Genomic DNA, 57,028 nt, shown 5'->3' with positions numbered 1-57,028 from the left:
GAGGGTGCCGAGCAGGTCGGCGGTCTGGGTGGCGGCGGCGCCGGGGCCCGCGATGAGGATGGCGCGGGGCCGGCCGTCGGGCTGCAGGTCCTGGATCCCGGTCTCGGCGGCGTGCCGTGCGGCGGTGCGGACCCGGGCGCCGGCCTCGGCGGCCCCGCGGAGCAGCCCGCGGCGATCGGCCTCGGCGAGGCCCTCCGGTGAGTCGAGCAAGCTTTCGTCGAGCATGGGCGGCGTGCCTCCGATCGGCGGGGCGTCGGTTCGCGGGACGGCGGTCGCCGGAACGGCGGTTACGCCGGGCGGCGGGCCTCGTCGACGAGGAGGACGGGGATGCCGTCACGGACCGGGTAGGCCAGACCGCAGTCCTGGCCGGTGCAGATCAGCTCGGCGTCCTGCTCCTTGAGGGGGGCGTGGCAGGCCGGGCAGGCGAGGATCTCCAGGAGTCCGGCTTCGAGCGGCATGGGGGTTCCCTTCACGGCGGGTGACGGTGCGCGGATGTGCCTGGTCAGCGTACCGCCGGTACCGCGCCCCGGTCGGCCGCGGAGCCCTTTCCAACCCTCCGCCCGGGCGTTCCCCCGGCCCGCGCCCCGCCGACCTCGGATGTTCGGCGTTCCGGGCGTCGGAGGCACTTGTTCCCGTCAGCCGCGGATGATCGCCAGTGCCTCGTCGCGGATGCGGCGCATCGTCGCCTCGTCGCGGGCCTCCGCGTTGAGGCGGAGGAGGGGCTCGGTGTTGGAGGGGCGGACGTTGAACCACCAGTCGGTGGAGGTGACGGTGAGGCCGTCCAGGTCGTCGAGGGTGATGCCCTCGCGGCCCTCGTAGGCGGCGCGGATCGCGGCGAGGCGGGCGGTCTGGTCGTCGACCGTGGAGTTGATCTCGCCGGATCCGACGTAGCGGTCGTACTCGGCGACGAGGGCGGAGAGCGTGCCGTCCTGGCCGCCCAGCGCGGCGAGGACGTGCAGGGCGGCCAGCATGCCGGTGTCGGCGTACCAGAAGTCGCGGAAGTAGTAGTGCGCGGAGTGCTCGCCGCCGAAGATCGCGCCGGTGGCGGCCATCTCGGCCTTGATGAAGGAGTGGCCGACGCGGGTGCGGACCGGGGTGCCGCCGTGCTCCCTGACCACTTCCGGCACCGACCAGGAGGTGATCAGGTTGTGGATGACGGTGCCCTTGCCGCCGTTGCGGGCGAGCTCCCGGGAGGCGACCAGAGCGGTGATCGCGGACGGGGAGACCGGCTCGCCCCGCTCGTCCACGACGAAGCAGCGGTCGGCGTCGCCGTCGAAGGCGAGGCCGAGGTCGGCGCCCTCCTCGCGGACCCGCTTCTGCAGGTCGACCAGGTTGGCCGGGTCGAGCGGGTTGGCCTCGTGGTTGGGGAAGGTGCCGTCGAGCTCGAAGTACATCGGGACGAGCGTGAGCGGCAGTCCCTCGAAGACGGTGGGGACGGTGTGGCCGCCCATGCCGTTGCCCGCGTCGACGACCACCTTCAGGGGCCGGATGGCGGTGAGGTCGACCAGGGAGCGCAGATGGGCGGCGTAGTCGGCTAGCGTGTCGCGGCGGGTGACCGTGCCCGGGGCGGCGGCGGGCGCCGGGGCGCCGGAGGTGCTCCACTGCTCGACCAGGGCGCGGATCTGAGCGAGCCCGGTGTCCTGGCCGACGGGGGCCGCACCGGCGCGGCACAGCTTGATGCCGTTGTACTGGGCGGGGTTGTGCGACGCGGTGAACATCGCGCCCGGCAGGTCGAGCGCCCCCGAGGCGTAGTAGAGCTGGTCGGTGGAGCACAGGCCGATCTCGGTGACGTCGGCCCCGCGGGCCGCGGCACCGCGGGCGAAGGCGGCCGACAGACCCGGTGAGGAGGGCCGCATGTCGTGGCCGGTGACGATGGCGCTCGCGCCGGTGACCTGGGCGAAGGCGGCGCCGAAGAGTTCGGCGAGGGACTCGTCCCACTGATCGGGGACGACTCCGCGTACGTCGTACGCCTTCACGATCTGCGAGAGATCAGCAGCCACGGCCCAGCCCTTCCGAAGTCCTGTCGGTCACCACAAACTACCGGCCGGTCGTGCCCTGCCGTACGGGGCGGGCATCGTGCCGAAACGGTCCGGCGGACCGGCGTCGTCGGTGCGGGTCAGTCGTCCGGTGAGCGGAGCACACGGAGGTGGCCCCGGCGGGCGACCTCCATGGGGTCGGCCCCGCGTCCGCCGCCGCCCCACCCGCCGCGCGTTCCTGCGGGCGGGCCGCCTCGCGCACGGCGTTCGCCAGGGCCTCCAGGTCGTCGCCGCTGGGCTGGGCCGGGGCCGAGCCGTCGAGCAGGCGGACGACCTCCCAGCCGCGCGGTGCGGTCAGGCGTTCGGAGTGCTCGGCGCACAGGTCGTAGCAGTGGGGTTCGGCGTAGGTGGCGAGGGGGCCGAGGACCGCGGTCGAGTCGGCATAGACGTACGTCAGCGTCGCGACGGCGGGACGGCCGCAAGCGGTGCGCGAACAGCGACGTACAGGGCTCACGACGTTGGACGGTACCGCACTCTTGAGCGGGCCGCGACGACTCTCCACCAGGTCACTCCCCCGTGTCGTGGTGTGAGACGCCGCACACGGCCTCGGGGAACCCGCTCGGTGACCTGGCCGGACGGGGGCGCGAGGGGCGGCGACCGATTTTGATTGCGGTCACCAGTTGGCACAAAGGCTGTCAAACGTCTTGAGATCACCGGTCCGGGAGGGATACGGAATCGAGCCCAACTTTGGCTGAAACGGTCAGGTAGTGACATGGGGCGTGGGACGGTGCGGGGTCGGGCATGCGGGGGCGCGGGAGACTACCCTGCACAGTGATGGACAACCCTGTGACGCCCCGTGCCGCTGCCGGCCCCGGGCCCCGACGCCGTGATCGTCACGGCAGGGGCATGCGGGGACCGATCGCACCGCCGCAGGTGCCGCTCGCGGCCAGCAGGGCGGAGACGTTCGCAGATCTCGTACAGGACTCCGTGGAGCGGCTGGAGCGGCGGTGGCCGCAGCTCGCCGACATCGATTTCCTGGTGCTGGACGTGCCCCGGCTGGACGGGGCGGCCGCCGGGTGGAACGACGAGGCCGTTCCGCTGGGCGGCGCCGTGCCCGCACGCGACGGGCGGCCCGCGCGGGTGGTGATCTACCGGCGCCCGGTGGAGATCCGCTCCAAGGGCCGCGACGAGCGGGCCTCGCTGGTGCACGAGGTGGTCGTCGAGCAGGTCGCGGAGCTGCTCGGGCTGACCCCGGAGACCGTGGACCCCCGCTACGGGGAGGACTGAGACCCGGCACCCCGTCGGCGGGAAACCCCGCCGACGGGAGGGCCATCTGCCTCAAAGTGCCGCGTGCTTCGAGTGCCGCCGCTTCTGCTCCCGCCTACTTCTGCAGGACGGACAGGTCCTGCCGGGCCTCCGGGACCGCCACCATGCCCCGGTCGTCCGGCAGGGTCTGGCTGGTGAAGGCCGTCTTCCCGCTGGTCAGGGTGCGGGTCGCGTAGACCGGAGTGTCCGTCTCCGGCTCGATCGTCAGGGCGTAGCTGCCCTTCGCCCCCTCCGGCACGGGCGGGGTGATGTCCTGGGTCGTGCCGCGCTTGATCGTGTACGTCTTCGTCGCGGGCGTGCCGTCCTCCCCGGTCGGTGAGGCGGTGACCTTGATCCGCGCGGTGGCCTCGGGGGACGTCACCGACAGGGTCGTCTCCTTCGCCGTGTTGCCCACGGCCGTGGCCCGGCCGGACACCGGGCGGGCGGCCGGGATGAAGGCCGACTCCTGGGCGTCGCCCTTGCCGCGCAGCACCCGGACGGCGGCGACGACCGGGACGGAGCGGTCGGTGGGGGTCAGCACCAGCGAGCCGGGCTCGCCGCGGGTGATGTCGCCCAGGTCCACGGCGGCCGTCATGCCGCCCTTGACGTGCAGGGTCTCGTGACCGGCCGGAGTGATCGAACCGGTGGGCGAGGCCAGGCGGACGTTCAGGTCGGCGTCGGAGTCGCCGGGGGCGAAGGCGACCAGACGCACGGCCGTGGCGTCCTTCGGGACGCCGGGGATGATCAGGCTGCCGGCCGGGTCGGTGGACGCGGCCAGCCAGTCGCCGCCGAGCTTGTCGTCCAGGGCCTGCACGGCCGCGCCGACCCTGCCGCTGCGGACGACCACGTGCACCGTCACATCGGACTGCCGCTCCTCGGTGAGCGTGGAGAGCAGGATGGGCTCGCTGGACCGCCCCCGGACGGTGATGCCCTCGCCCACGGTGGTCTTCAGGGCGCCGTCCTTGCCGTAGAGCTCGATGTCCACCACGGCGGCCGAGTCGTCCGGGTTGGTCAGATGCACGTAGTCGGTGCGGTCGGCGGAGGTGCTGGCGCCGGGGAACCAGAACTCGGTGTCCGGCGCGGTGCAGGTGACGCCCTGGAGGCCGCGGCCGGTGCCCGCGGTGACCTCGGTGGTCTGCTGCACGGTCCAGCCGGGGGCGTAGCGGCCGTCGGCGGTGCCGATCAGGGCCGGGGCCTCACCGCCGGAGACGTCACCGGTGGCCTGCCGGCCCGGCTCCCCGGGCTTCAGGACGGGCTCGGCCTGGCCGGCGTCCGGCTTCTGGGACTCCTTCGACTCCGAGGAATCCTCGGAGTCCTCCGCCCCCTCGCCCCCGTCGGCCCGCGCCGGCAGCAGCTCGGCCGAGCCCTTGCTCTCCGTGCCCTCGGTGACCGGGGTGAAGGAGGAGTAGGTCGTCTCGGCCAGGTCGGAGGTGCTGGGCGAGGGGCAGAGCAGGCTGGTGCGTTCCACCGGGAGCCGGGCCGCGGCGCGTGCCGTGTCGTCCGTGGCCGGCGTCTCGGGCGTGGTCAGCGCGGCGAAGCCGGTCACGGCGGCGAGGGCGGTGGCCGCCGCGATCAGGGACAGGGTCGTGCGGTTCACTGCTGGCTCCCGTCGGGACGCTCACTGCCCGTGGGGTCGTACGGCATGTCGTAGCCGTGCGGGTAGCTCTGGTCGTAGGTCGGGGTCTGCTGGTACTGCGTCTGGTCGTAGGCGTACGGGTCGTAGGACGCACCCTGGTAGGGGTACTGCTGCTCGGGGTACTGCTGCTGCCCCGGGTACTGCTGGGGCTGCTGCATCGGCTCCGCGTACGCCGCGTACTGCTGCTGGTACTGCTGCGCCGCCTGGTCGGGCTGCGGCTCCGGCTGCCAGGGGTCGTGGGCGGGCTGCGCGGGGATCGGAGCGGGGGCTCCCTGCGCTCCCTGCGCTCCCTGCTGATCGGCCTGGTCGGCCTGTCCCGCCTGCTCGGCCTGGGCGCGCAGGCGGCGGGCCCGGCGGCCGTCCCCGGTGGGGACGGGCACCGGCTCGTCGGGCAGGTCGTCGTCGATGTGGCGGCGGCGGCCCGGCAGGGCGAGGACGATCAGGACGATCGCGAGGAAGCCCTGCGCCCACAGCCAGGCGGTGTGGGTGAGCGGGGCGTCGTAGGTGACGTCCAGGCGGCCGCCGGAGGCGGGCAGTTCGAAGCCCTGGGCCCAGCCGTCGACCGTGGTGCGGGGCAGCGGGGCGCCGTCCAGGGTGGCCGTCCAGCCGTCGGCGGCGGTGTCGGCGAGGCGCAGCACGCGCCCCTCGGGTCCGGCGGGGATGTCGGTGTGGATCTCCACCGGGCCGGCCGCGACCGCCTTGGTCTCCTTGCCGGAGACGATCGTCGCGCGGGACACCTGGCGGTCCACCCGCCACAGGGCGCCGCCGGCCTGCTGGCTGAGCCGGGTCAGTCCGGGGGTGGCGTCCAGGACGCGGGTGACCTCGCGGGGGGCGCCCTGGTGGACCATGACGTAGCGGACGGCGAAGGTACCGAGCTGGGCGGCCTGGTCGGCACCGGAGCCGGCGACCAGATTGCCGACGACCTTGTCGAGCCTGCTGTTCTCGCCGCCGGCCGAGGCCAGTTCGGCGTCGCCCATGCGGGCGCCGGAACCGCGGACCAGCATGTAGCGGACCTGGGCGGCGGAGTCGCTGTCCAGCACCAGGGTGCGGGCCTGGTCGCGGGTGCTGCTCTCCTCGGCGACGAACGCGGGCACCTGGACGGGGTCGCGGCGCTGGAGCGGTCCGTCGGCGCCGCGGAGCATCCAGCCGACCGCGAGCAGCAGCGGCCCGGCGGCGCAGGCCAGGGCGATCAGCGCGGCGACCGGCTGGCGCCAGCCGAAGCTCCTCTCGGCGACCCGGGCGCGGGCCCCGTCGGCGCCGACCGCGGCGGCGGCCAGCAGGGCGATGCCGTAGACGAGGGTGGCCGGTCCGGCCCAGGTGGAGCCGTTGGACAGCGCCGCAAAGACGAGGCCCGCCAGGGCGCTCGCCCAGGCGACGCGGACGGCCGTCTGCCGTTCCGAGCGCAGCAGGGCGGCCAGCGCGGCGAGGACCAGGCCGAGCAGCATCAGCCCGCTGAAGGTGGCCGGGCCGCCCGGGCTTGCGCCGAGCAGGTCGAGGGCGGAGGCGGCGCCGCTGCCGTACTCCAGGCCGGCCTCCCGGAAGAAGCCGAACGGCAGCAGGGACAGCGACCAGGGGGCCAGGAGCAGCAGCGGGGTGCCGAGTTGGGCGAGCAGGCGCGGGGCGTGGGCGGTGAGTTCCGCGCGGCGCAGGGCCAGTACGCCGAGGCCGAGGACCAGCGCGATCGGCCACACGATCGGGGTGAAGGCGGTGGCGACGGTGAGCAGCAGCGCGTACGCCCAGGTGGCCCGCCAACTGCCGGGCCCGCCGGTGCTGTTGGTGAGGCCGCTCGCGGCGATGCCGGCGCGGGCGATGAGGGGCAGCAGCACGGCGAGGACGGCGGTGCCGATCCGGCCGCCAGCCAGGGCGCCGGTGGCGGCGGGCAGGAAGGCGTAGGCGACGGCCGCCCAGGCGCGCAGCAGCCGGGAGGGGAGCAGCGGGCGGGAGGCGAAGTAGGCGGTGAGGCCGGCCAGCGGGACCGAGCACACCAGAAGGACGGTGACGGCCAGTCCGGTGGAGCCGAGCAGCAGGGAGGCGAGGGCCGCCACGATCGCCAGGTAGGGCGGTGCGGAGCCGGTGCCGCCGGTGCCGACCGCGTGCCAGGCGTCCGTGTAGCGCGCCCACAGCTCGCCCGCGCCGGCGGGCACCGGGAGCAGGGCGCCGCCCGCGAGCGCGCCCCCGCCGAGCAGGGAGCGGCAGGCGGTGAGGGAGACGACCAGCAGGACGAGGAAGAGCACCGGGCCCGGTTTGCGGGCGATGCGCTTGAGGCGGGCGAACTGCTCGATCTCGAGGAAGTCGGCGTCGTCGCCGCCGGGTCCGGACTCGATGGCGCCGCCGTGCCGTCCGGCGCCGGAGGCCACCTCGGGGTCGGAGCGGCCTGCGAGGTTGCTGGCGACCTGCTCGACGGTGACCCGGACGGTGGCGCCGGGCGGCGGGAACAGCGCCCGCAGTTCCGCCTTGTCGATCTGCGGGCTGCCGCGGCGGCGGCGCCCGGCGAGAATGCGTTCGGGGCGCAGCAGGACGCTCATCAGGCCGCGGATCTCATCCACCGCCTGGCCGGGCACCTTGCCGACGAGGTAGGCGAGGGTGCGCAGCAGGGTGCCGAGGACCAGGCGCAGCAGCACCCAGGGCAGCGCCGCGGTACGGGTGTTGACGAGGAGGGTGTAGACGGCGCCGGCCTTGTCGACCTTGTGCGGGGAGGCGGCGGTGCGGCCCACGCAGTCGACGGTGCGGCGCTCGCGGGAGGCCGCCTCGGCGTGCCGTACGACCGCGTCGGGGGCGACCAGGACCCGGTAGCCGGCCTCGTGCGCGCGCCAGCACAGGTCGACGTCGTCGCGCATCAGCGGCAGATGCCGGTCGAAACCGCCGAGCTGCTCGAAGACGTCACGGCGGATCAGCATGCCCGCGGTGGACACCGACAGCACGGCCCGCACGTGGTCGTGCTGGCCCTGGTCCTGCTCGCGGCGGTCAAGGCCGGTCCAGCGGCGGCCGGAGTTGGCGATGGAGACGCCGACCTCCAGCAGCTGCCGGCGGTCGTACCAGCCGCGCAGCTTGGGGCCGACGACGGCCACGTCCTCGCGGCCGAGCTCGTACTCGTTGTCGACGACGCGCAGCAGCTGGGCCAGGGCGTCGGGTTCGGGTGCGCAGTCGTCGTGCAGCAGCCACAGCCACTGCACGGGCTCGCCGTAGGGGAGCTCGGGCAGGTCGTAGGCGTCGTCGCGCCAGGTGCGGGTGACCGGGTCCCAGCCGCTGGGCCGCTTCAGATAGGGCAGGTCCTCGGGGGTGAGCCGGGGTGCCATGCGGTGGCACTCGTCGACGGCCTGGCCGAATCCGGTGCGCCGGGCGAGGTGCAGCACATGGTCGTCGCCGAGCGCCTCGGTGACCAGCCGCGCGGAGTCGTCCGCGCTGCCGGTGTCGGCGGCTAGGGCGTACTGCACCGGGCGTTCCTGACCCAGCAGTCCGGTGAGTGTGTCGGGCAGCCAGCGGGCGCCGTCGTGCGAGACGAGGACCGCCGTCACCACATGACGCGGGAACTCAGGGATGGCGGCAACGTCGTGGGCTGCCGGGTGGCTGTGCACGGACATCGAGGTACGGGCCCCGGTTCGGTGGACTGCATTGGACGCCTGTGCCCGGTGGGGGCAGCGGGGCGTCTCGGACGAGCGACCACACTACTGGCTGCACAGCAAGGCGGCCCGCCGCCTGTGGACAACCCACGTGCGCCGGGCCGTATGTGACACGTCTACGCGTTTTTGTGCACGTATGCGGAGCGCCGTCCGTAAGACGTCGTCCGTAAGACGGCGGCCTTCTGCGAGCGGCACCGGTCGGCCGCGTCTTCGGGCGGCACCGTCGACCGCGTCCGGATCGAAGGCTCTCGAACGACCGGACCAAGAACAGCCGCACGACCGGACCGAGGCGTCCCGGGACGGCGGCGCCTGATCAGACCGCGGCCTTCTTCAGCCGGCGGCGTTCCCGCTCGGACAGGCCGCCCCAGATGCCGAAGCGCTCGTCATTGGCGAGGGCGTATTCGAGGCACTCGGAACGGACCTCGCAGGCGAGGCAGACCTTCTTGGCCTCCCGGGTGGAGCCGCCCTTCTCGGGGAAGAAGGACTCGGGGTCGGTCTGGGCGCACAGCGCGCGCTCCTGCCAGCCGAGTTCCTCGTCCGCGTCGTCGACCAGCAGTTGCTGCACCAGCTCGGTCATGTGCGCCCCTCGTCAGTCTTTCGCGTCCCCGTGATGTTGCCGTTACCGTTTCCGGCCGAACGACACGAGTGAAATTACAATTGCGCTGCTCCGGGAGAGTCAAGCTGAGATCTGCTATTGAGCCCCTTATTCACTCTGCGGAACCAAGGCCAAGCGGAAAGTGTTCAAATCGCCATAAACCTTGACATACAGACGGGGTCTGCCCGGGCATTGCCGCCCGCGCAGAGCCTCTGCGGGGGATAACGTCCAGCGAATCGATCTCGTTCCGACACCGAGGCGAAGCGAACCTGATCACAGCCAGATCACAGGACGGCAACGGCGCTCGGCACCCGGTCGTGCGCAGCATGTGTCCCCGGAACCGGGTGAGCAAACCTTTCGCCTGCAAGATGAACCTGATGAGGTGAACCCGGTCCCACGATCCGGGCGCCGAGTTGACAGTGAAGGTGTGAACCGCTGTCCTTGTGGGCATGCTCGCGTACCCGGCGCTCACCCGGACCCGCACCGGCGGGTCCCACGGTGCTGCCCGCGCTCGCTGTAGCTGTTGTTGTTCCGGCTGTTGAGCCATCCGTCTCCGGCCGTCGCCGAGTCACCACGCATCCGACTCGGCCGTTGATTCCTCCGCGCCCGGCAGGGCGAGCCCTTTTCGCTACTCACGCCCAGGAACCACCGCACTCACATGAACAGCGACAGCGACCTGCAGATCGCAGGCGACATCCTCGAAGTCCCCCACCTGCTCCAGGCGCCGCGCGAGCACCCGGTGACCGTCGCCGAGTTCGCCGGCCTGGCCCGCTCCATCGCCGCCGACCGCGCCCAGTGGGCGCACCTGGTGCAGTACGACGCCACCACCCGCTGGTACCACCGGCTGCGCACCGGTCCCGGCTACGAGGTGTGGCTGCTGTCCTGGGTGCCCGGCCAGGGCAGCGGGCTGCACGACCACGGCCGCTCCTCCGGCGTGCTGACCGTGCTGGAGGGCACCCTCACCGAGCGCACCGAGCGGGGCACGCGCTCCCTCACGCCCGGCGCGCAGCGCGTCTTCGCGCCCGGCTATGTGCACGAGGTCGTCAACGACACCCTCGAGCCCGCGGTCAGCCTGCACATCTACTACCCGGGCCTGACCGAGATGCCGATGCACACCGCCCCGCACTGCGAGGCGCGCTCCCTGACTGCCTGACGCACTGTCGTCCCCGCCTGCAAGACTGGGCGCCATGCGCATTGTGGTTCTGGCAGGCGGCATCGGCGGTGCCCGTTTCCTGCGCGGTCTGAAGCGGGCCGTGCCGGACGCGGACATCACGGTCATCGGCAACACCGGGGACGACATCCACCTCTTCGGGCTGAAGGTCTGCCCGGACCTCGACACGGTGATGTACACGCTCGGCGGCGGCATCAACGAGGAGCAGGGCTGGGGACGGGCCGACGAGACCTTCCATGTGAAGGAGGAGCTCGCGGCCTACGGCGTCGGCCCCGAGTGGTTCGGCCTCGGCGACCGCGACTTCGCCACGCACATCGTCCGCACCCAGATGATCGGCGCCGGGTACCCGCTCAGCGCGGTCACCGAGGCCCTGTGCGACCGCTGGCAGCCGGGCGTGCGGCTGATCCCGATGACCGACGACCGCGTGGAGACCCATGTCGCCGTCGAGCTGGACGGCCGGCGCAAGGCGATCCATTTCCAGGAGTACTGGGTGCGGCTGCGGGCCTCGGTGCCGGCCGAGGCGGTCGTCCCGGTCGGCGCGGAGCAGGCCAAGCCCGCGCCGGGCGTGCTGGAGGCCATCTCCGAGGCCGACGTGATCCTCTTCCCGCCGTCCAACCCGGTCGTCTCCATCGGCACCATCCTCGCCGTCCCCGGCATCCGGGAGGCCATCGCCGACGCGGGCGTGCCCGTGGTCGGGCTGTCGCCGATCGTCGGGGACAAGCCGGTGCGCGGCATGGCCGACAAGGTCCTCGCCGCCGTCGGCGTGGAGGCCACGGCGGCGGCGGTGGCCGAGCACTACGGCTCGGGTCTGCTGGACGGCTGGCTGGTCGACACGGTCGACGCCGGCTCCGTCGAGCGGGTCGAGGGGGCGGGCATCCGCTGCAAGGCCGTACCGCTGATGATGACCGACGCCGACGCCGCCGCGCGCATGGCCCGCGAGGCCCTCGACCTGGCCGAGGAGGTGCGGGCGGCGTGAGCGGCACCGACGAGGCGCCCGCGTACCGGGTCTGGGCCGTCCCCGGCCTGCCCGAGATCCGGCCGGGCGACGACCTCGCCAAGCTCATCGCCGCCGCCGAGCCGGGCCTCGCCGACGGCGACGTACTGCTGATCACCTCGAAGATCGTCTCCAAGGCCGAGGGCAGGATCGTCCAGGCAGCCGACCGGGAGGCGGCGATCGACGCGGAGACCGTGCGGGTGGTGGCCCGGCGCGGCCCCCTGCGCATCGTCGAGAACCGGCAGGGCCTGGTGATGGCCGCGGCCGGCGTCGACGCCTCCAACACCGAGCCCGGCACGGTACTGCTGCTCCCCGACGACCCGGACGCCTCCGCCCGCGCCATCCGCGAGGGCCTGCGCTCCGCCCTCGGCGTCACGGTCGGCGTGATCGTCACCGACACCTTCGGCCGGCCCTGGCGGGCCGGGCTGACCGATGTGGCGATCGGCGCGGCCGGCGTGCGCGTCCTGGACGACCTGCGCGGCGGCGCCGACAGCCACGGCAACCCGCTCAGCGCCACCGTCGTCGCCACGGCCGACGAACTGGCCGCGGCGGGCGACCTGGTCAAGGGCAAGGCGGCCGGCCTGCCGGTGGCGGTGGTCCGCGGGCTGCCGCACACGGTGGCCGAGGACGACGGGGAAGGAGCCCGCGCCATGGTCCGTGACGCACGCGACGACATGTTCCGGCTCGGCACCTCCGAGGCCGTACGCCTGGCGGTGACCCAGCGCCGCACGGTCCGCTCCTTCACCGACGAGCCGGTCGACCCGGCGGCGGTGCGCCGCGCGGTCGCCGCGGCCGTGACCGCACCCGCCCCGCACCACACCACACCCTGGCGCTTCGTCCTCCTCGAGTCCCCCGAGGTCCGCACCCGCCTGCTGGACGCCATGCGCGAGGCCTGGATCACGGACCTGCGCCGGGACGGCAAGTCCGAGGAGTCCATCGCCAAGCGCATCCGCCGCGGCGACGTCCTGCGCAACGCGCCCTACCTGGCCGTCCCCTGTCTCGTCATGGACGGCTCGCACACCTACGGGGACGCGCGGCGCGACGGGGCCGAGCGGGAGATGTTCGTGGTCGCCGCGGGCGCCGGAGTGCAGAACTTCCTGGTCGCGCTGGCCGGGGAACGGCTCGGCTCGGCCTGGGTGTCTTCGACGATGTTCTGCCGCGACGTGGTTCGTGAGGTACTCGACCTGCCCCCGGACTGGGACCCGATGGGCGCGGTGGCCATCGGCCACCCCGCGGAGGAACCCAGGCCGCGGCCCGAGCGGGACCCGGCGGCCTTCATCGAAGTGCGCTGAGCCGGGCCCTCGGGCGCCTACCCTCGTAGGACCTTCACTTCCACCCCTGGGACATCACTCGTGGCAGGACGCTTCGCCCCCCGCCCCACGCGTACGACGGTGCGCGGCGGCCATGTGGCCGTGCCCGCCGCGGTTCCCCGCCAGGCGGCCGCGCCCGCGCAGGTGCGCACGTATGTGCCGGACGGGCCGCTGGACCTCGGCCTGGTCCTCGGCCCGCTGCGGCGCGGCCCCGGGGACCCCACCTTCCGGGCGACACCGGACGGCGCGGTGTGGCGGGCGAGCCTGACGCCCGCCGGGCCCGGGACGCTGCGGGTCACCCGCCAAGGTGAACGGATCCGGGGCGAGGCATGGGGGCCGGGCGCGGAGTGGCTGCTGGAGACGCTGCCCGAGCTGCTCGGGGCGCAGGACGATCCCTCGGCGTTCGTGCCGCGGCACCGGCTGCTGGCGCTGACGCGGCACCGGAGGCCGGGGCTGCGGCTGACGCGGACCGGGCTGGTGCTGGAGTCGCTGATCCCGTCGATCCTGGAGCAGAAGGTCACCACCAATGAGGCGTACCGGGCGTGGCGGCTGCTGGTGCGCAAGTACGGGGAGCCGGCGCCGGGGCCCGCGCCGGAGCGGATGTCGGTGATGCCGGCGCCGCGGACCTGGGCGCTGATTCCCTCCTGGGAGTGGCATCGGGCCGGGGTCGACGACAAGCGGGCGTCGACGATCCTGCGGGCGGTACGGGTCGCTGCGCGGCTGGAGGAGGCGGTGGGGATGTCGCCGGAGGCCGCGCAGAAGAGGCTGGAGCTGGTGCCGGGGGTGGGGCCGTGGACGTCGGCGGAGACCGTGCAGCGCAGTCATGGGGCGGCGGATGCGGTGACCGTCGGGGACCTTCACCTGCCGGGGATCGTGGGGTGGGCGCTGGCCGGGGACCGGTACGCGGATGACGCGGTGATGCTGGAACTCCTGGAGCCGTACGCCGGCCAGCGGCATCGGGCGGCTCGCCTCATCCTCCTGAGCGGCCGCGTCCCGGAACGCCGGGCGCCGCGCATGCCGCACGGCAGCATCGGGCGGCTCTGAGCCGCTTTCAACTGACGTTGCGTGAAGTAGCTGCGCTGCAGGTTTGGTCCGGGCACCCGGGGTGGGCGCCGGCCGGGGGCGGGGGCGCTAGCCCCGCTGAAAGGAGTGCCGCTGCGCCCACCCTCCCCCACTCTCGGCTTCGCTCGAGCGGGGGGACCCCCACCGCCCCAGACGGCACGAATGCCCGCAGCCAGGGAGGCGCGGCAGACGTACGGGGACACCCACCCACCGTGGGCGCTACGCGAACCCCCACTCGGCGGTTACTGGTCCGAGGAGAAGCGGACGGCGCCTGCCGGGATCTTGGCGTCGCACCAGACTCGGGCGCCGTCGCGGAGTTCGTTGTTGGGGCCGATGACCGCGCCGTCGCCTATGACCGTGCCGGTGAGTATGGAGCGCTCGCCGACCCTCGCCCTCGTGCCGATGAGCGAGTCGGTGATGACCGCGCCCGGCTCGATGACCGCGCCCGGCAGGATGGTGCTGCCGAAGACCCGCGCGCCCTCCGCCACGAACGCGCCCTCGCCCACCACCGTGCCGCCCGCGAGCTTCGCGTCGGGGGCGACCCGAGCCGTGGGCAGGATCAGCCGGTCGCCGCAGCGGCCGGGCACCGCCGGGGAAGGGGCGCGTCCCAGCACCAGGTCGGCGGAGCCGCGGACGAAGGCCGCCGGCGTGCCGAGGTCCAGCCAGTATGTCGAGTCGACCATGCCCTGCAGATGGGCCCCCGCCGCCAGCAGCTCCGGGAACGTCTCGCGCTCCACGGACACCGGCCGCCCCACCGGAATCGTGTCGATGACCGAGCGCCGGAAGACGTACGCCCCCGCGTTGATCTGATCGGTGACGATCTCCTCCGGCGTCTGCGGCTTCTCCAGGAACGCCTGCACCCGCCCCGTCTCGTCCGTCGGCACCAGACCGTAGGCCCGAGGGTCCGTCACCTTGGTCAGGTGGAGCGAGACATCCGCCCCCGTCGTCTCGTGCGTGCGCACCAGCGCGTTGATGTCCAGCCCGGTGAGAATGTCCCCGTTGAACACCAGCACCGGCTCGTCGGGCCCCGAGTGCAGCCGGGACGCCACGTTCCGGATGGCCCCGCCCGTGCCGAGCGGCTCCTCCTCCGTGACGTACTCGATGTGCAGCCCCATCGACGACCCGTCACCGAAGTACGGCTCGAAGACCTCGGCCAGATACGACGTGGCCAGCACGATGTGCTCCACGCCCGCCGCTCTCGCTCTGGCCAGCTGATGTGTGAGGAAGGGCACCCCGGCCGCCGGCACCATGGGCTTGGGCGTGTGGACCGTGAGCGGACGCAGCCGCGTGCCTTTGCCGCCGACCAGGAGGATCGCTTCTGTCACCTGTGCCCTCTGCTTCCTGCCGGGACCGGCCGAACTGTCTTTCGGCCGGTCAGTGTATGCAGACCCTCCGGCAGGGAGAGACGAACCCGAGGTGCCCCGCGCCTCAGCGGCCCTGGTAACGAGCCGCGGTCTTGCGGGCCTTTCCGAGCTTCCCATACAGCTTCCCCCCTGGGCACGAGGTGTTGAACCCGTCCCGATGACCGGAGATCACGTTCAGTCGCACCTTCTTGCCTTTTGCGTACAGGTTGCCACCCCCGGACGTCAGATATGTCTTGGCTTTGGGATTCATCCCGTGCAGCCCCAGCTTCCACGCGGTGAGCCGCGAGACGGCCTTCACCGCGGAGGACGACGGCTTCTTGGAGCCGTAGGAGCCGATGACCGCGATACCGGTGCTGTTGCTGTTGAACCCGAGGGTGTGGGCGCCCATGACCGGCCTGGCCACTCCCCCGGCCCGCCCCTCGTAGATCCGGCCGCACTTGTCGATGAGGAAGTTGTAGCCGATGTCCCGCCAGCCGAGGCTCACCACGTGGTAGCGGTAGAAGCCGCGGATGAGGGAGGGCGCCTGCGAGCACGTGTAGTTGTTGCCGGAGGCGGTGTGGTGCACAAAGGCCGCCTTGACCTTCTTGGTGTAGATGAATCCGCCTTTGCGCAGGCCCTCGTTGGCACCCCAGCCCTTGCGGGTCTTGATGGCGGGCCGCGGCCCGATGTACGGCTTGGCCTGCTTCTGCGCGCCGGCCACCGCCTCCGTACCCGCCGCCTCCGTACCCGCCGCTTCCCCGGAGGCGCCCGACTCCGCGCGGCGCAGCGCGAGCAGCTCCGCCTCCGTCTGCGCACGGTTCAGCGCGGGGATCTCGGTGGCGCCGAGGGGCGCGAGCCCGGCGTTGGCGCGGGAGACGGCCTTCTCCGCGGCGGTCAGAGTCCCCGTGCGGGACTCGTCCGCGGCGGGCGGCGGGGCGGCGGCACCCTCACCGGAAGCAGCGCCCTCGTCCGAAGCAGCACTCTCGTCCGAAGCGGCACCCTCGTCCGAAGCGGCATCCGCGGCCGGGTCCGAGCCGGGGTCGATGAGATCGAGCCGCAGCCCGGCCGGCAGCGCCTCCACGTCCCCGCCGCTGCGGTCCGCACCGGACGCGTCCTCATCCGCCCCCGCCACCCCCGCCGCCCGCACCCGGACCTCCACCCCGTCCGACTCCCCCACCCACAGCGGCGCCGTGGCGCCACGCACCCGCCCCGAGGCACGCTCCTCGCTCCCCGGGTCGGCCGCGTGGTCCGCGTTGTGGGTCTCGACGTCCTGCCAGTCGGACCAGGTGCCCGTGCCGGCCGCGCGGGTACGCACCTGGACGCGGCTGTGGAGTTCCGCGTCCGCGTCGTCCCAGACCACGCCGAGCATGGAGAAGTGACGGACCGTCCGGGGGGCGAGCCCGAGGACGGCGGCGCCGGTGGCGCGGTCCCGGGTGAGGGGGTTCAGGGGCAGCGACTGGGTGCTGCCGGGGATGCCCGGCTCGGCCGCCGGGGCGCTCGCGTTGGTGCCCGCCGCTGCCGTGGGCGCCCCTCGGGCCGCCGCGGCGGCGGGCGGGGCGAGCGGGAGGGCGAGGGCGGCGGCACAGGTGACTCCGATGGAAGAAGCAAGAATTCGACGCATGCCCCGAGCTTGGACAGACCCGTATGAATCTGCCATCGGGGAAGTTCCGTGCGGCAGGCGCCGGTTCCCCCGAACCGGTGTCCCGCCCGCTCGGCGGCCGGCCCCGGGCGCGCGTACGCTTGCCCGGGTGAACGCCACCGACCGCACCCCTGCCGACCTGCTGAGTTCCGCGCTGTCCGCGGACCCGGGACGCCCCCTGGTGACCTTCTACGACGATGCCACGGGCGAGCGGGTCGAATTGTCCGTGGCCACCTTCGCCAATTGGGTGGCCAAGACCGCCAACCTCCTCCAGGACGAGCTGTCCGCCGAGCCGGGCGACCGGGTGGCGCTGCTGCTGCCCGCGCACTGGCAGACGGCGGTGTGGCTGCTGGCGTGCGCCTCGACCGGCACGCTCGCGGACATGGCGGGCGATCCGGCGGCGGCCGACATCGTGGTGAGCGGCCCGGACACGCTCGAGCAGGCGCGCGCCTGCCGGGGCTCCCGGGTCGCCCTGTCGCTCAGGCCGCTCGGGGCCCGCTTCCCGCAGCCGCCGGAGGGCTTCGCCGACTACGCGGTGGAGGTCCCGGGCCAGGGTGACCGTTTCGTGCTGTACGCGCCGGTGGATCCCGAGGAGCCGGCGCTGATCGTGGCGGGACGGGAGTTCACCGGGGCCGAGGTGGTCGAGCGGGCGCGCGCCGAGGCGCCGGAGATCGGGCTGACCGGCCCCGGTTCCCGCGTGCTGTCGGGGCTGCCGTACGACACCTGGGAGGGGCTGAACGCGGGCCTGTACGCGCCGCTGGCGACCGGCGGCTCCGTGGTGCTGTGCCGGAACCTCGACCGGCTCGGCGAGGACGCCCTCGACAAGCGCGTGGAGAGCGAACGGGTGACCGTCATCGCCCGCTAGGGGTGCCTTTCGGATCTTGCCGCTTCCGGTGACGGTGCCCCCGAGCCGAGCGGGGTCTGGTGCGTGCAGCTGCAAGGCGGAGGAGGGCGGCGACGCGTTGGGGGTCCCTCCCGCGCGAGCGCAGCCGAGCGTGGGGGAGTCGCCAACCGACGACAACGCCGCAGATGCGCGTGCCGGACCCCGCGACCCGCGGCAAGCTCCGAAAGACAGGCCCTGAGGGTGCCCGCGAAGTCCCGCCCGTTCCGCGCCGCCCTGCCCGTGCGACGGGCTCCCGGGTCCCCGTTCGGCGTAACAACACCCCGCCCTCACGGCCCGCCGGGGCCATGGTCGAAGGGACGCACCACACCGTTCCACGGGCCGTTCCGCCGGCCTCGGTACGCCGCGCCCGCTGCGGCGTACCCCGGCACGCAGTGAGGGGTGCATGAGCGAACCGCAACGGGCCCCGGAACCACCCTCGGGCGAGACCCCGGACCCATCCCCCGGCGCCACCGCGAGCGGACGCGGCCTGGCCCGCCGCAGGCGCCGCCGGTGGCTGCGCGGCACCGGGATCGGCCTGGCCTCGGTGCTGGTGCTGGCGGCCGGGGCGGGCTGGCTGGTGTACCGGAAGCTGGAGGGGAACATCACCCCGGACCAGGCGGCGACGGCCGAGCTGGAGCGGTTCGAGAAGGAGCGGCCCACCTCGCTGGTGAAGGACGCCCGGAACATCCTGCTGATCGGCTCGGACTCGCGCTCCGGCGAGGAGAACCGCCGCTACGGGCGGGACACGGGCACCGAGCGCTCCGACACGGCGATCCTGCTGCATCTGGCGGCGGGGCGGCGCAGCGCCACCGCGGTGTCGGTACCGCGGGACCTGATGGTGCAGGTGCCCGCCTGCCTGCGCCGGGACGGCACCCGCGCGGCCCCGGTGTTCGCGATGTTCAACTACGCCTTCGAGGTGGGCGGTTCCGCCTGCACCATCCGTACCGTGGAGAAGCTCACGAATGTCCGGGTCGACCATCATGTCGTGGTCGACTTCCACGGCTTCAAGGAGATGGTCGACGCGGTCGACGGGGTCGAGGTGTGCCTGCGCCGGCCGATCGACGACAAGGACGCCAGGCTGAGGCTGCCGGCGGGCCGGGTGACGCTGAACGGGGAGCAGGCGCTCGGTTTTGTGCGCGCCCGCAAGTCGCTCGGCGACGGCAGCGACACCGAGCGGATGGAGCGGCAGCAGCGGTTCCTGGGTGCGCTCGTCAGCAAGGTGCGCAGCAATGACGTGCTGCTGAATCCGGTGAAGCTCTATCCCGTTCTGGACGCGGCCACCTCGTCGCTGACGACGGACCCGGAACTGGCGAGCTTGCGTGGTTTGTACGAACTTGTGCGCGGGGTGCGTGACATCCCCACGGAACGTGTGCAATTCCTGACCGTTCCGCGGGAGCCGTATGTCCGCGACGTCAATCGGGACCAGCTCGCCCAGCCCGCGGCGGCGGAACTGTTCGAGCGGCTGCGCACCGACGCGCCCTTGGCGGTCGCCTCGGGCGACGGCCGTACGGACAGTGACGGAAAGGGCACGGAAAAGGTATCCGCGGAGCCTTCCGGGACGACTTCCCCGGCGCCGACCTTCTCCGGCAACACCGCCGCCGAGGACGCCTGTACGTAAAGGTGACGCGCAGGCAACTCCAAGACTGCGCACACTTGTCCAGAGAAATGGGCGAATTGCCCGCTTGTAGGAGCGTGGAATTTGTCACCGGCGTCGCCGCAGACTGTTTCGGGCGGTTAGTGTGAGCGATCCGGTGCGTCAGTTCCTTCAGGTCCAGTCCGTCAGGTCGGCCCTTGGGGAGCGCACTGCGAAACCGAGACCCGAGCGCCTTGGGAGGGGAAAGGCGCCGCGTGGCCCCGACGGAGGATGCAAGCGACCGTGGACGCGCAAGGCCGTGGGCGGGCGGAGAACATCGACCCCGCAGACCAATGGGTGTTCAACCCCACCACCGGTGAATACGAACTGCGACTGAGCCCTTCCGCACCGCAGTCGACCGTCCCCTCGCCGCGCAGACCGCACTCCCCCGGCGGGGCTCGCGGACGCACGACGGCCCCGGACCGCCCCGGGCGTGCGGTGCCCGAACGTGACGTGCCGCCGCCGCGCAGGCGCCGCGGTACGCCGCAGGAGCCGCCGCCGGGACGGCGCGGCCGCAGGCCGGTGAAGAAGGGGAAGGCGAAGAAGGCCCTGCTGTGGACCGGCGGGACGATGGCGTTCGTGGTGCTCGCCGCCGGTACGGCCGGCTACCTGTATCTGAAGCACCTCAACGACAACATCACCTCCGTCTCCGACGACGGCGCCAGCACCGGTGGCTTCAGCAAGGACAAGGCGATCAACATCCTGCTGATCGGCACCGACAAGCGCACCGGGGCGGGCAACGAGGGCTACGGCGACAAGGGCAGCGAGGGCCACGCCGACACCACGATCCTGCTGCACGTCGCCAAGGACCGCTCCAACGCGACCGCGCTGAGCATCCCGCGCGACCTGATCGTGGACATCCCCGACTGCCCGACCACCCAGGAGGACGGCTCGCAGAAGGTCATCCCGGGCTCGCAGGGCGTCCGCTTCAACACCAGCCTGGGCCAGGGCGGCCGTACGCCCAGCTGCACCGCGCGGACGGTGACCGAGCTGACCGGCATCACGCCGGACAACTTCATGGTGGCCGACTTCAACGCGGTCAAGACGCTGACCACCGCGGTCGGCGGCGTCGAGGTCTGTCTGGCGAAGGACATCGACGACCCCGACTCCCATCTGAAGCTGTCCAAGGGCACGCACACCATCGAGGGCGAGACGGCGCTGGCCTTCGTCCGCACCCGCCACTCGGTGGGCTTCGGCGGCGACTTGAGCCGGATCGAGCTGCAACAGCAGTTCCTGAGCGCGCTGATGCGGAAGCTGAAGTCGAACGACACGCTCACCAGCCCCTCGAAGATGATCAAGCTGGCGGAGGCGGGCACCGAGGCGCTCACCGTCGACTCGCAGCTGGACAGCATCAACAAGCTCAAGGACCTCGGCCTGGAGCTCGGCAAGCTCAACGTCAAGAACCTGACCTTCACCACGCTGCCGGTGAAGGACAACCCGGCGGAGAAGGTGCCGACGACCGTCGTCGTCGACGAGTCCAAGGCCCCGCAGGTGTTCGACATGATCAAGAACGATGTGTCGTTCACCGAGGTCAAGAAGCAGAAGAAGAAGGAGAAGGCGGCCGCCGCCGCACGGCTGAAGGGGCCCAAGGCCCCGGCCTCCGAGGTGCGGGTGCGCATCCTCAACGGCGGCGCCAAGTCCGGCTCCGCCCAGTCCACGCTGAGCTGGCTCCAGGTGCAGCAGGGCGTCACCAAGTCGGAGAACGCGGGCAACGCGCCGGAGACGCTCAGCAGAACCACGCTGGAGTACGCGCCGGACCAGGCCGACCAGGCGCGCCGGCTCGCCGACATCATGGGCCTGTCCGGCTCGGCGCTGAAGCCCGGCAAGAGCGTGACCAACTCGCAGGGCCTGCCCGCGATGACGCTGACCCTGGGCAAGGACTTCAAGGGCGCCGGGGTGCCGGTCTCGGGCACGTCCGAGGCGCCGGAGGGCATCCAGAAGTCCACGGCGGACAAGGTCAAGTGCGCCAAGTGACCTGAGGGGCCTGTGCCACGTCCTCAAGGGCGGGGCACAGGCCCTCGTACGACTGCGCGGGGGTGCACAGCGGTGGGGAGACCGAAGGTGGGGGACGCACGACGATGACGCGAAGCAGCGTGCACGAGGAGCGGACACGGCCGTCCTCGGAGGGCGGAGAGGGGCCGGGCAGACGCCGCGCCGCGGCCGCCGGGCGGCACGGCACGGGCGGGCCGCGGCGGGGGCGGCGCGCCCTGCGCTGGTCGGCGACGACGCTGGCGGTGCTGATACTGGGCACGGCCGGGGCCGGATACCTCTACTACGAGCACCTCAACGGCAACCTCGGCAAGGGCGAACGCAGCAGCGGCGACTCCAAGGTGGGCAAGTCGCAGCCGAACGCGGACGGGCACACGCCGCTGAACATCCTGCTGATCGGCTCCGACAGCCGCGCCTCCGACGAGAACGTCAGGCTGGGCGGCAGCCGCGACACCCGGGGTGAACCGCCGCGCGGCGACGTGCAGATGCTGATCCACCTGGCCGCCGACCGCAGGAGCGCCGCGGTGGTGAGCATCCCGCGCGACACCCGGGTCGACATCCCCCGCTGCACCGACCCGGAGAGCGGGAAGGTCTACCCGGCGACCAACGACATCATCACCTCCACCCTGGGCCGGGGCGGGGCGGGCTGCACCCTGGCCACCTGGCAGAACCTCACCGGCGTCTACATCGACCACTGGATGACGATCGACTTCGCCGGCGTGGTGCGGATGGCCGACGCCATCGGCGGCGTCGAGGTGTGCGTCAACCAGAACGTCTGGGACCGCCCGCTGCCCACCATGCCCGGCGGTTCCGGGCTGAAGATGAAGGCGGGCTCCCACAAGGTCAAGGGCGAGCGGGCCCTGCAGTGGCTGCGCACCCGCCACGCCTGGGGCAGCGACCAGCTGCGCGCCCGGGCGCAGCACATGTACATGAACTCGATGATCCGCACCCTGCGGCAGCAGAACGTCTTCACCGACACCGGCCGGCTGACCGACCTCGCCGAGGCGGCCACCAAGTCGCTGACGGTGTCGGAGGAGATCGGGTCGGTGAAGAAACTCTTCGATCTGGCCATGCAGTTGAAGACGGTGCCGCCGGACCGGATCACCATGACCACGATGCCCACGGTCGAGGATCCGCAGAACCGCAACCATCTGCTCCCGGACGGCGCCGACGCCGAGCAGGTGTGGACGATGCTCCGCGACGACATCCCCTTCGACGACAAGGGCGGCGCGTCCGGTGCGCGGAAGGCGGCGGACGCCGAGCCCGCCAAGGACCCCTCGGCGCCGGACGGCGAGATCAGCGTCCAGGTGCAGAACGCCACCGGCACCGCCGGCCAGGGCCCGGTCAGCGGCCGGGCGAGCGCCGTGGCGCAGACCCTGGCCGGCAAGGGCTTCGTCAAGGCGGCACCGGACCCCTCCAAGGCCGGGTCGGAGAAGCGGACGGTGGTGCGGTACCCGAGCGGGGACCTCAAGGGCGACGCCCAGCGGGTCGCCAAGGCGCTCGGGATCCCGCTGAGTTCGGTCAAGCCCTACGAGGACGCCTCCCAGGTGACCGTCGTGGTGGGCGCGGACTGGCGGGAGGGTGCGGCCTACCCGGAGCAGAAGTCCCCGTCGGCCGGTGACCTGCCGGAGAACACCGACGCGCTGAAGGCCTCGGAGAAGGGCAAGTGCATGGACGTGTACAAGCCCTACCGCTGGTAGGGAGCCCTTCCGAACATTCGTTGAAACCAGTTGATGCCAGGGGGCAACTGACGGGCCCGTCAAGCGTCTAACAGGACGCAGGACGGCCCTGCTTCACGACCCGAGGAGTGCCAGGGGTGGGGAGGACGGCGGCAGTGACCCAGAACGCCGCGCGGGGAACGCTCCGTGACGACGACCGGAGCGATCCGCCCCCGGACGAGAACGTCACCGGCACCGAGGGCGGTGCCGACGAGGGCACCGGGAGCGGCGGAGAACGCGGCGGCGGGGGCGGCTCGCGCACCCGCCGCGGACGCCGGCTGCTCAAGTGGTCCGCGGCCGTCCTGGCGCTGCTCATAGCCGGCTCGGCGGCGGCCGGTTATCTCTACTACAAGCGGCTGAACGACAACATCGACAAGCAGCCGCTGAACCTGGGCGACAACAAGGTCGCCGCACCCACCCCGAACGCCGCCGGGCAGACCCCGCTGAACATCCTGCTCATCGGCTCCGACGCCCGGGACACCGAGGAGAACCAGAAACTCGGCGGCGCCCGCGAGACGTTCGGCTCCACGCCGCTGGCCGATGTGCAGATGCTGGTGCACCTGTCCGCGGACCGGACCAACATGTCCGTGATCAGCATGCCGCGCGACACCCTGCTGACGATCCCCAAGTGCACCGACCCGGAGGACGGCACCGTCTACCCGGCGAGCCAGGGCCGGGTGATGACCAACCAGAGCCTCGGGCGCGGCGGCCCCGGCTGCACGGTGGCCACCTGGCAGGAGCTGACCGGCATCCACATCGACCACTTCCTGATGGTCGACTTCGCCGGTGTGGTCTCCATGGCGGACGCGGTCGGCGGCGTCCCCGTCTGCGTGGACGCCAACATCCACTCCCGCACCAGCACCGGCCGCGGCTCCGGGCTGAAGCTGGAGAAGGGCACCACCTACATCAAGGGCAAGCAGGCCCTGCAGTGGCTGCGCACCCGCTACGGCTTCGAGGACGGCAGCGACCTGGCCCGCGCCAAGGCCCAGCACATGTACATGACCGCGCTGGTGAGGCAGCTGCGCGAGAACGCCACCCTGTCCAGCCCCGACAAGCTGCGCCGGCTCGCCGAGCGGGCCACCGAGGCGCTCACCGTGGACCCCGGCCTGGACACGGTCAAGAAGCTGTACGACCTCAGCGTCGAGCTGCGCAAGGTGAAGCCGGAGCGCATCACCATGACCACGATGCCCAACCGCTATGTGGGCGCCCGGGTGGAGCCCACCGAGGACGCCGAGAAGCTGTTCCGGCTGGTGCGTGAGGACATCCCGCTGGACGGCAAGGGCGTGAAGCCGTCCGGGAAGCCGGAGCGGTCCGTACCGTCGGACCCGGCCGCCCCGGACGACGAGATCGCCGTCCAGGTGCGCAACGGCACCCGCACGGACACCGAGGGCGCGGTGCCCGGCCGGGCGAGCGCGGTGCGCTCCCTGCTCGAGGACAAAGGTTTCACCGCCGCGACCGCCGACACCGAGAGCTCCCTGAGCGAGCAGCGGACGGTGGTGCGCTACCCGAGCGCCGACCTGGAGGGGGACGCCCGCCGCGTCGCCGAGGCCCTCGGCCTCCCGGAGTCGTCGGTGGAGCGCTCCACCGAGGTCTCCGGGGTCACCCTGGTCGTCGGGGCCGACTGGCGGGAGGGCACGGCGTACCGGGCGCCCGAGGAGGACGACACCACGCCGGAGTCGGCCCAGCCGCTCAACGGCGCGGACGACACGGCCTGCATGCACGTGGACCCGGCCTTCAGCTGGTGAGCGGCGGAACACCCGCGGTGGCGGACAGAACACCCGGTTCTGTCCGTCGTGTGGTGACCTTGGAGCAACGGGCGTAGGACGGAGGAGCGGGGGCCGACCCCCGGCCCCCTCTCGTCCCCTGGGAGGAAGCCATGACCCAGTCCGCTGCCGCCACCCCGATGAGCAAGGAGATGCAGGACTGCGTCACCGCGTGCATGTCCTGCCACAGCATCTGCGAGGAGACCATGAGCTCCTGCCTGCAGATGACCGGGCAGGCTCCGGTGCAGATCATGCGCGCGCTCATGGACTGCGCCGAGATGACCCGCATGTGCGCGGACATGATGATGCGGCGCTCGCCGCTGTCCAGCGAGATGTGCGCGATGTGCGCCAAGGCATGCGACATGTGCGCCGAGGCGTGTATGTCCATGCCGGACGACCAGCAGATGATGCGCTGCGCCGAGTCCTGTCGCTCCTGCGCGGAGATGTGCCGTTCGATGGCGGGCGCCACGATGTGACGCCGGCACCGGACACGGCCGAGGGCACCCCTTCCGGGGTGCCCTCGTCGGTCGCGGTGCGGCTCGGTCGCCGGTCGGCTCAGTTGCCGGAGACGGTGACCTTCTCGTCGTTCTTCAGCTCGTTGACCAGCTGCTTCACCTTGGGCATGTCCCACTGCAGGTTGCCGTTCCCGGCGTTGCCCGAGATCGGCATGTTCATGGACTTGCCCTCGCCGCCGCTGACGCCCTTCATCGCCCAGAACATGTCGGCGAGGTCGAACAGGCTCATGTCCTTGTCGACGATCAGCGAGTCCAGACCGGCGCCCATCGTCGGGTAGAGCTTGAACGGGTTCAGGACGGTGCTGGGCGTGGCCACCTGGTTGGCCAGGGCGGAGAGGAACTTCTGCTGGTTCTTGGTGCGGTCCAGGTCGGAGCCGGCCAGCGCGTACCGGGTGCGGACGAAGGCCAGGGCCTCCTCGCCGTTCAGGGTCTGCTTGCCCTTCTTGAAGTCGGCGCCGGACTTGGTGTCCTTGATGTCCTGCGGGATGTCCATCTCCACGCCGCCGACCGCGTCCACGATGTTGGCGAAGCCGGCGAAGCCGATCTCGACGTAGTGGTCGATGTGCAGCCCGGTGTTGAACTCCACGGTGCGCACCAGCAGCGTCGGACCGTCGATCGAGTAGGCGGCGTTCAGCTTGTTGGCGCCCATCGCGGCGCGGATCTTGCCGGACTCCGAGCCCTGGAACTTGGGGATGGTGATGTTGGAGTCGCGGGGCAGCGAGATCAGCGTCGGCCCGTTGTCGCCGGTGTGCAGGATCATCATCGAGTCCGTGCGCTTGCCCTCGGCGGAGCCGGTGTGCAGCTTCTTCTTCTGGTCGTCGCTCAGCCCCTCGCGGCTGTCGGAGCCCACGATCAGGTAGTTGGTGCCCTCGCCCTTCTCCGGGCGGTCGATCACCGTCGACAGGTCGACGTCACGGTTGAGCTTGGAGTCGGCCCAGAAGTACGTGCCGACCAGGGTGACTATCAGCACAGTGACGAGGGTGAGCGCGGTCCACTTGAACCGCCGGCGCCAGTCGGGCGCGTAACGCCCCGCGTACCGGTCGTCGGGGTCCCCGGGGATGCCGCCTCCGGGACGGCCGTAGACCTGGCCGTTGTTGTAGCCGCTGTCGTACCCGGCGTCATAGCCGCCGTCCGCGTACGACGGCTGCCGGGGCACGCCGCCGTAGCCGCCCTGCCCGGGCGGGGCCGCCGGACCCCGGCGCACCTGCCGCATCACGCGGGCGCTCTCGGGCTGCGCGCTCGCGCTCCCGCGTCCGTAGCGGCCGCCGCGGTTGTCGTCCCATGCCTCGGGCCAATCGTTCATGGGCCCCAGTGTGCAGGTCCGGCGGCCGTGCCATACAAGGGTCGTCGGAAAATAGGAGCGGCGCTGTTGCGAAGCCGACACAAATCACACGCATGTCACGTCGGCATAAGGTGGAGGCCATGACAGACCAGGCCCCAGCCGCACAGACGGAGAGTCCGGACATCCCGGGCAAGCCCACTTCGGCGTCCCGGACGACGCTCAGTCACATCATGACCCACAACGACACCAACCTTCTGGGCACGGTGCACGGTGGGGTGATCATGAAACTGGTGGACGACGCGGCCGGCGCGGTCGCCGGGCGGCACTCCGGCGGGCCCGCGGTCACCGCCTCCATGGACGAGATGGCCTTCCTGGAACCGGTCCGCGTCGGCGATCTGGTGCATGTCAAAGCGCAGGTCAACTGGACCGGCCGGACGTCGATGGAGGTCGGCGTGCGGGTCCTTGCCGAACGCTGGAACGAGTCCACCCCGCCCACCCAGGTCGGCTCCGCCTACCTGGTGTTCACCGCCGTGGACGCCGACGGCAAGCCCCGCCGGGTGCCTCCGGTGATACCCGAGACCGATCGCGACCGGCGCCGCTACCAGGAGGCGCAGATCCGGCGCACGCACCGCCTCGCCCGCCGCCGCGCGATCATGGAGCTGCGCGAGAAGCGGGCCGCGGAGGGCTACGACGACTGACGCCCGGCGCGGCCGCTGAGGCGCACCGCCGGGGCTATGACCCGCACCCCACCTCGTCGCCGCGGACCACGCCGACCTCGCCGCGTCCCGGGTCCTCGGCGCGCACCTTGCGGACCTTCTCGAAGTCCGCTCCGGCGATGACCTTCAGGGTGGCGCCCTGGTCCTTGACCGCGCGCAGCTCGCTGCCCGGCAGCGCCGCCGCCAGGGACTTCGCCGAGCGGTCCCAGCGCGGGTCGTAGGCGACGACGGTGCGCTTCACATCACGTTGCGCCGCGTTGACGGGGGCCTTGGTGGTGGCGAAGCCGGTCGCCGCCAGGGCCGCGTCGACGCGGCGGCCGAGGCCCGGCGTGCCGGTGCCGTTCTCCACCTGGACCCGGATCTGCTTCGGATCCACCGGGACGCGCTTGGCGGCGTCGCGCGGGTGGTGCACGGACAGCGGCTGGTCCCGGCGCAGCGCCTCGAAGATCTCGGCGGACTTCTCCGGGTCCCACTTCAGGGTCGAGCCGACGCCCTTGACCGGGTAGCCCATCGTCCCGATCGGCACGGTGATGAACTCCGAGGAGGAGGGTGAGAAGTTCCGCATCGCCCGGCCCAGGTCCAGCAGCTCGTCCGTGCCGAAGCCCTTGTCGGCGCGGACCGAGCCCAGCACGGCGCGGACCACGTCGCGGAACTTCATCGGGTTCAGCAGGATCCCGGAGGAGGTGACCCGGTCCACCAGGGCGGCCATGAAGCGCTGCTGGCGCTGCATCCGGCCGAGGTCGGAGACGCCGTCGACGTGGCGGGCCCGGACGTACTGCAGGGCCTGGCCGCCGCGCAGGGTGTGCCGGCCGGCGGGGAGGTCCAGCCCGGAGTGGCTGTCCTTGAGGTGCCGGTCGGTGCAGACCTCGACGCCGCCGACCACGTCGACGGTCTTCATGAAGCTGGTGAAGTCGACCTCCAGATAGTGGTCGATCTTCACCCGGGTCATCCGCTCGACCGTGCGGACGGTCAGCTGCGGCCCGCCCTCGGCGTAGGCGGCGTTCAGCTTCATCGGATGGCCGTGGTGCTGCTTGCCGCTGACGCGGTCGTGGTGGGGCGGCGTCATGGCGTAGGAGTCGCGCGGGAGGCTCACCACGCTGGCCCGCTCCCGGTCCTCCGAGATGTGCACGATCATGATGGTGTCGGTGCAGTTGCAGGGTGCGCCGCCCAGCCGGTACCTGCGCCGTTCCTCCTCGCTGAGTTTCTCCCGGCCGTCGGTGCCGACGAGCAGCAGGTTCATGCCGTGCCCGGCCTCGGGCCGGTTCTTCATGTCGCGGAACGGGTCCACCCGGTCGATCTCCGCGTCCAGGCTGGTCACCACGGTGTGGCCGATGCCCGCGGAGGCCAGTACCACCACGGAGAGCGTGGTCACCGCGCGCATCGCCCAGCGCGGCCTGCGGCGCGCGGGCGGCCGCGCGGCCCGGTGCGGCGGCTGCGGGCGGCGCTGCGGGGCGGGGCGGGGCCGGGGGGAGCGCGGCGGCGTGGACAAGGGGGAACACCTCCGGACGACGGCCGTACGCGGGATCGTGAGCACGGTAGGCCGATACGATCTCCGGCCCGGCATATCGCCCCCGGCGCGCGCGGAGGTGTCCCCCGTTCGCGGTAACGTGATGCCCCTATGAACGCCAATCCCGACGTGCGGCCCCCGGCCGTTTCCGTGATCATGCCTGTCCTCGACGAGGAACGGCACCTGCGTGGCGCGGTCCGCGCGATCCTCGCCCAGGAGTACGCCGGCGAGATGGAGGTCGTGATCGCCCTCGGTCCGTCCAAGGACCGCACGGACGAGATCGCCGCCGAGCTCGCCGCCGAGGATCCGCGGGTGCGCACCGTGCCCAACCCGACCGGCCGCACCCCGGCGGCCCTCAACGCGGCGATCAAGGCCTCGCGCCATCCGATCGTGGTCCGCGTCGACGGGCACGGGATGCTCTCCCCGGACTACATCGCCACCGCGGTCCGGCTGCTGGAGGAGACCGGCGCGCAGAACGTCGGCGGCATCATGCACGCCGAGGGCGAGAACGACTGGGAGCACGCGGTCGCGGCCGCCATGACGTCGCGGATAGGGGTCGGGAACGCCGCCTTCCACACCGGTGGCGAGGCCGGTCCGGCCGAGACGGTCTACCTGGGTGTGTTCCGGCGCGAGGCGCTGGAGCAGCAGGGCGGCTACAACGAGGAGTTCATCCGCGCCCAGGACTGGGAGCTGAACTACCGCATCCGCGAGGCGGGCGGGCTGATCTGGTTCTCGCCGGAGCTGAAGGTGTCCTACCGGCCCCGGCCGAACGTGCGGGCGCTGGCCAAGCAGTACAAGGACTACGGCCGCTGGCGGCACGTGGTGGCCCGCTACCACTCCGGCTCCATCAACCTGCGCTACCTCGCCCCGCCGGCCGCCGTGTGCGCGATCGCGGCCGGGACCGTGCTGGGCGCGCTGCTCACCCCGTGGGGCTTCGTGGTGCCCGGCGGCTACCTCGCGGCGATCCTGATCGGCTCGATACCGGCCGGCAAGGGCCTGCCGCTGAAGGCGCGGCTGCAGATCCCGGTGGCGCTGGCGACCATGCACATGTCGTGGGGCTGGGGCTTCCTGACCAGCCCGCGCTCCCTGGCGAGGAAGGTCATCGCCTCCCGCCGCCCGGCGGTCAAGGCGGACCGCACCCAGGCGGCCTGACTCCGGCCCACGGAGCCGCCCAACAGCGACAAGGGCGCTCGGGAAACCGGGCGCCCTTCGTCCTGACCGGCCCGGGGTACGGCAAGTTCCTGGGCGCGACGATCCGCTGCACATGTCGGGTTACGCAGTTTCCCGTTCTGTCAACCGTGATCGCTTGACCCGTCTGCCCGGGCCTCGGGAGCATCAGATGCGAGGCACTGACCGCGGCGCGGGAAGGGAACCCAGACCATGAAGGTCACCAAGCTGGTCAGCACGTGCGACATCAAGGACTGCCCGACGATCTACGCGACGGATCGCGGCTAGTGAGCCTTCTCCTAAGCCTGGTTGCCGCACCTGCCTCTCACTATCGGTCGCTCGCGAGAACGCGCGATCCGCGGGGGACCACAGCGGGGTTTCAGACGGCAACGTGAGGCTCCGCCGCCACCAAGCTGAGGCGCACGAGTGACGCGCAGGGGAGCGGCGCAGCGGCTGTTCACTGACCGACCGCTGATGACGATGCGCGTTTCCCGTGACTCCGGGCGAACGTGGGAGCCCGAACGGGCAGTGTCAGCGAGCGACGATCTGGCACCTCTGATGACTTCAGGGTGGCCGCCGTGCAAGTGCGCGCGGTGCGCCGAGTCCGGCAAGCGTTCCGACCGCTGAGCGGCTCTCCCCTTTGACTCCCGCCCGAACGGGCGGCGGCGGTCAGCCATGGCCGCGATTAGTCAGCAGGAAGGTGCAGTGATGCTGAACGGAACCGACCTGTACGCGCTCGACATCAACGGGGCCTCGTTCGTGAAGGCGTGTGGTGGCCCCTGCACCGAAGGGTGCGTGACCCTGGCCCGCATCGGTGACGACGCCTGGGCCCTGGGCGACAGCAAGCGGCCGGACGCGCAGCCGCTGCGGTTCACCACGGAGGAGCTGGACGCGGCCGGGATCGACCCCGCGCGGTTCGGTCTGAACGTCTGACCCTCCGCCCTCGCCAACCGGCCCGGCCTCCCTCCACACAAGCCGGGCCGGTTGGTCCCGCAACCCCCACCACCGAACGGGAATCGACTGGTGCACCACCATCACGGCTACCTGTGGGTCGGCCCGAGAGAACGCTTCGACCAGGAAGCCCTACGACGGCCGCCGCACCCCGAGCCGCCCCCGCCCGGCAGCAAGCCCGAACTGATCCAGCGCTATCGAGAGGTGGCAGCGGAGTTCCCCACGTCTGATCTGCCACCGCTGGAGACGGCGTACTGGCTCATCAAGCCCCTTTCGTTAGTTCGTGGCACCTGGGATGAGGCCAAGGAAGCAGCGGGATGGATCGGGGAACGACTGACTGAGTTCGCGCCCCGGTTCGCCTCTGAGCGTGACCGGGACACAACCCGCCTGGCCCGACTGGTGAGCGCTGCTGCTGAGCGACTGCACTCGGGTACGGATATGTCCTACGGCTTCTATCTGGAACGCCCCTCGTATCTGTCCCTGGCAGTAGTGACGTGCTCCCCGAATCGCTCGATGCCTGAACTGCCCTGCCCAGGCGCGTAGTCGAAGCAATAAAAGGAGCCCCGGCCGACGTGGCCGGGGCTTCTGTGGTTGTCACAGCAGGGCGCGGAAAGGGTTGAAGTCTGTGAGCGGTTCCGGCCCCTTCGGTTGCTGTTCGGCCTCAGAGGCGGCCTGCTTGGGTTCCACACGGTAAGCGTCCAGGCGGACGACCCGAGCACGGTTCTGCTCACGCTCCGCGCTGGCCGGCTGCGCCTCCGCGTGACGAGAAGTGTCCGGGTTCTTGTTGCTGTAAGTGCGGGCCGGCTGCGGCACAGCGTGACGGGAAGTGTCATCACGGAGTGAGAAGACGGTGGCCGGTCGACCGGTCTTCCCCGCCCGTTCCACGGTGACGACGATTCCGGCCAGCGCCTTGACATCAGCGGCGGTCGCTCCCACGTACGGGAGCACTTGGGAGGAAGTGGCCCGGCAGGTCGCCTGATCCCCACACGACAACAGCCCCCGGCAACTCGCCGGGGGCTGTGTTCGTTTGTGCTGGTCAGCGGCTGTTTTCGAGTCGCCAGCTCCCCAGGATTCCCCCAGCATGACGCCCATGAACGGCCCTGATCAGGCCGCAACGGGCAGAAAGCCGAGAGCACTCCTCCGGAGCCTCAGAACCGCCTCCGACCTGCAAAAACCCTGCTAGGGAAGGTTCCTGGCCATCACGATCCGCTGAACCTGATTCGTGCCTTCATAAATCTGCGTGATCTTGGCGTCGCGCATCATACGCTCCACCGGGTAGTCGCGGGTGTAGCCGTAGCCGCCGAGGAGCTGGACCGCGTCGGTGGTGACCTCCATGGCCACGTCGGAGGCGAAGCACTTGGCGGCGGCGCCGAGGTAGGTGAGGTCGGCGTCACCGCGCTCGGAGGCCGCGGCAGCCTGGTAGGTCAGGGCACGGGCCGCCGAGATCTTCATGGACATGTCGGCGAGCATGAACTGGATGCCCTGGAAGTCGGCGATCGGCTTGCCGAACTGCTTGCGCTCCTGGACGTAGCCCTTGGCGTAGTCGAGGGCGCCCTGGGCGATGCCGAGGGCCTGGGCGGCGATGGTGATGCGGGTGTGGTCCAGCGTCTTCATCGCCGTGGCGAAGCCGGTGCCCTCCTCGCCGATCATGCGGTCGGCGGGGATGCGGACGTTGTCCAGGTAGACCTCGCGGGTCGGGGAGCCCTTGATGCCGAGCTTCTTCTCCGGGGCGCCGAAGGAGACGCCCTCGTCGGACTTCTCGACGACGAAGGCGGAGATGCCCTTGGAGCGCTTGCCCGGGTCGGTGACCGCCATGACCGTGTAGTACTCGGAGACGCCCGCGTTGGTGATCCAGCGCTTGACGCCGTTGAGGACGTAGTGGTCGCCGTCGCGGACGGCCCGGGTCTTCATGCCGGCCGCGTCCGAGCCGGCGTCGGGCTCGGAGAGGCAGTAGGAGAACATCGCGTCGCCCTTGGCGAGCGGGGTCATGTACCGCTTCTTCAGCTCCTCGGAGCCGGAGAGCAGCACCGGCAGGGAGCCGAGCTTGTTCACCGCGGGGATCAGCGAGGAGGAGGCGCAGACGCGGGCGACCTCCTCGATCACGATGACGGTGGCGAGCGCGTCGGCGCCGGCGCCGCCGTACTCCTCGGGAACGTGGACGGCGTGCAGGTCGTTGGCGACCAGCGCGTCGAGGGCCTCCTGCGGGAAGCGGGCCTCCTCGTCCACGGCGGCGGCGTGCGGCGCGATCTTCGCCTCGGCCAGTGCGCGGACGGCGTCGCGGAGCATGTCGTGCTCCTCGGACGGGCGGTACAGGTCGAAGTCAGCCGATCCGGCCAAGGTCTCTCACGCTCCAAAACGCTGTGATGCTGGCGCTAACTACCGTTAAGTAACTCAAATTTTAAGACTCGGACCGCGTGCGTGGATAGGTGAGCTTGACGACAGCACCCCGCAGCGGCCGCACGGACCGCACGGGTGCCCCGGTTATGCTCGGGCCCGCACTTCTAGCCGTATACCCCTGGAGCACCCCCATGGCCCTCAAGATCACCGTGATCGGCACCGGTTATCTCGGCGCGACGCACGCGGCGGCCATGGCGCAACTGGGGTTCGAGGTGCTGGGCCTCGATGTCGTCCCGGAGAAGATCGACAAGCTGCGCCGGGGCGAGGTGCCCATGTACGAGCCGGGGCTGGAGGAGCTGCTGCGCCGGCACGTCGCCGGGATCGAGGGCTCCACCGGGCGGCTCCGCTTCACCATGGACTTCGCCGAGGCCGGCGAGTTCGGGGACGTGCACTTCGTGTGCGTGAACACTCCGCAGCGGCACGGCGAGTACGCCTGCGACATGTCGTTCGTCGACTCCGCGATCGCCTCGCTGGCCCCGCATCTGAAGCGGCCGGCGCTGGTGGTGGGCAAGTCGACGGTGCCGGTCGGATCGGCCGACCGGCTCGCCGCCTATCTGGCGGAGCACGCCCCGGCCGGCGAGGACGCCGAGCTGGCCTGGAACCCGGAGTTCCTGCGCGAGGGCTTCGCCGTCGAGGACACCCTCCACCCGGACCGGATCGTGGTGGGCGTGAGGAGCGAGCGGGCCGAGAAGCTGCTGCGCGAGGTGTACGCCACGCCGGTCGCGGAGGGCTCGCCGTTCATCGTCACCGACTTCCCCACCGCCGAGCTGGTGAAGACGTCGGCGAACTCCTTCCTGGCCACCAAGATCTCCTTCATCAACGCCATGGCCGAGGTGTGCGAGACCGCGGGCGGCGACGTGGCCAAGCTGGCGGAGGCCATCGGCTACGACGACCGGATCGGCAGGAAGTTCCTGCGCGCCGGGATCGGCTTCGGCGGCGGATGCCTGCCGAAGGACATCCGGGCGTTCATGGCGCGCGCCGGTGAGCTGGGCGCGGACCAGGCGCTGACATTCCTGCGGGAGATCGACTCGATCAATATGCGCCAGCGCGGCCGGATGGTGGAGCTGACCCGCCAGGCGCTGGGCGGCGGACCCTTCCTGGGCAAGCGGGTGGCGGTGCTCGGCGCGACCTTCAAGCCCGACTCGGACGACGTCCGGGACTCGCCGGCGCTGAACGTGGCCGGGCAGATCCATCTGCAGGGCGGCCAGGTCACGGTCTACGACCCGAAGGGCATGGACAACGCCCGGCGCATCTTCCCCACGCTCGGGTACGCCGACTCGGCGCTGGAGGCGGTGCGGGGCGCCGATGTGGTGCTGCATCTGACGGAGTGGCGCGAGTTCCGCGAGCTGGACCCGGCGGCGCTGGGCGAGGTGGTGGCCGAGCGGCTGATCCTCGACGGGCGCAATGCGCTGGACCCGGAGGTGTGGCGCAAGGCGGGCTGGCGCTACCGGGCGATGGGGCGGCCCACCGCCTGAGACCCCCGCGGACTCGCGTGGGATTCCCTGCGGACTCGCGTGGGATTCCCCGCGGACTCGCGTGGGATTCCCCGCGCGGACTCGCGTGGGAGTTCGCGCGGACCCCTGAGACCGGGTGACGCCGGTTCGGCCGAGGCTCAGTCGGCCGAACCGGCGTCTTGTTGCATTCTGCACCACGCGCCCCGGATCGGGTGAAGGCTCACGGGGACTTCCGCGCCCCGCACGCGCCCCTCAAGAGGCCTTTTTGCCCCGTTCAGAGCCCTTTTGCCCGGCCGTGTTCGCTCGGTAGCGGCGCATCTTGGCGCGGGCGCCGCAGACCTGCATCGAGCACCACCGGCCGCGCCCGGCGGGGCTGCGGTCGTAGTAGGCCCAGTGGCAGTCGGCGGCCTCGCAGGCCTTCAGACGTGACCAGGTGCCCGTGGTGACGGCCTCGGCGACGGCGGCGGCCACGCGGGAGAGCAGCGAGCCGTCCTCCACCGGGGCGAGGGCCGCGGCGCCGTCGGCCGGGTCCACGGTGATCACCAGGGGTGCGGCGGCGAGCAGCTCGCCGAGCGGGGTCACCGGGCGGTGCGGCGGATGCCCGGCGTGGGCGAGCAGGGTGGCGCGCAGCGACTCCCGCAGCTGACGGGCCGCGGACAGCGCCTCCTCGGTCAGCCCGAAGCGGGCACGCCCCTCCTCCGTGTCGAGCGAGTCGGCGCCGCTTTCCAGGTCGACCGTGTTGACCAGGGACTCGATCAGGGCCAGGCCCCCGGGTGCGGGCGATCTCTCACTCATGCTTGCGACGTTACCCCCCATGGTGCAGCATGGGGTAACCGACCGTTACCGGTTAGCGGCTTGAACAGGTAACCCGTGCAGGTGACCCGGAGGAGGAGTCATGTCCGTAGCCAAGGTGGGTGCCGTCGTCCTGGACTGTCCCGACCCGATGGCGCTGGCCCGCTTCTACGCCGAGGTGCTGGGCGGCACGCCGCAGCAGGAGGAGGACTGGGTGGACCTCGAGGTGCCCGGCGGCCCGGCGCTCGCCTTCCAGGCGGCCCCCGGTTACGTGCCGCCGCAGTGGCCGTCGCCGGAGCACTCGCAGCAGTTCCATCTGGATCTGACCGTGGAGGACCTGGACACGGCCGAGAAGCAGGTGCTGGCGCTCGGCGCGAAGCCGCTGGAGACGGAGGACCGCTCGCGCACCTGGCGGGTTTACGCCGACCCGGCCGGGCACCCGTTCTGCCTCTGCGCCTGCTGATCCCATCGGTCCAGGGAGGCACCATGACTGCCGTCGCCCGACTGCGTTCCGTCGTGCTCGACTGCCCCGAGCCGGGAGCACTGGCCCGCTTCTACGCGGCCGTCGGCGGCGGCACACCGGTGGAGGAGAGCCCGGACTGGGTGGTGCTGAAGGTGCCGGACGGTCCGCGGCTCGCCTTCCAGCGGGCGGAGGGGTACGCCCCGCCCCAGTGGCCGCACGCCGACCACGACTCGCAGCAGTTCCATCTCGACTTCGACGCCGGGGCCACCTGGGACGAGGTGGACGCGGCCGAGGAGCAGGTCCTGGCGCTGGGGGCGCGGGTGCTGGACCGGGAGGACCACGGGCGCAAGGGCTTCAGGGTGTACGCCGACCCGGCGGGACACCCCTTCTGCCTGTGCCGGATCGAGGAGCCGTAGCCGGCCGGGGCCGGCAGGAGGCGCGGGCCGGCTACCCGTCCAGGTCGGCGATGGTCGCCGTGGACGGGGGCCGGCGTTGCTGGGCCGCGCGGGCGGTGAAGTCGGCGCCGCGCAGGACGCGCTGCACGTTGCCCCAGGTCAGCAGGGCCACCTCGGACTCCTCCCAGCCGCGGCGCAGCAGTTCGGCGATCAGCCTCGGGTAGCAGGAGGTGTCGCCGAGCTCCTGGGGGTGGGCGCTGCCGGTGTCGTAGGTGCCGGAGAGGCCGACGCACTCGGGGCCGGCGAGGGAGCGCACGTGGTCCAGGTGGTCGGCGACGTCCCGGACCGTCGGTCCGGTCTGCTCGGCGGTCAGCGGCACCATGACCAGGCCCCGCGCCTCGCCGACGGCGGCCAGCAGGTCGTCGGGCAGGTTGGCCGGGTGGGGGCGCAGGGCGCGGGCGGCGGAGCGGCTGAACAGCACCGGCGCCTTGGACAGGGTCAGCACCCGCCGGACGGTCTCGCTCGAGGCGTAGGAGAGGTCGGCGATCATGCCGACGCGGTTCATCTCGCGCACGACCTCCTCGCCGAACCGGGTCAGCCCGGCCGCGCTCGCCCAGGTGGTGCCGGTCAGGGTGAGCACCCGCAGGCCGAGGGCGTGCAGGGAGCGCAGCACGCCGAGGGAGTCGCCGAGCGCGGCCGCCTGGGCGGGCCCGAACAGCACGGCGACCCGGCCGCAGTTGCGGGCGTCGGTGACCTGCCCCGCGGTGCGGGCCGGGCGCAGCCCCTCCGCGTGGGCCGCGACCACGCCCTTCGCCAGGTCCAGCTGGTCCAGCGTCGCGGCGACCGCGTCGCCGGGCCGGAGCGCGCCGGGTCCTTCGGGCAGGTGCAGCGACCAGAACACGGCGCCGACCTGGCCCTTGCGCAGCCGGGGAACGTCCGCGTCGACGGCGCTCTCCCCCAGGTCGAGGTCGTAGTAGGGCAGCCGGCGCAGCGCCCAGGGCAGCCCGCTGTAGCCGTCGGCCACCGGGTGCGCGGCCAGGACGGCGCGGGCGCGGGTCAGGGGCGCGTCGTCGGGGTCGGAGACCGGCTGGTAGGGCTCGGCCGGGACGACGACGGCCTCGGCGGGGTACGGCTCGGTCAGCTCGTCGACGCTGCCGACCTCGCCGGCCGGATACAGGTCGTCCTGGAGATCGGCCATGGCGGGCTCCGTACGTGGTGACCTCGGTGGTGATCCAAACAGGGTCACCGTCGCACGGAGTGCCGGGTCGCTTCCTGGTGGACGGCGCGTTCGGGGTACCACCCGGACGGACCGGGCGGCCCCGGCTCACCGCACGCCGTCGAGGGCCTCCAGGGTGGCGTTGGACGGTCCGCGCACCGCCCGCAGGGAGCGGGCCACGTCCTCCGCGTCGCCCAGCACCCGGACCGCGTTCTTCCAGGTCAGCTTGGCGAGGTCGGCCTTCGACCAGCCCCGCTGGAGGAGTTCGGCGATCAGGTTCGGGTAGCCGGAGACGTCGCGCAGTCCGTCCGGGGTGAAGGCGGTGCCGTCGTAGTCGCCGCCGATGCCGAGGTGGTCGATGCCGGCGACCTCGCGCATGTGGTCCAGGTGGTCGGCGACCGTGGCGGCGGTGGCGACGGGGCGCGGGTGGCGTTCCTCGAACTCCGCGTGCACCTTCATCGCCCCGGGGCTGGTGTCGAGGTGGTGGAAGCCGTGGGCGCGCATGTTCTCGTCGGCCGCGGCGGTCCAGTCGACGGCCGCCTGGAGGACGAACTTCGGCACGAACGTCACCATGGCGACTCCGCCGTTGGCGGGCAGCCGCTCCAGCACGTCGTCGGGGATGTTGCGCGGATGGTCGCAGACGGCACGGGCGGAGGAGTGCGAGAAGATCACCGGCGCCTCGCTGGTGTCGAGCGCGTCCCGCATGGTCGTCGCCGCGACGTGCGAGAGGTCGACCAGCATGCCGAGCCGGTTCATCTCCCGCACCACCTCGCGCCCGAAGGCGGTCAGGCCGCCCGCGCGGGGCTCGTCGGTCGCCGAGTCCGCCCAGTCCGTGTTGTCGTTGTGGGTGAGCGTCAGATAGCGGACGCCCAGGGCGTACAGGCCGCGCAGGGTGCCGAGGGAGTTGGCGATGGAGTGGCCGCCCTCCGCGCCCATCAGGGAGGCGATACGGCCCTCGCCGCGCGCGGCCTCCATGTCGGCGGCGGTCAGCGCGGGCGCCAGGTCCCCCGGGTGACGGTCGATCAACTGCCGTACGCAGTCGATCTGTTCCAGGGTGGCGGGCACCGGATCGGGCAGGTCGGAGCGGACGTACACCGACCAGAACTGGGCGCCGACCCCGCCCGAGCGCAGCCGGGGCAGGTCGGTGTGCAGATGCGCGGACTGGTCACCGGTGAGGTCGCGGGCGTCGAGGTCGTAGCCGGTCTGGCGCAGCGCCCAGGGCAGGTCGTTGTGCCCGTCGACGACGGGGAACTCGGCGAGCAGGGCGCGGGCGTCGTCGAGGGCGGTCACGCGCCTCACTTCCCGAAACCGAAGCCGCCGGTGCCTTCGGTCCGGGCGCGCAGGCGCTTGCCCTTCTCGGTGGCCTGATCGTTGAGCTCCTGCTGGAACTCCCGCATGCGGCCGAGGAGTTCCTCGTCGTGCGCGGCGAGGATGCGGGCCGCGAGCAGTCCGGCGTTGCGGGCGCCGCCCACGGAGACGGTGGCGACGGGGACACCGGCCGGCATCTGCACGATGGACAGCAGGCTGTCCATGCCGTCGAGGTGCTTCAGCGGCACCGGGACGCCGATGACCGGCAGCGGGGTGACCGAGGCGAGCATGCCGGGCAGATGGGCGGCGCCGCCGGCGCCGGCGATGATCACCTTCAGTCCGCGGTCGGCCGCCTGCTCCCCGTAGGCGATCATCTCGCGGGGCATGCGGTGCGCGGAGACGACGTCGACCTCGTACTCGATCTCGAACTCGTCGAGGGCCTGGGCGGCCGCCTCCATCACGGGCCAGTCGGAGTCCGACCCCATGACGATGCCCACCCGGGGAAAGGGGCGCGCGTCAGCGCTCGTTGAGGGGTGGTGGTCGGGCGACGGGTGGGCAGGGCTCATTCGGTGATCGTCCCTCTCAGGTAACCGGCTGCGTGACGGGCGCGCTCCAGCACGTCGTCCAGGTCGTCGCCGTAGGTGTTGACGTGGCCCACCTTGCGGCCCGGCTTCACGTCCTTGCCGTACATGTGGATCTGCAGCTTGGGGTCGCGGGCCATGCAGTGCAGGTACGCGGGGTACATGTCCGGGAAGTCGCCGCCGAGGACGTTGACCATCACCGTCCACTTCGCGCGCGGCCGGGGGTCGCCGAGCGGGAGGTCGAGCACGGCGCGGACATGGTTGGCGAACTGGCTGGTGATCGCGCCGTCCATGGACCAGTGGCCGGAGTTGTGCGGGCGCATCGCCAGCTCGTTGACGAGGACGCGGCCGTCGCGGGTCTGGAACAGCTCCACCGCGAGGTGTCCGACGACGCCCAGCTCCTTGGCGATGTTCAGCGCCATCCGTTCGGCCTCCAGGGCCAGCGCCTCGTCCAGGCCGGGGGCCGGGGCGATCACGGTGTCGCAGACGCCGTCGACCTGCCGGGACTCCACCACCGGGTAGGCCACGGCCTGGCCGTGCGGGGAGCGGACCACGTTGGCGGCGAGCTCGCGCACGAAGTCGACCTTCTCCTCGGCGAGCACCGGCACCCCGGCCTTGAACGGCTCGGCGGCCTCCTCGGCGGAGCCGACCACCCACACGCCCTTGCCGTCGTATCCGCCGCGGACGGTCTTGAGGACGACGGGGAAGCCCCCGCCCTCGGCCGCGAAGGCGGCCACGTCGGCGGGGTCGGAGACGATGCGGTGCCGCGGGCAGGGAATGCCGATCGCGTCGAGCTTCGCCCGCATCACGCCCTTGTCCTGGGCGTGCACCAGCGCGTCGGGGCCGGGCCGGACGGGAATGCCCTCCGCCTCCAGGGCCCTGAGGTGCTCGGTGGGCACGTGCTCGTGGTCGAAGGTGATCACGTCGCAGCCGCGCGCGAAGTCGCGCAGCGTGTCCAGGTCGCGGTAGTCGCCGACGACGACATCACCGACCACCTGCGCCGCCGAGTCCTGCGGGGTGTCACTGAGGAGCTTGAACCTGATGCCGAGCGGGATGCCCGCCTCGTGGGTCATACGAGCGAGCTGGCCACCGCCGACCATGCCGACTACCGGGAACGTCACGCTCCTAGGGTATCCGCCGCGCCAGGGTGGCCGATTTCCCGCCCGCCCCGCGGGACGCCTTGCGGCCCCGGCAGCCGTCCGCAGGAAGATCGCGAGGGCGGGTGGTTAGCATGGCTGCATTGACGGACACCGACGGACGGGAGCCTCAAGGCGATGGAACTCGGCTCCTCGGGGCTCCGGCGGCTCTTCCAGGAGGTCGCCCGGTTCGGTGCGGTCGGCGGCGCCGGCCTGCTGGTCAATCTGGGTGTGTTCAACCTGGTCCGGGCGGTCACCGACCTCCAGGTGGTGCGGGCGAGCGTGATCGCCACCATCGTCGCGATCATCTTCAACTACCTGGGCTTCCGCTACTTCACCTACCGCGACCGGGACAAGTCCGGGCGGACCCGGGAGATGACGCTGTTCCTGGTGTTCAGCGTGATCGGCCTGGTGATCGAGAACGGTGTCCTCTACACGGCGACGTACGGCTTCGGCTGGGACAGCCGGCTGCAGAGCAACATCTTCAAGTTCCTCGGCATCGGCATCGCCACCCTGTTCCGCTTCTGGTCCTACCGCACCTGGGTGTTCCGCGCGCTGCCGGTGCGCGAGCCGGTGACCGGGCCTCCGGTCGCGCACGGCGAGGGCAGGCGCAGCCGCCGCGCGGAGCAGCGCGTTCCGTAGGCGCCCGTCCCCTGGTTCCGGCTCAGCGGACGGTCTGCCGGTCCGTGTCCTCGGGCTTCTGCGGCGGGGTGCGGGAGAGGAACAGGCCGAAGACCGGGGGCTTGGCCTGGAGCATCTCCAGCCGGCCGCCGTCCGCCTCCGCGAGGTCCCGGGCGACCGCCAGGCCGATGCCGGTGGAGTTGCGGCCGCTGATCGCCCGCTCGAAGATGCGGGCGCCCAGCTCCTCGGGGACGCCGGGTCCCTCGTCGGTGACCTCGACGACGACCTGGTTGCCGGTGACCCGGGTGCGCAGGGCGACCGTGCCGCCGCCGTGCATCAGCGAGTTCTCGATCAGCGCGGCCAGCACCTGCGCCACCGCGCCCGGGGTGCCGACCGCCCGCAGATTGCGCTTGCCCGAGCTGACGATCGCGCGGCCCGCGCTGCGGTAGGCGGGGCGCCACTCGGCGAGCTGCTGCTGGATCACCTCGTCGAGCTCGAAGGTGACCGCGGAGCCGGTGCGCGGGTCCCGGGAGTTGGTCAGCAGCCGCTCCACCACGTCCGTCAGCCGCTCCACCTGGGTCAGCGCGATGGTGGCCTCCTCCTTCACCGTCTCCAGGTCGTCGGTGAGGGTGATCTCCTCCAGCCGCATGGACAGCGCGGTCAGCGGGGTGCGCAGCTGGTGGGAGGCGTCGGCGGCCAGGCGCCGTTCGGCGGTGAGCATGCGGGCGATGCGCTCGGCGGAGGAGTCCAGGACGTCGGCGACCCGGTCCAGCTCGGGCACCCCGTAGCGGCGGTGGCGCGGGCGCGGGTCGCCGGAGCCCAGACGTTCGGCGGTCTCGGCGAGGTCGGTCAGCGGGGAGGCCAGCCGGTTGGCCTGGCGGACGGCGAGGAGCACCGCGGCGATCACCGCGAGCAGCGCCACCAGGCCGATGATCAGCAGCGTGCGGGCGACCTCCTGGGTCACCGAGGAGCGCGGCTCCTGCACGGTGACCGTCTCGCCCTCCTCGCCGGGCGCGGTGGCGCTGATGACGTCGCCCTCCGGCTTGTCGCCGACCTCTATGGCCGGCCGGCCGGGGATCCGGATGACGGCGTAGCGGTCCTCGGTGATCTGGCCGCTGAGGATCTCCGCCGTGACCTGCTCGTCCACGATCAGCCGGCTGTCGACGATGCTGGCCAGCCGGACCGCCTCGGAGTGCACCCGCTCACGGGCGCTCTCGCTGATGGTGCGCGTCTCGACGATCACCAGGGAGACCCCGAACACGGCGATCACGACGAGCACCACGGCGAGCGTGGACTGGATCAGGCGGCGGCGCATGTCCTCTTACCCACTGGGAACCCTCGCGGGGGCTCGTCAGTTCTTCTCGGTCAGTTCTTCTCGAAGCGGAAGCCCACGCCGCGCACGGTGGCGATGTAGCGGGGGTTGGCCGCGTCGTCGCCGAGCTTCTTGCGGAGCCAGGAGATGTGCATGTCGAGGGTCTTGGTCGACGACCACCAGGTGGTGTCCCACACCTCGCGCATCAGCTGGTCGCGGGTGACCACCCGGCCGGCGTCCCGGACCAGCACCCGCAGCAGGTCGAACTCCTTGGCGGTGAGCTGCAGCTCCTCGTCGCCCATCCACGCCCGGTGCGACTCCACATCGATGCGCACGCCGTGCGTGGCGGGCGGCTGCTGCGGCTCGGCGGCACCGCGCCGCAGCAGGGCCCGCACCCGGGCCAGCAGTTCGGCGAGCCGGAAGGGCTTGGTGACGTAGTCGTCGGCTCCCGCGTCCAGGCCGACGACGGTGTCCACCTCGTCGGCGCGGGCGGTCAGGATCAGGATGGGAACCGTGTGTCCGTCGGAGCGCAGGCGCCGGGCGACCTCGAGGCCGTCCATACCGGGCAGACCGAGGTCCAGCACCACCAGATCGACGCCGCCCTGCATTCCGGCGTCGAGCGCGCTGGGTCCGTCCTCGCGCACCTCGACCTCGTAGCCCTCGCGGCGCAGGGCTCGGGCCAGCGGTTCCGAGATGGAGGCGTCGTCCTCGGCGAGCAGTACACGGGTCATGGAGTGATGGTAGTCCCGCCGTGATGCGGCTCGGGGTGTGATCGCCGGGCTCAGTTCTTACCGCTCCCTCACCGGATTCTCACCCTCGCGGCACGGGGCGGTGAGTGGTCTGGACCCCTGTGCGTGACCTTCGAGACGGGGGTGCAATCCTGGGAGGACCTTCGAACACACGAGCACAGTTCCGCGTAAACCTGTGATCCGTGTCTCAAACCCTTCCATACCAGGCGGTGTCCTGACGTATGGTGAGTCAACGCCTGTTTGCACTGCGGGGACCTTTGGCGGAATTCGACGCTGAAGGTCTCTTTTGTGTGCGGGCCGGCTCACTCGCCGGCCCCGGAAGGAATGACCTGTGGCCGGGCCTCACCCGCGCATCGTCGCGCGGGAAGGCGTGGATCCCGGTGGTCGCCGTCCGCCGCTCCGCGATCCGGAGCGGACCTCCCCCGGGCGTGGGATGGGACGGCGGGGCCCGCCGGTGCCGGCCGCCGCCCCCCACCGGGCGCGTACCCGCTCGCGCGACGCGTCCCGACCAACAAGGAACGACCAATGGCGTCCAGCCTGACGAAGGACTCGGTCACCCCGGGCACCCCCGGCTCCGAGAAGACCTTCTTCGGCCACCCCCGCGGACTGGCCACCCTCTTCATGACCGAGATGTGGGAGCGCTTCTCCTACTACGGCATGAGAGCCCTGCTCCCGCTGTACCTCGTCGCTCCGGGCGGCCTGGGTCTCAGCGCCGGCACGGCGACCGCGATCTACTCGGTGTACCTGTCGCTGGTGTACCTGCTCACGATGCCGGGCGGCTGGTTCGGCGACCGCGTGTGGGGTCCGCGCAAGACCGTCGCCGTCGCGGGCGGCATCATCATGCTGGGCCACCTCACGCTGGCCCTGCCCTCCTCCGGCACGTTCTACGCCGGCCTCGGCCTGGTCGCCATCGGCTCGGGTCTGCTGAAGGCCAACATCTCCACGATGGTCGGCCAGCTCTACGACGGTCCGGACGACCCGCGCCGCGACGGTGGCTTCACCGTCTTCTACATGGGCATCAACCTCGGTGCCTTCGGCGCGCCGCTGATCATCGGCACCGTCGGCGAGAACGTGAACTGGCACCTGGGCTTCGCCCTGGCCGCGCTCGGCATGGGTCTGGGTGTCGCCCAGTTCCTGCTCGGCAGCCGTCACCTGGCCGCGCAGTCCAGCGTCGTGCCGAAGCCCCTGTCGGCCGCGGAGAAGACCACCACGCTGCGCAAGGCCGCCTTCTGGGCCGTCGTCGCCGCCGTCTTCTACGCGATCGTCGGCTTCACCGGCCACTACACGCTGAACTGGGTGCTGGTCCCGCTGACGCTGCTCGGTGTGATCGTGCCGGTGATGGTGCTGACCCGCATCAAGCGCGACAAGTCCCTGGCCACCGCCGAGCAGTCGAAGATGTCGGCGTACATCTGGTTCTTCGTCGCCGCGGCCGTGTTCTGGATGATCTACGACCAGGGCGGCTCGACCCTGTCGATCTTCGCGGACTCATCGGCCGAGAACAGCGTCCTGGGCTGGGAGTTCCCGGTCTCCTGGTACCAGTCGGTCAACCCGGTCCTGATCATGGCGCTGGCCCCGGTCTTCGCCTGGTTCTGGCTGGCGCTGAACCGGCGCGGCAAGGAGCCGAGCACCATCGTGAAGTTCGCCTCCGGTCTGGTGCTGGTCGGTGCGTCCTTCTTCCTGTTCCTCGCTCCGCTGTCCATCGCGGACGGCGGCCACAAGGCCGCGGCGATGTGGCTGGTGGCGATCTACTTCACGCAGACCGTCGGTGAGCTGCTGGTCTCGCCGGTCGGCCTGTCGGTCACCACGAAGATGGCCCCGGTGAAGTACGCCTCCCAGATGATGGGCGTCTGGTTCCTGGCGGTGACCGCCGGTGACGCCACCACGGGTCTGCTGTCCATCGCCGGTGTGGACCTGAACAGGATGGGCATCGTCGCCCTGGAGGCGGCGCTGGCCGTGGTCGCCGGTGCCGCGGTGTGGATGTACCGCAGGAAGGTCAAGGCACTGATGGGCGACGTCCGCTGACGCCGTTCTCCCTGTGACGCAGGGCCCCCGCACCCGCCGGGTGCGGGGGCCCTTCCGTGTGCGCCGGCAGGCACCGCTCCAGCAGGGCCATGGCCGCGCGGTACAGGGCGACGGGGACCGTCAGGAAGGTCAGGGTCCAGAAGAGGGTGACGCCCCAGGGGCGGGGTTCGGTCCAGGGGTGCTCGGCGAGGATCCGTCCGCCGTACTTGAGGGAGACCGTGTAGTCGCCGTGGGCGCCGGCCGGGAGCTGGACGGGCAGTTCGACGCGGGCCCGGCCGCCGGGCGGGACGGTGCCGCCGGGAGGAGGGCCACCAGCAGCAGCGCCAGGAGCAGCGGCGGTGCCGTGGTGCGCGCGCCGGTGCTCACTCCCCGCGGGCCCCGCCGGTCCTGCGGGTCAGCCACAGCGTGCCGGCCACACCGGCGAGCAGGACGGTGCCGCCGAGGGTGGCCAGGGCGACGGCCGAGTCCTGGGGGCCGGTGCTCGGCAGGGTCCCGCCACCGGAGTCGTCCGTGCCGCCCCCGCCGGTCGCGGGGGCCTTGCCCGCGGCCGTCACCTCGAGGGTCAGGGAGGGGCCGGGTGCATTGACGGGCGTGCAGGTGGTGGTCGTACCGAGTGCCTTGATGGTCAGGACGTCCGCCGTGAAGGTCACCGTGCCGATCTTCTCCGGCGTGTAGGTGGCGGACAAGTCGCTGATCTTGATGGGGGTGTTGGGCGGGATCGGGGCGTCGTTGGCGGGGCCGGTGACGGTGCGGGTGCCGGAGTCGGCGCCGCCCAGCGCGATGGTGGCGCTGGGGTTCATCGCGCCCTTGCCCAGTTCCACGGGGCTGGAGGAGACGCCCTTCTGCCAGGACATGGTGATGCGGTAACCGCTGCCGCTGCGCGCCGCCTCGATGTCGATTGGGCGAGACCGCGCTCTTGTCCCCGATCGGCGTCTTGCACTGGTAGTCGACGTCGACGACCTTCGCCTGCGCGGCGGGGGCGGCCAGCAGCACCGTGGACCCGGCCAGGACGACGGCGGACGCGAGGGCGGCGGTTCGGTTCCGGTACGACACGGTCCCCTGCCTTCCTGGTTTCTGACGCCTCATCAGATGGGCGGTCACGGTACGCCGGGGACCTCGAGGAGGGAAGAGACGTGACACGCCGGATCGGGGGCGGCCGCGACCGGGGTCCGGGAAGAGGGCGGCGCCACTGCGGGGGCGGCCACGCCGTGCAGGCAGTGAAAGCAGTGAAAGCAGTGAAAAAGGAAGGGCGCCGCTTCCGAGGGCGGCGCGCAGGGTGTGCGGTGCGTCGGTGGGGGGCGGTGCGCTATGCGGGGGCGCCGAGCTCCGCCCAGACCGTCTTGCCGGCGACGCCCGGTGTGCGGACGACGCCCCAGTCCAGGCAGAGGCGCTGGACGATGAACATGCCGTGGCCGCCGGGGCGGCCCGCGCGGTGCGGGGTGCGCGGGGCCGGCTGGCCCGTGCCGCGGTCGGTGACCTCCAGGCGGATCACCTTGTTGTCGCAGGTGAGGGTGAGCTGGTCCGGCCCCTCGGCGTGCAGGCAGGCGTTGGTGACCAGCTCGGAGACGACCAGCAGGACGTCCTCGGCGGCGGCCCGCTGGTCGGCGGTGGCCGCGGGCAGCCAGCCCCAGGCGTGCAGCGCCTGGCGGGTGAAGTCGCGCGCGAGCGGCACCACACCGCTCTGGCCCTCGAAGCTCAGCCGGCGGATCTGCCGGCCCGCGGCGGCCCCGGACGACCCCGGCACGCCGGCGGGCGCCGCGACGCCCCCGTCGGCGGCGTCCTGCGCCGCGCCGCCCCCGGACACGCCGGAAGCGCCGCCGGGCTCCGGACCGCGGTCGCCCGGCGAGTAGGGCCGGGTGGTGCTCATCAGCGCTTCACCTCACCGATTCACCGGTTCACGATTCAAAAAATCCGTACTCAGTCAGTCACGCAGTGCGCGGCGCGTCCGGTTCACTGCACCCCTGCGACCACGGCGGCCGACACGTTCAGGATGTCTCCTGCCCGAGGGGCCCGAGGGGACACCCCCGTATTCGCACGAAAAACCGTGTCTGGACTCCGGGGGCACGGGGCCCGGGGCGGTGCCCCGCCCCGGCCGCGCGGGTCATCCGGAGTCGTCGGCCAGGGCGGCCTCGAGGGTGTCGTGGACCGTGAAGACGGCATCCACCCCCGTGATCTCGAACACCCGCGCGACAACGGGCTGCATCCCGACGAGATGCACCCCGCCCCCGGCGGCCTCGGCCTTCAGCCGGGCCCCGAGCAGAACGTTGAGCCCGGTGGAGTCGCAGAACTCCAGCCGGGAGCAGTCGATGACGAGCCGGTTCAATCCTTTGGCGAGGCAGTTCTCCAGTGGCTCACGCAACAGATCGGCGGTGTGGTGATCCAACTCACCCGCCGGAGTCACGACGGCACTGGGGCCCTCTTGTCGCACCTCGACCAGAAGCCGGCCCGACTGTGCGCTGCCGACCGTCCCGCGGTCCATGCCGTCTCTCTCTCCCGACCTCGTGTCTGCTTGCTGACGCCCTCGAACACTACGCCCTCCGACGGTGCTCCGACACCTGAACAATCACGCAGAAACGGACACAACCGAACAAAACGCACTTGCGGCGGGCTTGTCGGAGCGGGTAGGGCTAGTAAGAACACGTACCCGACACGGCCGGCTTTGGAGGCGCCGCACACCGCAGTGCACGTTCTGGCTTCGGCAGCCATATGCCGAGAACGATGGAGGACACCATGTCACCCCGGCTCGACGCATCGCGTACCCGGAAAGCGACGTCGACACTCCCTGAGGAACATCTGGATCCCATCGAGCAGGACGACATGAGTGTCGTCCAGGACGATCTACTCGCCGGACTCCCGGAGATCCCCCCGTACGACACGGTCGAGGCGGTCGACGCACGGGCCCTGTCCCGCACTCTCTTCGAACGCCTGGAGTCACTCGAGGAAGGCACCCACGAGTACTCCTACGTCCGCAACACGCTCGTCGAACTCAACCTCGCCCTGGTCAAGTTCGCCGCCTCCCGCTTCCGCTCCCGCAGCGAGCCGATGGAGGACATCATCCAGGTCGGCACCATCGGCCTGATCAAGGCCATCGACCGGTTCGAGCTGTCGCGCGGTGTGGAGTTCCCCACGTTCGCGATGCCGACCATCATCGGCGAGATCAAGCGCTTCTTCCGCGACACCTCCTGGTCCGTGCGCGTGCCGCGCCGCCTCCAGGAGCTGCGCCTCGACCTGGCCAAGGCCGGTGACGAACTGGCGCAGAAGCTCGACCGCGCGCCGACCGTGACCGAGCTGGCCGAACGCCTCGGCATCTCCGACGACGAGGTCGTCGAGGGCATGGCGGCGTCGAACGCCTACACCGCCTCCTCGCTGGACGCCCAGCCCGAGGAGGACGACGCCGAGGGCGCCCTGGCCGACCGGATCGGCTACGAGGACCACGGCCTCGAAGGCATCGAATACATCGAGTCGTTGAAGCCGCTGATCGCCGAACTGGCACCGAGGGACCGGAAGATCCTCAGCTTGCGTTTCGTGGCCGGGATGACCCAGTCGGAGATCGGCGAGGAGCTGGGCATCTCCCAGATGCACGTCTCCCGGCTGCTGTCCCGCACCCTGGTGCGGCTGCGCAAGGCGCTGACCATCGAGGAGTGACCGGCATCCGGGCGGGCGCCCGGAGCAGGCCGGTGAGCAGCCGGCCGCACGGATCGACCGACCGCGCCCCGCGCCCTGTCGGCGCCGGATGTCCCTGCCCGTACCGGCCGGGGGCACCGGGTGCCGTCCGGGCGCGGGGCGCGCCTCATTACCCACGGTTACCCCTTTTCCCCGCGGTCCTCATCCAGCACTATGAGCTCGCCCAAACCGGCCGGAAGGTCAGTCGGGACGGCGGAGTCCGACGGCCCGGGGGCGAGGAGGCGATGGATGGCTGGGGACGGCGAGTTCGTCGAGGTTGACGGCACCGGGGACGGGCCCGGCGGTGCGTACGCCGGAGTGTCCGACATCCGGCTGACCGAACTGCTGCGCGGCGACACCTCGGCGGCGTACGGGGCGCTCCAGGAACTCAGGGCCCGGCACGGCCCCTCGGTGCTCGCCTACGCCCGCCGCTGCACCACCGGTGACTCCTCGGCACGACAGCTCGCCGCGCAGGCCTTCACCCTGGCCGCGCGCGAGATGGCCCGCGGCACCGACTCCGGCGGGCCGCTGCGCCATCAGCTTCTGCTGCTGACCGTGCGGGTGGCCGCGCAGTGGGCCGCGGACGGGCGGGCCGGAGGGCTGGACCCGGGCCTGCTGCTCGTGCTCAGCTCGTCCGGTTCCGAGGGCCCGGTCCCGCCCCTGCTCGCGGCCTTCCGGACGCTTCCGTACCGCGCGCAGGGCCTCCTCTGGTACGGCGTCGTCGAGCAGGAGCCGGCCGAGCGCACGGCGGCCTTCCTCGGCATCACCCGCGAGGACGTCGTCTACGGCACCGACTCCGCGCTGGGAGCCCTGGGCCAGGCGAGTCTGCGGTCCCGGCTGGCGGCCTCCGACGATCCGAGGTGCTGTGACTTCCGCCGCCTGATCGAGGAGTCCGTACGACCCGGCAACCGCCGCGGCAGCGCCGATCTGCACACCCACATGGCGCACTGCGCCCACTGCACGGCGGCGTACGAGGAGCTGTGCGCCCTGCGGGACGATCCGCGCACCACCCTCGCCGAAGGGCTGCTGCCCTGGGCGGGCACGGCGTACGCGGCGGACGCCCCGGAGACCGGGCGGACGGAGGTCGCCGCGCCCGCGGCGGAGACTCCCCGGCCCCGCTCGCGGCGGCTGGTGCTGGCCTCGGCCGCGCTCGGCGTGGGCGCCGTACCGCTGCTGCTGTTCGTGCTGTCCCCGGGCGAGGCTCCGTCCGGGCGGGCCGGGGGTCCGGGCTCCCCCTCGCCCGTCCCGCCGCCGGTGACGGTGACGGCCACCCCGTCGCCCTCCCCGACCGCCTCCCCGACGCGCACCTCGCCCTCCGCGTCGCCGACGCGGACGAAGCGGCCCTCGCGCAGCCCGCACCCCACGCCCTCTTCCCCGCGTGCCACGCCGACGTACGCGCCGCCGGGCGGCTCGTACGCACCGGTGGTGAATCTCGCCACCGGCCGGTGCCTGGACATCGACGGCGACCTGGAGAACCGCACCGACGTCGTCACCGCCCCCTGCGACGGCTCCGACACCCAGCGGTGGCGCTACGACGCCGGACGCGGGGTGCTGCAGTCCTACGCCGACGACGACTTCTGCCTGGACAGCCGGGGTGCGGTGGACCGCGGGGTGGGGATCTGGTCGTGCTCCTCGGTGGAGGGGCGCAACGGGCAGAACCTCCGCTTCACCGTCGACTCCGCCGGCGTCATCCGCGCGGCCATCGCGCCGTCCCACGCGGTGACGCCGGGCGGCGGCGACTCGGTGGGGCTGGTCAGCGCGGCGGAACGGACCGACCAGCGCTGGCGGGCGGGGACCTGAGGACCCCGGGCCGCGGAAGCCGGCGGGACGCTGAGGTCTCCCGGCCCGCCACGGCACCGGGCTGCTCAGACCACCCGCACGCCGGCCCGCCAGACGGCGCTGACCAGCGGCACGCCGGGCCGGTAGGCCAGGTGGACGTGGCTGGGGGCGTCGAGCAGGGTCAGGTCGGCGCGGGCGCCGACGGTGAGGCGGCCGATGTCGGTGCGGCGCAGGGCCTGGGCGCCGCCCGCGGTGGCGGACCACACGGCCTCGTCGGGCGTCATGCCCATCTCCCGCACCGCGAGCGCGACGCAGAACGGCATCGAGGAGGTGAAGGACGAGCCGGGGTTGCAGTCCGTGGACAGGGCGACGGTGGCGCCCGCGTCCAGCAGCCGGCGGGCGTCGGGCCACTCGGCGCGGGTGGAGAACTCGGCGCCGGGCAGCAGGGTGGCGACGGTGCGGCTGCCGGCCAGGGCGTCCACATCGGCGTCGGTGAGGTGGGTGCAGTGGTCGGCACTGGCCGCGTCCAGCTCGACGGCCAGCTGCACGCCGGGGCCGTAGGAGAGCTGGTTGGCGTGGACGCGGGGGTGCAGGCCCCTGGCCTTCCCGGCGGTGAGGATCGCGCGGGCCTGGTCGCCGTCGAAGGCGCCCTTCTCGCAGAAGACGTCGATCCACCGGGCGTGCGGTGCGCAGGCGTCCAGCATCTCGCCGGTGACCAGGGCGACATAGCCGGCCGGGTCCCCGGCGTACTCGGGGGCGACGATGTGCGCGCCGAGGAAGGTGACCTCGTCGGTGTGGCGGGCGGCCAGGCGCAGGGCGCGGGCCTCGTCGTCGACGGTCAGGCCGTAGCCGGACTTGGTCTCGAAGGTGGTGGTGCCCTGGCGGAGTGCCTCGGCGAGCAGGCGGGTGAGGTTCGCCTCGAGTTCTGCGTCGGTGGCGGCCCGGGTGGCGGCGACGGTGGTGCGGATGCCGCCCGCGCTGTAGGGGCGGCCGGACATGCGGGCGTTGAACTCCTCGGTGCGGTCGCCCGCGAAGACCAGGTGGGAGTGGGAGTCGACGAAGCCCGGCAGGACCGCGCGGCCGGCGGCGTCGACCCGGTTGTCAGTGGCGGGTGCTTTGCTTGATGCACCGGTCCATGCGATGCGGTCGCCCTCGATGACGACGGCCGCGTCCCGGACCAGGCCCAGGGGTGAATCGCCGTGGCGGGAGGGGTCGTTGGTGACCAGCGTGGCGATGTTGGTGATGACGGTGCTGCTGCTCATGGCGTCCTCGTGGGGGGTCGTCAGGCTCGCAGGGCCTCGACGGCCTGCGCGAGGGCGTGCGGTACGTCGGGCACCCGGGTGTGCGTCCCGTCGCGTACGACGTGCCGGCCGCCCACCACGGTGTGCCGTACGTCGGCCGCGGTCGCGGCGAATACAGCCGTCTCGGCGCCGAGCCCGGGCAGCGGCCCCGCTGTTCTGACCGAGTCCAGGGTGATGGTGGTGAGGTCGGCGAGGGCGCCGGGCTCGATGCTGCCCGCCCGGTCCCAGCCGAGGGCGGCGTGGCCGTCGGCCGTGGCGGCGCGCAGCAGGGCGTTCGCCGTCCAGTGGCCGCGGGTGCGGGTGCGCAGCCGCTCGTTCAGCTCCATGGCCCGGGCCTCCTCGAACATGTCGATCACGGCGTGGCTGTCGGAGCCGAGGGAGAGCGGGGAGCCCTGCCGCTGGAGTTCGGCGGCGGGCCCGATGCCGTCGGCGAGGTCGCGTTCGGTGGTGGGACACATGCAGGTGCCGGTGCCGCTGCCGCCGATCAGGGCGATGTCCTCGCCGGTGAGGTGGGTGTTGTGCACGCCGGTGGTGCGCGGGCCGAGCACTCCGTGGTCCGCGAGCAGCCGGGTGGGGGTGCATCCGTGGGCCTCGAGGCAGGCGTCGTTCTCGGCGGTCTGCTCGGACAGGTGCACATGCAGCGGGGCCCGCCGCTGCTCGGCCCAGCCCGCCACGGTCGCCAGCTGCTCGGCGGGCACGGCCCGCACGGAGTGCACGGCCGCTCCGATCCGGGCGTGCTCGCGCTCCTTGAGGAGGGAGCAGCGTTCGGCCCAGGCGTCGGCGGTGCCGTCGGAGAAGCGCAGCTGGTGGGTGGTGGGCGGCGCGCCGAAGCCGGAGGAGAGATAGGCGGTGTCGAGGAGGGTGATGCGGATCCCGGCGTCGGCCGCGGCCTCGATCAGCGCCTCCCCCATCGCGTTGGGGTCGTCGTAGCGGGCACCGCCGGGCGCGTGGTGCACATAGTGGAACTCGCCGACGCAGGTGATGCCGGCGAGGGCCATCTCCGCGTACACCGCGCGGGCGAGCAGGTGGTAGCTCTCCGGGGTGAGGCGGTGGGCCATCGCGTACATGACCTCCCGCCAGGTCCAGAAGGTGCCGGAGCCGACCTGGACGAAGCCGCGCAGCGCCCGGTGGAAGGCGTGGCTGTGGGCGTTGGCCAGTCCGGGCAGGGTCAGGCCCCGCAGCACCACGGCCCCGGGCGGCGGCACGGGGCTGTCCGGGGTGAGGGTGTGGATGCGTCCGTCGCGGACGTCGAGTCGCACGCCGGACTCGACGCGGTCGCCGAGCCAGGCGTGCTCGAGCCAGTACGTCGTCGTCGCGGTCACCGGCAGGCCAGTCCTTCCAGTACGTCGGCGAGCGCCAGCACCCCGGCCACGCAGTCGTCCTCCTCGGCCCGTTCGGCCGGGGAGTGCGAGACGCCGGTGGGGTTGCGCACGAACAGCATGGCGGTGGGGACGGCGCCGGCGAGGATTCCCGCGTCGTGTCCGGCACCGGTGCCGAGCACGGGCACCTTGAGGCCGGCCTCCTTGCCGAGGATGCGGGCGAGTTCGTCGCGCAGGGCGTGGTCGAACTCGACGACGGGCGTGAAGGACTCACGGGTGACCTCCAGGCCGACGCCGTGGGCGACGGCGTGTTCGCGGGCCGCCGCCTCGATGCCCTCGATCACCGTGTCCAGGGTGCCCTGCTCGGGTGCGCGGGAGTCGAGCCAGCCCCGCACCAGGGCGGGGATGGCGTTGACGCCGTTGGGCTCCACCGCGATCTTGCCGAAGGTGGCGACGGCACCGGCCAGCCGGGCCTCCCGGCGGGCGGCGAGGACCGTCTCGGCGTAGGGCAGCATGGGGTCGCGCCGGTCGGCGAGGCGGGTGGTGCCGGCGTGGTTGGCCTCGCCCCGGAAGTCGAACCGCCAGCGGCCGTGCGGCCAGATGGCGCTGGCCACGCCCACCCGGTCGCCGGTCACGTCGAGGGCGCGCCCCTGTTCGACATGCAGCTCGACGAACGCGCCGATCCGGGCCAGCCGTTCCGGGTCGGGCCCGATGGCGTCGGGGTCGTACCCGGCGGCCTCCATGGCCTTCGGCAGGGTGATGCCGTCGCCGTCGGTGAGCCGGTGCGCCTGCTCGCGGGTGAGCCGTCCCGCGGTGAGCCGGGATCCGACGCAGGCGAGCCCGAAGCGGGCGCCCTCCTCGTCGCCGAAGTTGACGATGCCGAGCGGCCGGGTCAACTGCACGTTCCGCGCGCGCAGTTCGTCGAGGGCGGCGAAGGCGGAGACCACCCCGAGGGGTCCGTCGAAGGCACCGCCGTCGGGCACGGAGTCCAGGTGCGACCCGGTGACCACGGCGTCCCCGGCGGCGGGATCACCGGCCCAGGCCCACTGGTTGCCGTTCCGGTCCACCTCGTAGGCCAGGCCGCGGGCGCTGGCCTGCTGACGGAACCAGGCCCGGCACTCGGCGTCGGCGGGGGTCCAGGCGTAGCGCCGGTAGCCGCCGGTGCCGGGGTGCCGGCCCACGGGGAGCAGCTCGCGCCACATGGCGTGGAACGAGCCGGCGGACCCGGGCGCCGCCGGACGCCCGGCCCCGTCACCGCTCCGGGTCTGGTTCTCGGTCCCGGTCCCGCTCACTGCGAGCCGCCCTCGCGCATCGGCACCCGCACGCCCCGCTGCTCGGCCACGGTCTCGGCGATCTCGTACCCGGCGTCGACATGCCGGATGACGCCCATGCCGGGGTCGTTGGTCAGCACCCGGCGGATCTTCTCCCCCGCCAGCGCCGTGCCGTCGGCCACCGTCACCTGCCCGGCGTGCAGGGAGCGGCCCATGCCCACGCCGCCGCCGTGGTGGATGGAGACCCAGGAGGCGCCGGAGGCCACGTTCACCATGGCGTTCAGCAGCGGCCAGTCGGCGATGGCGTCGGAGCCGTCCAGCATCGCCTCGGTCTCCCGGTAGGGGGAGGCGACGGACCCGCAGTCCAGGTGGTCGCGGCCGATGACGACGGGCGCGGCCAGTTCGCCGCTCGCGACCATGTCGTTGAAGCGCTCGCCGGCCTTGTCGCGCTCGCCGTAGCCGAGCCAGCAGATGCGGGCCGGCAGCCCCTGGAAGTGCACCCGCTCCCCCGCCATGCGGATCCAGCGGGCGAGGGACTCGTTCTCCGGGAAGAGGTCGAGGATCGCCCGGTCGGTCCTGGCGATGTCGGCGGGGTCGCCGGAGAGCGCGGCCCAGCGGAAGGGGCCCTTGCCCTCGCAGAACAGCGGCCGGATGTAGGCGGGGACGAAGCCGGGGAAGGCGAACGCCCGCTCGTATCCGGCGAGTTTCGCCTCGCCGCGGATGGAGTTGCCGTAGTCGAAGACCTCGGCGCCGGCGTCCTGGAAGCCGACCATGGCCTCGACGTGCCTGGCCATGGACTCGCGGGCGCGGGTGGTGAAACCGGCCGGGTCCTTCCTGGCCTCCTCCGCCATGTCCTCGAAGGCGATGCCGAGCGGCAGGTAGGACAGCGGGTCGTGGGCGGAGGTCTGGTCGGTCACGACGTCGATGGGGGCGCCCATGGCCAGCAGCTGCGGCACCAGTTCGGCGGCGTTGCCGAGGACGCCGATGGACAGCGGGCGGCGGGCGTCGCGGGCCTCGACGGCGAGCTGCAGCGCGTGGTCCAGGCCGTCGGCCTTCACATCGAGGTAGCGGTGCTCGATCCGGCGGTCGATGGCCCGCGGGTCGCAGTCGACGCAGATGGCGACGCCGTCGTTCATGGTCACGGCGAGCGGCTGGGCGCCGCCCATGCCGCCGAGGCCGGCGGTGAGGGTGATGGTCCCGGCGAGGCTGCCGCCGAACCGCTTCGCGGCGACGGCGGCGAAGGTCTCGTAGGTGCCCTGGAGGATGCCCTGGGTGCCGATGTAGATCCAGGAGCCGGCCGTCATCTGCCCGTACATGGTCAGGCCGAGGGCCTCCAGGCGGCGGAACTCCTCCCAGGTGGCCCAGTCGCCGACGAGGTTGGAGTTGGCGATGAGGACGCGCGGTGCCCACTCGTGGGTCTGCATGACGCCGACGGGGCGGCCGGACTGGACGAGCATCGTCTCGTCCTGCTTGAGGGTCTGCAGCGTGCGGACCATGGCGTCGAAGGAGCGCCAGTCCCGGGCGGCCTTGCCGGTGCCGCCGTAGACGACGAGCTTGTCGGGGTGCTCGGCGACCTCCGGGTCGAGGTTGTTCTGCAGCATCCGCAGGGCGGCCTCCTGCTGCCAGCCCAGGGCGCTCGGCTGCGTGCCGCGCGGTGCCCGGACGGTGCGGGGTCCTGACATGTCTGCCTCCTCATCGCGTGTTACTGCAGATATTCACATACTCAGCGCCTGAATAGGGCTAGTCAATACATGCGGGTGCCGCCGTGCGGGCGTGTCGGGTGTTTGGCTGGATGCATGGGCCATGAGAGCCAGGAGACGAACAGCAGCGACGGGAGGGGCCAGCGGTGAGCCATGACGAGAGCCGGTCGGCGCGACGGGACCGGGCCGTGCGGCAGGCGGTGGAGCAGGGGCTTCTCGGACCCGATCAGCCCATCGTGGCGCTGCTCGACGTCACCGGCATCCGGCAGTCGGCGGCCGGGCTGCGCGCCGCGTTCGAGGCCGTCGCGGCACCCGGCACACGGATACTGCACGCGTTCGCGGTGAAGGCGACGCCGCTGGTGCCGGTGCTGCGGCTGCTGCGGGCCGAGGGCATCGGCGCCGAGGTGGCGAGCCCGGGCGAGCTGGCGCTGGCGCGGGCGGCGGGGATCGAACCGGAGCGGACGGTGCTGGACTCGCCCGCCAAGACCCCGGCGGAGCTGCGCGAGGCGCTGGCGCTGGGCATCGCCGTCAACGCGGACAATCCGCAGGAGCTGGCCCGCATCGACACCCTGGTGGGCTCGGGCACGCCCCGCTCACCGCTCGGGCTGCGGGTGAATCCGCAGGTCGGGTCCGGTGCCATCGAGGCGCTGTCGACCGCCACCGCGACCAGCAAGTTCGGGGTGGCGCTGCGCGACGAGGGGGTGCGGGAGTGGGTCGTGCGGGCGTATCTGGAGCGGCCCTGGCTGACCCGGCTGCACGCACACACCGGCTCGC

At 72.2% G+C, this 57,028-nt stretch carries 48 protein-coding genes and 2 pseudogenes (2 of these 50 running past the window's edge); 23 read left to right on the top strand and 27 right to left on the bottom strand.

The genetic code is table 11. From position 1 onward, the window contains the following. From ABD198_RS06990 to ABD198_RS06975, 4 genes and pseudogenes are all read right to left on the bottom strand, one after another. On the bottom strand, positions 1-225 hold the 5' portion of the coding sequence (locus ABD198_RS06990; protein ID WP_343998517.1) for an SIS domain-containing protein. 903 nt of this gene lie to the left of the window's left edge; only the first 225 of its 1,128 coding nucleotides appear in the window; its start codon is at positions 223-225; its stop codon lies off the left edge, out of view. 62 nt (positions 226-287) lie between these two features. Continuing rightward, positions 288-458, bottom strand: coding sequence for a Trm112 family protein (locus ABD198_RS06985; RefSeq protein WP_020940431.1), 171 nt, complete (start codon positions 456-458; stop codon positions 288-290). A 177-nt stretch (positions 459-635) separates the two neighbouring features. Beyond that, positions 636-2,000 carry a phosphomannomutase/phosphoglucomutase gene (locus ABD198_RS06980; protein ID WP_343998514.1) on the bottom strand — a complete coding sequence of 455 codons (1,365 nt, stop codon included), beginning with the start codon at positions 1,998-2,000 and terminating at the stop codon, positions 636-638. Positions 2,001-2,116: 116 nt separating this feature from the next. Then, positions 2,117-2,490, bottom strand: a pseudogene (locus ABD198_RS06975) (DUF3499 domain-containing protein). Positions 2,491-2,882: 392 nt separating this feature from the next. On the opposite strand from ABD198_RS06975, the gene ABD198_RS06970 reads away from it, so the two are divergent. Next, positions 2,883-3,263: a metallopeptidase family protein gene (locus ABD198_RS06970; RefSeq protein WP_343998512.1), complete on the top strand. Its 381-nt coding sequence runs from the start codon at positions 2,883-2,885 to the stop codon at positions 3,261-3,263. Positions 3,264-3,357: 94 nt separating this feature from the next. Here the strand turns inward: ABD198_RS06970 and ABD198_RS06965 are convergent, their stop codons facing one another. The 3 genes from ABD198_RS06965 to ABD198_RS06955 form a co-directional block, all read right to left on the bottom strand. Next, positions 3,358-4,878 carry a DUF5719 family protein gene (locus ABD198_RS06965; protein ID WP_343998510.1) on the bottom strand — a complete coding sequence of 507 codons (1,521 nt, stop codon included), beginning with the start codon at positions 4,876-4,878 and terminating at the stop codon, positions 3,358-3,360. After that, positions 4,875-8,498 carry a glycosyltransferase gene (locus ABD198_RS06960; RefSeq protein ID WP_343998509.1) on the bottom strand — a complete coding sequence of 1,208 codons (3,624 nt, stop codon included), beginning with the start codon at positions 8,496-8,498 and terminating at the stop codon, positions 4,875-4,877. The genes ABD198_RS06965 and ABD198_RS06960 overlap by 4 nt, the downstream gene beginning before the upstream one ends. Positions 8,499-8,850: 352 nt before the next feature. Next, a complete protein-coding gene (locus tag ABD198_RS06955; RefSeq protein WP_003975777.1) occupies positions 8,851-9,114 on the bottom strand; it encodes a WhiB family transcriptional regulator in 264 nt (87 codons plus the stop codon). 676 nt (positions 9,115-9,790) lie between these two features. Here ABD198_RS06955 and ABD198_RS06950 point away from each other — a divergent pair. The 4 genes from ABD198_RS06950 to ABD198_RS06935 are packed head-to-tail and all read left to right on the top strand — an operon-like array spanning position 9,791 to position 13,651. Then, positions 9,791-10,285 (top strand): cysteine dioxygenase, encoded by a 495-nt coding sequence (locus ABD198_RS06950; RefSeq protein WP_343998507.1) that lies wholly within the window; start codon positions 9,791-9,793, stop codon positions 10,283-10,285. A 34-nt stretch (positions 10,286-10,319) separates the two neighbouring features. Then, positions 10,320-11,279, top strand: a complete 960-nt coding sequence (gene cofD / locus ABD198_RS06945) for a 2-phospho-L-lactate transferase (RefSeq protein WP_343998505.1) — start codon at positions 10,320-10,322, stop codon at positions 11,277-11,279. Next, positions 11,276-12,589, top strand: a complete 1,314-nt coding sequence (locus tag ABD198_RS06940; protein ID WP_343998503.1) for a coenzyme F420-0:L-glutamate ligase — start codon at positions 11,276-11,278, stop codon at positions 12,587-12,589. Before cofD ends, ABD198_RS06940 begins: the two co-directional genes overlap by 4 nt. A 60-nt stretch (positions 12,590-12,649) precedes the next feature. Next, the gene (locus ABD198_RS06935; RefSeq protein WP_343998501.1) at positions 12,650-13,651 is read left to right on the top strand and encodes a DNA-3-methyladenine glycosylase family protein; all 1,002 of its coding nucleotides are present in this window, start codon (positions 12,650-12,652) and stop codon (positions 13,649-13,651) included. A gap of 260 nt (positions 13,652-13,911) precedes the next feature. Here ABD198_RS06935 and manB read toward each other — a convergent pair whose 3' ends face one another. Next, on the bottom strand, positions 13,912-14,994 hold the full coding sequence (gene manB, locus ABD198_RS06930) for a mannose-1-phosphate guanylyltransferase (RefSeq protein WP_343998499.1): 1,083 nt from the start codon (positions 14,992-14,994) through the stop codon (positions 13,912-13,914). Positions 14,995-15,097: 103 nt separating this feature from the next. Further along, a complete protein-coding gene (locus ABD198_RS06925; protein WP_343998498.1) occupies positions 15,098-16,633 on the bottom strand; it encodes a peptidoglycan recognition protein family protein in 1,536 nt (511 codons plus the stop codon). Positions 16,634-16,760: 127 nt separating this feature from the next. On the opposite strand from ABD198_RS06925, the gene ABD198_RS06920 reads away from it, so the two are divergent. The 6 genes from ABD198_RS06920 (at position 16,761) to ABD198_RS06895 (ending at position 25,113) form a co-directional block, all read left to right on the top strand. Continuing rightward, a complete protein-coding gene (locus tag ABD198_RS06920; RefSeq protein WP_343998497.1) occupies positions 16,761-17,516 on the top strand; it encodes a TIGR03089 family protein in 756 nt (251 codons plus the stop codon). A gap of 421 nt (positions 17,517-17,937) precedes the next feature. Then, positions 17,938-19,152, top strand: a complete 1,215-nt coding sequence (locus ABD198_RS06915; protein ID WP_343998496.1) for an LCP family protein — start codon at positions 17,938-17,940, stop codon at positions 19,150-19,152. 258 nt (positions 19,153-19,410) lie between these two features. Further along, on the top strand, positions 19,411-21,141 hold the full coding sequence (locus ABD198_RS06910) for an LCP family protein (RefSeq protein WP_343998495.1): 1,731 nt from the start codon (positions 19,411-19,413) through the stop codon (positions 21,139-21,141). A 104-nt stretch (positions 21,142-21,245) separates the two neighbouring features. Further along, on the top strand, positions 21,246-22,856 hold the full coding sequence (locus ABD198_RS06905) for an LCP family protein (RefSeq protein ID WP_343998494.1): 1,611 nt from the start codon (positions 21,246-21,248) through the stop codon (positions 22,854-22,856). Positions 22,857-22,990: 134 nt separating this feature from the next. Beyond that, positions 22,991-24,619: an LCP family protein gene (locus ABD198_RS06900; RefSeq protein ID WP_343998493.1), complete on the top strand. Its 1,629-nt coding sequence runs from the start codon at positions 22,991-22,993 to the stop codon at positions 24,617-24,619. A 131-nt stretch (positions 24,620-24,750) separates the two neighbouring features. Next, positions 24,751-25,113 (top strand): four-helix bundle copper-binding protein, encoded by a 363-nt coding sequence (locus ABD198_RS06895; RefSeq protein ID WP_343998492.1) that lies wholly within the window; start codon positions 24,751-24,753, stop codon positions 25,111-25,113. A 79-nt stretch (positions 25,114-25,192) separates the two neighbouring features. Here ABD198_RS06895 and ABD198_RS06890 read toward each other — a convergent pair whose 3' ends face one another. Continuing rightward, positions 25,193-26,455, bottom strand: a complete 1,263-nt coding sequence (locus ABD198_RS06890) for an LCP family protein (protein WP_343998491.1) — start codon at positions 26,453-26,455, stop codon at positions 25,193-25,195. Positions 26,456-26,574: 119 nt separating this feature from the next. Here ABD198_RS06890 and ABD198_RS06885 point away from each other — a divergent pair, with 119 nt between their 5' ends. Next, positions 26,575-27,132 carry an acyl-CoA thioesterase gene (locus ABD198_RS06885; protein WP_343998490.1) on the top strand — a complete coding sequence of 186 codons (558 nt, stop codon included), beginning with the start codon at positions 26,575-26,577 and terminating at the stop codon, positions 27,130-27,132. 34 nt (positions 27,133-27,166) lie between these two features. Here the strand turns inward: ABD198_RS06885 and ABD198_RS06880 are convergent, their stop codons facing one another. Then, positions 27,167-28,639: an LCP family protein gene (locus tag ABD198_RS06880; protein ID WP_486388886.1), complete on the bottom strand. Its 1,473-nt coding sequence runs from the start codon at positions 28,637-28,639 to the stop codon at positions 27,167-27,169. A gap of 129 nt (positions 28,640-28,768) precedes the next feature. Between ABD198_RS06880 and ABD198_RS06875 the strand changes: the two genes are divergently transcribed. The 3 genes from ABD198_RS06875 to ABD198_RS06865 all read left to right on the top strand — a co-directional run bounded on the left by ABD198_RS06875 (position 28,769) and on the right by ABD198_RS06865 (position 31,318). Next, positions 28,769-29,809 (top strand): glycosyltransferase family 2 protein, encoded by a 1,041-nt coding sequence (locus ABD198_RS06875; protein ID WP_343998489.1) that lies wholly within the window; start codon positions 28,769-28,771, stop codon positions 29,807-29,809. 723 nt (positions 29,810-30,532) lie between these two features. After that, positions 30,533-30,757: a DUF397 domain-containing protein gene (locus tag ABD198_RS06870; RefSeq protein WP_124442010.1), complete on the top strand. Its 225-nt coding sequence runs from the start codon at positions 30,533-30,535 to the stop codon at positions 30,755-30,757. Between the two features lie 90 nt (positions 30,758-30,847). After that, entirely contained in the window at positions 30,848-31,318 is a 471-nt protein-coding gene (locus ABD198_RS06865; protein ID WP_343998488.1) for a hypothetical protein, read from the top strand. Between the two features lie 51 nt (positions 31,319-31,369). Here ABD198_RS06865 and ABD198_RS06860 read toward each other — a convergent pair whose 3' ends face one another. Next, positions 31,370-31,711: a hypothetical protein gene (locus ABD198_RS06860; RefSeq protein WP_343998487.1), complete on the bottom strand. Its 342-nt coding sequence runs from the start codon at positions 31,709-31,711 to the stop codon at positions 31,370-31,372. A gap of 243 nt (positions 31,712-31,954) precedes the next feature. Then, positions 31,955-33,112 carry an acyl-CoA dehydrogenase gene (locus ABD198_RS06855; RefSeq protein WP_343998486.1) on the bottom strand — a complete coding sequence of 386 codons (1,158 nt, stop codon included), beginning with the start codon at positions 33,110-33,112 and terminating at the stop codon, positions 31,955-31,957. A 191-nt stretch (positions 33,113-33,303) separates the two neighbouring features. On the opposite strand from ABD198_RS06855, the gene ABD198_RS06850 reads away from it, so the two are divergent. Next, a complete protein-coding gene (locus ABD198_RS06850; protein WP_343998485.1) occupies positions 33,304-34,647 on the top strand; it encodes a UDP-glucose dehydrogenase family protein in 1,344 nt (447 codons plus the stop codon). A gap of 231 nt (positions 34,648-34,878) precedes the next feature. On the opposite strand, the gene ABD198_RS06845 is transcribed toward ABD198_RS06850, so the two are convergent. Next, positions 34,879-35,421: a CGNR zinc finger domain-containing protein gene (locus ABD198_RS06845; RefSeq protein ID WP_343998483.1), complete on the bottom strand. Its 543-nt coding sequence runs from the start codon at positions 35,419-35,421 to the stop codon at positions 34,879-34,881. Between the two features lie 100 nt (positions 35,422-35,521). On the opposite strand from ABD198_RS06845, the gene ABD198_RS06840 reads away from it, so the two are divergent. Together ABD198_RS06840 and ABD198_RS06835 are read left to right on the top strand one after the other, a co-directional pair. Beyond that, complete coding sequence (locus ABD198_RS06840) at positions 35,522-35,881, top strand: VOC family protein (protein WP_343998482.1); 360 nt, start codon at positions 35,522-35,524, stop codon at positions 35,879-35,881. 23 nt (positions 35,882-35,904) lie between these two features. Then, positions 35,905-36,297, top strand: a complete 393-nt coding sequence (locus ABD198_RS06835) for a VOC family protein (RefSeq protein ID WP_343998481.1) — start codon at positions 35,905-35,907, stop codon at positions 36,295-36,297. Positions 36,298-36,328: 31 nt separating this feature from the next. Here ABD198_RS06835 and ABD198_RS06830 read toward each other — a convergent pair whose 3' ends face one another. From ABD198_RS06830 to ABD198_RS06815, 4 genes are all read right to left on the bottom strand, one after another. Further along, complete coding sequence (locus tag ABD198_RS06830; RefSeq protein ID WP_343998480.1) at positions 36,329-37,474, bottom strand: dipeptidase; 1,146 nt, start codon at positions 37,472-37,474, stop codon at positions 36,329-36,331. A gap of 126 nt (positions 37,475-37,600) precedes the next feature. Further along, on the bottom strand, positions 37,601-38,782 hold the full coding sequence (locus tag ABD198_RS06825) for a dipeptidase (RefSeq protein ID WP_343998479.1): 1,182 nt from the start codon (positions 38,780-38,782) through the stop codon (positions 37,601-37,603). Positions 38,783-38,787: 5 nt separating this feature from the next. Continuing rightward, positions 38,788-39,366 (bottom strand): 5-(carboxyamino)imidazole ribonucleotide mutase, encoded by a 579-nt coding sequence (purE, locus tag ABD198_RS06820; RefSeq protein ID WP_343998478.1) that lies wholly within the window; start codon positions 39,364-39,366, stop codon positions 38,788-38,790. Further along, the gene (locus ABD198_RS06815) at positions 39,363-40,502 is read right to left on the bottom strand and encodes a 5-(carboxyamino)imidazole ribonucleotide synthase (protein ID WP_343998477.1); all 1,140 of its coding nucleotides are present in this window, start codon (positions 40,500-40,502) and stop codon (positions 39,363-39,365) included. The genes purE and ABD198_RS06815 overlap by 4 nt, the downstream gene beginning before the upstream one ends. A gap of 153 nt (positions 40,503-40,655) precedes the next feature. Between ABD198_RS06815 and ABD198_RS06810 the strand changes: the two genes are divergently transcribed. Beyond that, positions 40,656-41,159, top strand: coding sequence for a GtrA family protein (locus tag ABD198_RS06810; RefSeq protein ID WP_343998476.1), 504 nt, complete (start codon positions 40,656-40,658; stop codon positions 41,157-41,159). 22 nt (positions 41,160-41,181) lie between these two features. Here the strand turns inward: ABD198_RS06810 and ABD198_RS06805 are convergent, their stop codons facing one another. Both ABD198_RS06805 and ABD198_RS06800 read right to left on the bottom strand, forming a co-directional pair. Beyond that, complete coding sequence (locus ABD198_RS06805) at positions 41,182-42,453, bottom strand: ATP-binding protein (RefSeq protein ID WP_343998475.1); 1,272 nt, start codon at positions 42,451-42,453, stop codon at positions 41,182-41,184. 50 nt (positions 42,454-42,503) lie between these two features. After that, positions 42,504-43,181, bottom strand: coding sequence for a response regulator transcription factor (locus ABD198_RS06800; protein ID WP_343998474.1), 678 nt, complete (start codon positions 43,179-43,181; stop codon positions 42,504-42,506). A 543-nt stretch (positions 43,182-43,724) separates the two neighbouring features. On the opposite strand from ABD198_RS06800, the gene ABD198_RS06795 reads away from it, so the two are divergent. Next, the gene (locus tag ABD198_RS06795) at positions 43,725-45,221 is read left to right on the top strand and encodes an oligopeptide:H+ symporter (protein WP_343998473.1); all 1,497 of its coding nucleotides are present in this window, start codon (positions 43,725-43,727) and stop codon (positions 45,219-45,221) included. 362 nt (positions 45,222-45,583) lie between these two features. On the opposite strand, the pseudogene ABD198_RS06785 reads toward ABD198_RS06795, so the two are convergent. From ABD198_RS06785 to ABD198_RS06775, 3 genes and pseudogenes are all read right to left on the bottom strand, one after another. Beyond that, positions 45,584-46,274 (bottom strand): annotated as a pseudogene (locus ABD198_RS06785) (LPXTG cell wall anchor domain-containing protein). Positions 46,275-46,527: 253 nt separating this feature from the next. Continuing rightward, positions 46,528-47,088, bottom strand: coding sequence for an ATP-binding protein (locus ABD198_RS06780; protein ID WP_343998472.1), 561 nt, complete (start codon positions 47,086-47,088; stop codon positions 46,528-46,530). A 234-nt stretch (positions 47,089-47,322) separates the two neighbouring features. After that, positions 47,323-47,700: an STAS domain-containing protein gene (locus tag ABD198_RS06775; RefSeq protein ID WP_343998471.1), complete on the bottom strand. Its 378-nt coding sequence runs from the start codon at positions 47,698-47,700 to the stop codon at positions 47,323-47,325. A gap of 239 nt (positions 47,701-47,939) precedes the next feature. Here ABD198_RS06775 and ABD198_RS06770 point away from each other — a divergent pair, with 239 nt between their 5' ends. After that, on the top strand, positions 47,940-48,866 hold the full coding sequence (locus ABD198_RS06770; RefSeq protein ID WP_343998470.1) for an RNA polymerase sigma factor SigF: 927 nt from the start codon (positions 47,940-47,942) through the stop codon (positions 48,864-48,866). A gap of 267 nt (positions 48,867-49,133) precedes the next feature. Beyond that, positions 49,134-50,684 carry a ricin-type beta-trefoil lectin domain protein gene (locus tag ABD198_RS06765; RefSeq protein WP_343998469.1) on the top strand — a complete coding sequence of 517 codons (1,551 nt, stop codon included), beginning with the start codon at positions 49,134-49,136 and terminating at the stop codon, positions 50,682-50,684. A gap of 65 nt (positions 50,685-50,749) precedes the next feature. Here the strand turns inward: ABD198_RS06765 and hutI are convergent, their stop codons facing one another. The 4 genes from hutI to hutU form a co-directional block, all read right to left on the bottom strand. Then, positions 50,750-51,925, bottom strand: coding sequence for an imidazolonepropionase (gene hutI, locus ABD198_RS06760; RefSeq protein ID WP_343998468.1), 1,176 nt, complete (start codon positions 51,923-51,925; stop codon positions 50,750-50,752). 20 nt (positions 51,926-51,945) lie between these two features. After that, on the bottom strand, positions 51,946-53,286 hold the full coding sequence (locus ABD198_RS06755) for a formimidoylglutamate deiminase (RefSeq protein ID WP_343998467.1): 1,341 nt from the start codon (positions 53,284-53,286) through the stop codon (positions 51,946-51,948). Continuing rightward, entirely contained in the window at positions 53,283-54,485 is a 1,203-nt protein-coding gene (locus ABD198_RS06750; RefSeq protein ID WP_343998538.1) for an allantoate amidohydrolase, read from the bottom strand. Before ABD198_RS06750 ends, ABD198_RS06755 begins: the two co-directional genes overlap by 4 nt. A gap of 86 nt (positions 54,486-54,571) precedes the next feature. After that, on the bottom strand, positions 54,572-56,236 hold the full coding sequence (gene hutU, locus ABD198_RS06745; RefSeq protein ID WP_343998466.1) for a urocanate hydratase: 1,665 nt from the start codon (positions 56,234-56,236) through the stop codon (positions 54,572-54,574). A gap of 164 nt (positions 56,237-56,400) precedes the next feature. Between hutU and ABD198_RS06740 the strand changes: the two genes are divergently transcribed. Next, positions 56,401-57,028: the 5' end (the start) of a type III PLP-dependent enzyme domain-containing protein gene (locus tag ABD198_RS06740; protein ID WP_343998465.1), read on the top strand. The gene runs 722 nt beyond the window's last position; the window shows 628 of its 1,350 coding nt (coding positions 1-628); it begins with the start codon at positions 56,401-56,403; its stop codon lies beyond the right edge, outside the window.

It is taken from the genome of Streptomyces thermocarboxydovorans (genome assembly GCF_039524635.1).
Classification (GTDB): Bacteria; Actinomycetota; Actinomycetes; order Streptomycetales; family Streptomycetaceae; genus Streptomyces; species Streptomyces thermocarboxydovorans.
Note: the sequence above shows the minus strand (reverse complement) of the source record. Positions and strands in the feature narration are given on the sequence as shown.

What these genes read in the sequence shown, in the direction of transcription:
- ABD198_RS06775 (WP_343998471.1), bottom strand. Translation starts at nt 47,700, where the DNA reads ATGGACCGCGGGACGGTCGGCAGCGCACAGTCGGGCCGGCTTCTGGTC.
- ABD198_RS06840 (WP_343998482.1), top strand. Translation starts at nt 35,522, where the DNA reads ATGTCCGTAGCCAAGGTGGGTGCCGTCGTCCTGGACTGTCCCGACCCG.
- ABD198_RS06830 (WP_343998480.1), bottom strand. Translation starts at nt 37,474, where the DNA reads ATGGCCGATCTCCAGGACGACCTGTATCCGGCCGGCGAGGTCGGCAGC.
- ABD198_RS06770 (WP_343998470.1), top strand. Translation starts at nt 47,940, where the DNA reads ATGGAGGACACCATGTCACCCCGGCTCGACGCATCGCGTACCCGGAAA.
- ABD198_RS06750 (WP_343998538.1), bottom strand. Translation starts at nt 54,485, where the DNA reads ATGTGGCGCGAGCTGCTCCCCGTGGGCCGGCACCCCGGCACCGGCGGC.
- ABD198_RS06985 (WP_020940431.1), bottom strand. Translation starts at nt 458, where the DNA reads ATGCCGCTCGAAGCCGGACTCCTGGAGATCCTCGCCTGCCCGGCCTGC.
- ABD198_RS06850 (WP_343998485.1), top strand. Translation starts at nt 33,304, where the DNA reads ATGGCCCTCAAGATCACCGTGATCGGCACCGGTTATCTCGGCGCGACG.
- ABD198_RS06795 (WP_343998473.1), top strand. Translation starts at nt 43,725, where the DNA reads ATGGCGTCCAGCCTGACGAAGGACTCGGTCACCCCGGGCACCCCCGGC.
- ABD198_RS06845 (WP_343998483.1), bottom strand. Translation starts at nt 35,421, where the DNA reads ATGAGTGAGAGATCGCCCGCACCCGGGGGCCTGGCCCTGATCGAGTCC.
- ABD198_RS06970 (WP_343998512.1), top strand. Translation starts at nt 2,883, where the DNA reads ATGCGGGGACCGATCGCACCGCCGCAGGTGCCGCTCGCGGCCAGCAGG.
- ABD198_RS06765 (WP_343998469.1), top strand. Translation starts at nt 49,134, where the DNA reads ATGGCTGGGGACGGCGAGTTCGTCGAGGTTGACGGCACCGGGGACGGG.
- ABD198_RS06875 (WP_343998489.1), top strand. Translation starts at nt 28,769, where the DNA reads ATGAACGCCAATCCCGACGTGCGGCCCCCGGCCGTTTCCGTGATCATG.
- cofD (WP_343998505.1), top strand. Translation starts at nt 10,320, where the DNA reads ATGCGCATTGTGGTTCTGGCAGGCGGCATCGGCGGTGCCCGTTTCCTG.
- purE (WP_343998478.1), bottom strand. Translation starts at nt 39,366, where the DNA reads ATGAGCCCTGCCCACCCGTCGCCCGACCACCACCCCTCAACGAGCGCT.
- ABD198_RS06905 (WP_343998494.1), top strand. Translation starts at nt 21,246, where the DNA reads ATGACGCGAAGCAGCGTGCACGAGGAGCGGACACGGCCGTCCTCGGAG.
- ABD198_RS06885 (WP_343998490.1), top strand. Translation starts at nt 26,575, where the DNA reads ATGACAGACCAGGCCCCAGCCGCACAGACGGAGAGTCCGGACATCCCG.
- ABD198_RS06960 (WP_343998509.1), bottom strand. Translation starts at nt 8,498, where the DNA reads ATGTCCGTGCACAGCCACCCGGCAGCCCACGACGTTGCCGCCATCCCT.
- ABD198_RS06810 (WP_343998476.1), top strand. Translation starts at nt 40,656, where the DNA reads ATGGAACTCGGCTCCTCGGGGCTCCGGCGGCTCTTCCAGGAGGTCGCC.
- ABD198_RS06895 (WP_343998492.1), top strand. Translation starts at nt 24,751, where the DNA reads ATGACCCAGTCCGCTGCCGCCACCCCGATGAGCAAGGAGATGCAGGAC.
- hutU (WP_343998466.1), bottom strand. Translation starts at nt 56,236, where the DNA reads ATGTCAGGACCCCGCACCGTCCGGGCACCGCGCGGCACGCAGCCGAGC.
- ABD198_RS06915 (WP_343998496.1), top strand. Translation starts at nt 17,938, where the DNA reads ATGAGCGAACCGCAACGGGCCCCGGAACCACCCTCGGGCGAGACCCCG.
- ABD198_RS06800 (WP_343998474.1), bottom strand. Translation starts at nt 43,181, where the DNA reads ATGACCCGTGTACTGCTCGCCGAGGACGACGCCTCCATCTCGGAACCG.
- ABD198_RS06955 (WP_003975777.1), bottom strand. Translation starts at nt 9,114, where the DNA reads ATGACCGAGCTGGTGCAGCAACTGCTGGTCGACGACGCGGACGAGGAA.
- ABD198_RS06870 (WP_124442010.1), top strand. Translation starts at nt 30,533, where the DNA reads ATGCTGAACGGAACCGACCTGTACGCGCTCGACATCAACGGGGCCTCG.
- ABD198_RS06835 (WP_343998481.1), top strand. Translation starts at nt 35,905, where the DNA reads ATGACTGCCGTCGCCCGACTGCGTTCCGTCGTGCTCGACTGCCCCGAG.
- hutI (WP_343998468.1), bottom strand. Translation starts at nt 51,925, where the DNA reads ATGAGCAGCAGCACCGTCATCACCAACATCGCCACGCTGGTCACCAAC.
- ABD198_RS06890 (WP_343998491.1), bottom strand. Translation starts at nt 26,455, where the DNA reads ATGAACGATTGGCCCGAGGCATGGGACGACAACCGCGGCGGCCGCTAC.
- ABD198_RS06950 (WP_343998507.1), top strand. Translation starts at nt 9,791, where the DNA reads ATGAACAGCGACAGCGACCTGCAGATCGCAGGCGACATCCTCGAAGTC.
- ABD198_RS06925 (WP_343998498.1), bottom strand. Translation starts at nt 16,633, where the DNA reads ATGCGTCGAATTCTTGCTTCTTCCATCGGAGTCACCTGTGCCGCCGCC.
- ABD198_RS06780 (WP_343998472.1), bottom strand. Translation starts at nt 47,088, where the DNA reads ATGAGCACCACCCGGCCCTACTCGCCGGGCGACCGCGGTCCGGAGCCC.
- ABD198_RS06805 (WP_343998475.1), bottom strand. Translation starts at nt 42,453, where the DNA reads ATGCGCCGCCGCCTGATCCAGTCCACGCTCGCCGTGGTGCTCGTCGTG.